This is a genomic window from Citrobacter sp. LJND-P06, assembly GCF_058188415.1.
In genome coordinates this window covers 1,955,142-2,012,812 of record NZ_CP187317.1, presented here as the reverse complement: position 1 = coordinate 2,012,812, position 57,671 = coordinate 1,955,142, and the positions used below count along the sequence as shown (strand labels likewise).

Annotated in this window: 52 protein-coding genes (1 of these 52 only partly in view); 17 read left to right on the top strand and 35 right to left on the bottom strand. The window is 53.8% G+C overall.

Annotated features, from left to right (window positions below):
• On the top strand, window positions 1-3,235 hold the 3' portion of the coding sequence (gene mfd, locus ACO7SM_RS09660) for a transcription-repair coupling factor (protein WP_490470632.1). It extends 212 nt beyond the left edge of the window; only the last 3,235 of its 3,447 coding nucleotides appear in the window; the start codon falls outside the window, past its left edge; its stop codon occupies window positions 3,233-3,235.
• A 147-nt stretch (window positions 3,236-3,382) separates the two neighbouring features.
• Window positions 3,383-4,348, top strand: a complete 966-nt coding sequence (gene ldtC / locus ACO7SM_RS09655) for a L,D-transpeptidase LdtC (protein WP_490470913.1) — start codon at window positions 3,383-3,385, stop codon at window positions 4,346-4,348.
• Window positions 4,349-4,428: 80 nt separating this feature from the next.
• Here the strand turns inward: ldtC and bhsA are convergent, their stop codons facing one another.
• A complete protein-coding gene (gene bhsA, locus ACO7SM_RS09650; RefSeq protein WP_192612485.1) occupies window positions 4,429-4,686 on the bottom strand; it encodes a multiple stress resistance protein BhsA in 258 nt (85 codons plus the stop codon).
• A 241-nt stretch (window positions 4,687-4,927) separates the two neighbouring features.
• On the opposite strand from bhsA, the gene comR reads away from it, so the two are divergent.
• Complete coding sequence (gene comR, locus ACO7SM_RS09645; RefSeq protein WP_490470631.1) at window positions 4,928-5,560, top strand: TetR family copper-responsive transcriptional repressor ComR; 633 nt, start codon at window positions 4,928-4,930, stop codon at window positions 5,558-5,560.
• Window positions 5,561-5,665: 105 nt separating this feature from the next.
• Here the strand turns inward: comR and ACO7SM_RS09640 are convergent, their stop codons facing one another.
• The 10 genes from ACO7SM_RS09640 to znuA form a co-directional block, all read right to left on the bottom strand.
• The gene (locus ACO7SM_RS09640; RefSeq protein WP_490470630.1) at window positions 5,666-6,205 is read right to left on the bottom strand and encodes a glycine zipper 2TM domain-containing protein; all 540 of its coding nucleotides are present in this window, start codon (window positions 6,203-6,205) and stop codon (window positions 5,666-5,668) included.
• A gap of 198 nt (window positions 6,206-6,403) precedes the next feature.
• Window positions 6,404-7,708 (bottom strand): NADH-quinone dehydrogenase, encoded by a 1,305-nt coding sequence (gene ndh, locus ACO7SM_RS09635; protein ID WP_490470629.1) that lies wholly within the window; start codon window positions 7,706-7,708, stop codon window positions 6,404-6,406.
• Window positions 7,709-8,672: 964 nt separating this feature from the next.
• Window positions 8,673-9,215 carry an alpha/beta hydrolase YcfP gene (gene ycfP / locus ACO7SM_RS09630; RefSeq protein WP_192612489.1) on the bottom strand — a complete coding sequence of 181 codons (543 nt, stop codon included), beginning with the start codon at window positions 9,213-9,215 and terminating at the stop codon, window positions 8,673-8,675.
• 38 nt (window positions 9,216-9,253) lie between these two features.
• Complete coding sequence (nagZ, locus tag ACO7SM_RS09625) at window positions 9,254-10,279, bottom strand: beta-N-acetylhexosaminidase (RefSeq protein ID WP_490470628.1); 1,026 nt, start codon at window positions 10,277-10,279, stop codon at window positions 9,254-9,256.
• Window positions 10,280-10,289: 10 nt separating this feature from the next.
• Window positions 10,290-11,114, bottom strand: a complete 825-nt coding sequence (gene thiK / locus ACO7SM_RS09620) for a thiamine kinase (RefSeq protein WP_490470627.1) — start codon at window positions 11,112-11,114, stop codon at window positions 10,290-10,292.
• Window positions 11,095-11,739 carry a penicillin-binding protein activator LpoB gene (gene lpoB, locus ACO7SM_RS09615; protein ID WP_490470912.1) on the bottom strand — a complete coding sequence of 215 codons (645 nt, stop codon included), beginning with the start codon at window positions 11,737-11,739 and terminating at the stop codon, window positions 11,095-11,097. Before lpoB ends, thiK begins: the two co-directional genes overlap by 20 nt.
• A gap of 13 nt (window positions 11,740-11,752) precedes the next feature.
• Window positions 11,753-12,127, bottom strand: coding sequence for a YcfL family putative periplasmic lipoprotein (locus tag ACO7SM_RS09610; protein WP_490470911.1), 375 nt, complete (start codon window positions 12,125-12,127; stop codon window positions 11,753-11,755).
• A 2-nt stretch (window positions 12,128-12,129) separates the two neighbouring features.
• A complete protein-coding gene (gene hinT / locus ACO7SM_RS09605) occupies window positions 12,130-12,489 on the bottom strand; it encodes a purine nucleoside phosphoramidase (protein ID WP_061381942.1) in 360 nt (119 codons plus the stop codon).
• Window positions 12,490-13,401: 912 nt separating this feature from the next.
• Complete coding sequence (gene mepM / locus ACO7SM_RS09600; protein ID WP_490470626.1) at window positions 13,402-14,724, bottom strand: murein DD-endopeptidase MepM; 1,323 nt, start codon at window positions 14,722-14,724, stop codon at window positions 13,402-13,404.
• A 15-nt stretch (window positions 14,725-14,739) separates the two neighbouring features.
• Entirely contained in the window at window positions 14,740-15,684 is a 945-nt protein-coding gene (gene znuA / locus ACO7SM_RS09595) for a zinc ABC transporter substrate-binding protein ZnuA (protein ID WP_490470625.1), read from the bottom strand.
• Between the two features lie 78 nt (window positions 15,685-15,762).
• On the opposite strand from znuA, the gene znuC reads away from it, so the two are divergent.
• Together znuC and znuB are read left to right on the top strand one after the other, a co-directional pair.
• Window positions 15,763-16,518 carry a zinc ABC transporter ATP-binding protein ZnuC gene (gene znuC, locus ACO7SM_RS09590; RefSeq protein WP_490470624.1) on the top strand — a complete coding sequence of 252 codons (756 nt, stop codon included), beginning with the start codon at window positions 15,763-15,765 and terminating at the stop codon, window positions 16,516-16,518.
• Window positions 16,515-17,300: a zinc ABC transporter permease subunit ZnuB gene (gene znuB / locus ACO7SM_RS09585; RefSeq protein WP_490470623.1), complete on the top strand. Its 786-nt coding sequence runs from the start codon at window positions 16,515-16,517 to the stop codon at window positions 17,298-17,300. Before znuC ends, znuB begins: the two co-directional genes overlap by 4 nt.
• Window positions 17,301-17,378: 78 nt before the next feature.
• Here znuB and ruvB read toward each other — a convergent pair whose 3' ends face one another.
• The 6 genes from ruvB to aspS form a co-directional block, all read right to left on the bottom strand.
• Complete coding sequence (gene ruvB / locus ACO7SM_RS09580; RefSeq protein WP_490470622.1) at window positions 17,379-18,389, bottom strand: Holliday junction branch migration DNA helicase RuvB; 1,011 nt, start codon at window positions 18,387-18,389, stop codon at window positions 17,379-17,381.
• An 8-nt stretch (window positions 18,390-18,397) separates the two neighbouring features.
• On the bottom strand, window positions 18,398-19,009 hold the full coding sequence (gene ruvA / locus ACO7SM_RS09575; protein WP_490470621.1) for a Holliday junction branch migration protein RuvA: 612 nt from the start codon (window positions 19,007-19,009) through the stop codon (window positions 18,398-18,400).
• Window positions 19,010-19,090: 81 nt separating this feature from the next.
• Window positions 19,091-19,612 carry a crossover junction endodeoxyribonuclease RuvC gene (gene ruvC, locus ACO7SM_RS09570; RefSeq protein WP_192612497.1) on the bottom strand — a complete coding sequence of 174 codons (522 nt, stop codon included), beginning with the start codon at window positions 19,610-19,612 and terminating at the stop codon, window positions 19,091-19,093.
• A gap of 34 nt (window positions 19,613-19,646) precedes the next feature.
• Window positions 19,647-20,390, bottom strand: a complete 744-nt coding sequence (locus ACO7SM_RS09565) for a YebC/PmpR family DNA-binding transcriptional regulator (RefSeq protein ID WP_490470620.1) — start codon at window positions 20,388-20,390, stop codon at window positions 19,647-19,649.
• Between the two features lie 27 nt (window positions 20,391-20,417).
• Window positions 20,418-20,870, bottom strand: a complete 453-nt coding sequence (nudB, locus tag ACO7SM_RS09560) for a dihydroneopterin triphosphate diphosphatase (protein WP_490470619.1) — start codon at window positions 20,868-20,870, stop codon at window positions 20,418-20,420.
• 117 nt (window positions 20,871-20,987) lie between these two features.
• On the bottom strand, window positions 20,988-22,760 hold the full coding sequence (gene aspS, locus ACO7SM_RS09555; protein WP_490470618.1) for an aspartate--tRNA ligase: 1,773 nt from the start codon (window positions 22,758-22,760) through the stop codon (window positions 20,988-20,990).
• Window positions 22,761-23,084: 324 nt separating this feature from the next.
• Here aspS and ACO7SM_RS09550 point away from each other — a divergent pair, with 324 nt between their 5' ends.
• From ACO7SM_RS09550 to cmoB, 5 genes are read left to right on the top strand one after another with little or no spacing between them, the layout of a single operon-like run.
• On the top strand, window positions 23,085-23,651 hold the full coding sequence (locus tag ACO7SM_RS09550; protein ID WP_490470910.1) for a hydrolase: 567 nt from the start codon (window positions 23,085-23,087) through the stop codon (window positions 23,649-23,651).
• Window positions 23,648-24,466, top strand: coding sequence for a DUF72 domain-containing protein (locus tag ACO7SM_RS09545; protein WP_490470617.1), 819 nt, complete (start codon window positions 23,648-23,650; stop codon window positions 24,464-24,466). Before ACO7SM_RS09550 ends, ACO7SM_RS09545 begins: the two co-directional genes overlap by 4 nt.
• A 51-nt stretch (window positions 24,467-24,517) precedes the next feature.
• Window positions 24,518-24,913, top strand: coding sequence for an MAPEG family protein (locus tag ACO7SM_RS09540; protein WP_192612502.1), 396 nt, complete (start codon window positions 24,518-24,520; stop codon window positions 24,911-24,913).
• 40 nt (window positions 24,914-24,953) lie between these two features.
• The gene (gene cmoA / locus ACO7SM_RS09535) at window positions 24,954-25,697 is read left to right on the top strand and encodes a carboxy-S-adenosyl-L-methionine synthase CmoA (protein ID WP_490470616.1); all 744 of its coding nucleotides are present in this window, start codon (window positions 24,954-24,956) and stop codon (window positions 25,695-25,697) included.
• Window positions 25,694-26,662 carry a tRNA 5-methoxyuridine(34)/uridine 5-oxyacetic acid(34) synthase CmoB gene (gene cmoB / locus ACO7SM_RS09530; protein WP_490470615.1) on the top strand — a complete coding sequence of 323 codons (969 nt, stop codon included), beginning with the start codon at window positions 25,694-25,696 and terminating at the stop codon, window positions 26,660-26,662. Before cmoA ends, cmoB begins: the two co-directional genes overlap by 4 nt.
• Before the next feature lie 169 nt (window positions 26,663-26,831).
• Here cmoB and cutC read toward each other — a convergent pair whose 3' ends face one another.
• Window positions 26,832-27,578 (bottom strand): copper homeostasis protein CutC, encoded by a 747-nt coding sequence (cutC, locus tag ACO7SM_RS09525; RefSeq protein ID WP_490470614.1) that lies wholly within the window; start codon window positions 27,576-27,578, stop codon window positions 26,832-26,834.
• 70 nt (window positions 27,579-27,648) lie between these two features.
• A complete protein-coding gene (locus tag ACO7SM_RS09520; protein ID WP_490470613.1) occupies window positions 27,649-28,218 on the bottom strand; it encodes a VOC family protein in 570 nt (189 codons plus the stop codon).
• 239 nt (window positions 28,219-28,457) lie between these two features.
• On the opposite strand from ACO7SM_RS09520, the gene argS reads away from it, so the two are divergent.
• Window positions 28,458-30,191 (top strand): arginine--tRNA ligase, encoded by a 1,734-nt coding sequence (argS, locus tag ACO7SM_RS09515; protein WP_490470612.1) that lies wholly within the window; start codon window positions 28,458-28,460, stop codon window positions 30,189-30,191.
• A gap of 186 nt (window positions 30,192-30,377) precedes the next feature.
• Window positions 30,378-32,294, top strand: coding sequence for a penicillin-binding protein 2 (gene mrdA / locus ACO7SM_RS09510; protein ID WP_490470611.1), 1,917 nt, complete (start codon window positions 30,378-30,380; stop codon window positions 32,292-32,294).
• 91 nt (window positions 32,295-32,385) lie between these two features.
• On the opposite strand, the gene bglB is transcribed toward mrdA, so the two are convergent.
• From bglB to flhB, 5 genes are all read right to left on the bottom strand, one after another.
• The gene (bglB, locus tag ACO7SM_RS09505) at window positions 32,386-33,525 is read right to left on the bottom strand and encodes a beta-galactosidase BglB (RefSeq protein ID WP_490470610.1); all 1,140 of its coding nucleotides are present in this window, start codon (window positions 33,523-33,525) and stop codon (window positions 32,386-32,388) included.
• A 4-nt stretch (window positions 33,526-33,529) separates the two neighbouring features.
• Window positions 33,530-35,113, bottom strand: coding sequence for an MFS transporter (locus ACO7SM_RS09500; RefSeq protein WP_490470609.1), 1,584 nt, complete (start codon window positions 35,111-35,113; stop codon window positions 33,530-33,532).
• A gap of 307 nt (window positions 35,114-35,420) precedes the next feature.
• Complete coding sequence (gene flhE, locus ACO7SM_RS09495; protein WP_490470608.1) at window positions 35,421-35,816, bottom strand: flagellar protein FlhE; 396 nt, start codon at window positions 35,814-35,816, stop codon at window positions 35,421-35,423.
• On the bottom strand, window positions 35,816-37,894 hold the full coding sequence (flhA, locus tag ACO7SM_RS09490; protein WP_490470607.1) for a flagellar biosynthesis protein FlhA: 2,079 nt from the start codon (window positions 37,892-37,894) through the stop codon (window positions 35,816-35,818). Before flhA ends, flhE begins: the two co-directional genes overlap by 1 nt.
• On the bottom strand, window positions 37,887-39,041 hold the full coding sequence (flhB, locus tag ACO7SM_RS09485) for a flagellar biosynthesis protein FlhB (protein ID WP_490470606.1): 1,155 nt from the start codon (window positions 39,039-39,041) through the stop codon (window positions 37,887-37,889). Before flhB ends, flhA begins: the two co-directional genes overlap by 8 nt.
• A 552-nt stretch (window positions 39,042-39,593) precedes the next feature.
• On the opposite strand from flhB, the gene ACO7SM_RS09480 reads away from it, so the two are divergent.
• The 4 genes from ACO7SM_RS09480 (at window position 39,594) to ACO7SM_RS09465 (ending at window position 44,669) form a co-directional block, all read left to right on the top strand.
• The gene (locus tag ACO7SM_RS09480; protein WP_490470605.1) at window positions 39,594-40,145 is read left to right on the top strand and encodes a fimbrial protein; all 552 of its coding nucleotides are present in this window, start codon (window positions 39,594-39,596) and stop codon (window positions 40,143-40,145) included.
• A 92-nt stretch (window positions 40,146-40,237) separates the two neighbouring features.
• Window positions 40,238-40,930: a fimbrial biogenesis chaperone gene (locus ACO7SM_RS09475; RefSeq protein ID WP_490470604.1), complete on the top strand. Its 693-nt coding sequence runs from the start codon at window positions 40,238-40,240 to the stop codon at window positions 40,928-40,930.
• A gap of 9 nt (window positions 40,931-40,939) precedes the next feature.
• Window positions 40,940-43,495, top strand: coding sequence for a fimbria/pilus outer membrane usher protein (locus ACO7SM_RS09470; RefSeq protein ID WP_490470603.1), 2,556 nt, complete (start codon window positions 40,940-40,942; stop codon window positions 43,493-43,495).
• Window positions 43,485-44,669: a fimbrial protein gene (locus ACO7SM_RS09465; RefSeq protein ID WP_490470602.1), complete on the top strand. Its 1,185-nt coding sequence runs from the start codon at window positions 43,485-43,487 to the stop codon at window positions 44,667-44,669. Before ACO7SM_RS09470 ends, ACO7SM_RS09465 begins: the two co-directional genes overlap by 11 nt.
• Window positions 44,670-44,708: 39 nt before the next feature.
• On the opposite strand, the gene cheZ is transcribed toward ACO7SM_RS09465, so the two are convergent.
• The 5 genes from cheZ to tar all read right to left on the bottom strand — a co-directional run bounded on the left by cheZ (window position 44,709) and on the right by tar (window position 49,442).
• A complete protein-coding gene (gene cheZ, locus ACO7SM_RS09460) occupies window positions 44,709-45,353 on the bottom strand; it encodes a protein phosphatase CheZ (RefSeq protein ID WP_490470601.1) in 645 nt (214 codons plus the stop codon).
• A 10-nt stretch (window positions 45,354-45,363) separates the two neighbouring features.
• Window positions 45,364-45,753: a chemotaxis response regulator CheY gene (cheY, locus tag ACO7SM_RS09455; RefSeq protein ID WP_203360901.1), complete on the bottom strand. Its 390-nt coding sequence runs from the start codon at window positions 45,751-45,753 to the stop codon at window positions 45,364-45,366.
• 17 nt (window positions 45,754-45,770) lie between these two features.
• Complete coding sequence (locus ACO7SM_RS09450; protein WP_490470600.1) at window positions 45,771-46,820, bottom strand: protein-glutamate methylesterase/protein-glutamine glutaminase; 1,050 nt, start codon at window positions 46,818-46,820, stop codon at window positions 45,771-45,773.
• Window positions 46,817-47,683 carry a protein-glutamate O-methyltransferase CheR gene (gene cheR, locus ACO7SM_RS09445; protein ID WP_490470599.1) on the bottom strand — a complete coding sequence of 289 codons (867 nt, stop codon included), beginning with the start codon at window positions 47,681-47,683 and terminating at the stop codon, window positions 46,817-46,819. Before cheR ends, ACO7SM_RS09450 begins: the two co-directional genes overlap by 4 nt.
• Before the next feature lie 97 nt (window positions 47,684-47,780).
• On the bottom strand, window positions 47,781-49,442 hold the full coding sequence (gene tar / locus ACO7SM_RS09440) for a methyl-accepting chemotaxis protein II (protein ID WP_490470598.1): 1,662 nt from the start codon (window positions 49,440-49,442) through the stop codon (window positions 47,781-47,783).
• 396 nt (window positions 49,443-49,838) lie between these two features.
• Here tar and ACO7SM_RS09435 point away from each other — a divergent pair, with 396 nt between their 5' ends.
• On the top strand, window positions 49,839-51,110 hold the full coding sequence (locus tag ACO7SM_RS09435) for a dicarboxylate/amino acid:cation symporter (RefSeq protein ID WP_490470909.1): 1,272 nt from the start codon (window positions 49,839-49,841) through the stop codon (window positions 51,108-51,110).
• A 691-nt stretch (window positions 51,111-51,801) separates the two neighbouring features.
• Here ACO7SM_RS09435 and cheW read toward each other — a convergent pair.
• The 6 genes from cheW to flhD all read right to left on the bottom strand — a co-directional run bounded on the left by cheW (window position 51,802) and on the right by flhD (window position 57,235).
• The gene (cheW, locus tag ACO7SM_RS09430; protein ID WP_490470597.1) at window positions 51,802-52,305 is read right to left on the bottom strand and encodes a chemotaxis protein CheW; all 504 of its coding nucleotides are present in this window, start codon (window positions 52,303-52,305) and stop codon (window positions 51,802-51,804) included.
• Between the two features lie 22 nt (window positions 52,306-52,327).
• The gene (cheA, locus tag ACO7SM_RS09425) at window positions 52,328-54,358 is read right to left on the bottom strand and encodes a chemotaxis protein CheA (RefSeq protein ID WP_490470596.1); all 2,031 of its coding nucleotides are present in this window, start codon (window positions 54,356-54,358) and stop codon (window positions 52,328-52,330) included.
• A 4-nt stretch (window positions 54,359-54,362) separates the two neighbouring features.
• Window positions 54,363-55,292 (bottom strand): flagellar motor protein MotB, encoded by a 930-nt coding sequence (gene motB / locus ACO7SM_RS09420; protein WP_490470595.1) that lies wholly within the window; start codon window positions 55,290-55,292, stop codon window positions 54,363-54,365.
• Window positions 55,289-56,179: a flagellar motor stator protein MotA gene (gene motA / locus ACO7SM_RS09415; RefSeq protein WP_490470594.1), complete on the bottom strand. Its 891-nt coding sequence runs from the start codon at window positions 56,177-56,179 to the stop codon at window positions 55,289-55,291. Before motA ends, motB begins: the two co-directional genes overlap by 4 nt.
• A 124-nt stretch (window positions 56,180-56,303) precedes the next feature.
• Complete coding sequence (flhC, locus tag ACO7SM_RS09410) at window positions 56,304-56,882, bottom strand: flagellar transcriptional regulator FlhC (protein WP_490470593.1); 579 nt, start codon at window positions 56,880-56,882, stop codon at window positions 56,304-56,306.
• Between the two features lie 2 nt (window positions 56,883-56,884).
• A complete protein-coding gene (gene flhD, locus ACO7SM_RS09405; protein ID WP_192612522.1) occupies window positions 56,885-57,235 on the bottom strand; it encodes a flagellar transcriptional regulator FlhD in 351 nt (116 codons plus the stop codon).
• Between the last annotated feature and the right edge of the window lie 436 nt (window positions 57,236-57,671).

Below are 57,671 nucleotides of genomic sequence, written 5' to 3'. Positions count from 1 at the left end.
AGACTGGGAAACGCTCCCGTACGACAGTTTTTCGCCGCACCAGGAGATAATCTCCTCGCGTCTTTCCACGCTGTATCAGCTCCCGTCGATGCAGCGCGGCGTGCTGATCGTGCCGGTCAATACCCTGATGCAGCGCGTCTGCCCGCACAATTTTCTACATAGTCACGCGCTGGTGATGAAAAAAGGCCAGCAACTGTCGCGCGATGCCCTACGCTCGCAGCTGGACAGCGCCGGATATCGTCATGTTGACCAGGTTATGGAACATGGCGAATACGCCACCCGCGGCGCGTTACTGGATCTGTTCCCGATGGGCAGCGAGCAGCCTTACCGTCTCGATTTCTTTGATGATGAGATTGACAGTCTGCGTCTGTTCGACACCGACACCCAGCGTACGCTGGAAGAAGTTGCGGCGATTAACCTGCTGCCTGCACACGAATTCCCGACGGACAAAGCGGCCATTGAGCTGTTCCGTAGCCAGTGGCGCGACACCTTTGAGGTGAAACGCGACCCTGAACATATTTATCAGCAGGTCAGTAAAGGCACGTTACCGGCGGGCATCGAATACTGGCAGCCGTTGTTTTTCAGCGAGCCGCTGCCGCCGTTGTTCAGTTACTTTCCGGCGAATACGCTACTGGTGAACACCGGGAACCTGGAAAACAGCGCCGAGCGCTTCCAGGCTGATACCCTGTCACGTTTCGAAAATCGCGGCGTTGACCCCATGCGCCCGCTTTTGCCGCCGGAATCGCTCTGGCTACGCGTTGATGAACTCTTCTCCGAGCTTAAACGTTGGCCCCGGATACAGCTCACCACCGAACATCTGCCGGAAAAAGCCGCCAATACCAATTTGGGTTTCCAGAAACTCCCCGATCTGGCGGTGCAGGCGCAGCAAAAAGCCCCGCTGGATGCTCTGCGTAAGTTCCTGGAAGCCTTTACCGGCCCGGTTATTTTCTCCGTAGAAAGCGAAGGTCGCCGGGAAGCCCTCGGTGAACTGCTTGCCCGCATCAAGGTTGCGCCTAAGCGAATTTTACGTCTGGATGAAGCGAGCGATTCAGGTCGCTATCTGATGATTGGCGCGGCGGAACATGGATTTATCGACACGCTGCGTAATCGGGCGCTGATCTGCGAAAGCGATCTGCTCGGCGAGCGTGTCGCGCGGCGTCGTCAGGATACCCGCCGAACCATCAACCCAGATACGTTGATCCGCAACCTGGCGGAGTTGCATCCGGGTCAGCCCGTCGTCCACCTTGAGCATGGCGTCGGTCGCTATGCCGGTATGACCACGCTGGAAGCCGGCGGCATCACCGCTGAATATCTGATGCTCACCTACGCCAATGACGCCAAATTGTATGTTCCGGTGTCGTCGCTGCATCTGATCAGCCGTTACGCAGGCGGTGCAGAAGACAATGCGCCGCTGCATAAACTGGGCGGTGACGCGTGGTCGCGCGCGAGGCAGAAAGCGGCGGAAAAAGTGCGCGATGTGGCGGCAGAATTGCTGGATATTTATGCCCAACGCGCGGCTAAAGAGGGCTTCGCCTTTAAGCACGATCGTGAGCAATACCAGTTATTCTGCGACAGCTTCCCGTTCGAAACCACGCCTGACCAGGCGCAGGCCATCAATGCAGTCCTCAGTGATATGTGTCAGCCGCTGGCAATGGACCGTTTAGTCTGCGGCGATGTCGGTTTTGGTAAAACCGAAGTGGCCATGCGCGCGGCGTTTCTGGCGGTGGAAAACCACAAACAGGTGGCGGTACTGGTGCCGACGACCCTGCTTGCCCAGCAGCATTTCGACAACTTCCGCGATCGCTTTGCCAACTGGCCGGTGCGTATTGAAATGCTCTCTCGCTTTCGTAGCGCCAAAGAGCAGACGCAAATTCTTGAGCAGGTCGCCGAAGGTAAAATCGATATTTTGATCGGCACCCACAAACTGCTGCAAAACGATGTAAAACTGAAAGATTTAGGCCTGCTGATTGTCGATGAAGAGCACCGTTTTGGTGTTCGCCACAAAGAGCGCATCAAAGCCATGCGCGCCGACGTAGACATTTTGACGCTGACGGCAACGCCGATCCCGCGAACGCTGAATATGGCGATGAGCGGTATGCGCGATCTCTCCATTATTGCCACCCCGCCCGCCCGTCGTCTGGCGGTCAAAACCTTTGTCCGTGAATACGACAACCTGGTGGTGCGCGAGGCGATTCTGCGAGAAGTGTTGCGCGGAGGCCAGGTGTATTACCTGTTCAACGATGTGGAAAATATTCAGAAAACGGCTGACCGCCTGGCAGAACTGGTGCCTGAAGCGCGTATCGCGATTGGTCACGGACAGATGCGCGAGCGCGAACTGGAACGCGTGATGAATGATTTTCACCACCAGCGCTTTAACGTCCTGGTGTGTACCACGATTATCGAAACCGGGATCGACATTCCTACCGCCAACACCATTATTATCGAACGCGCCGATCACTTCGGTCTGGCGCAATTGCACCAGTTGCGTGGCCGTGTTGGTCGCTCGCACCATCAGGCGTATGCCTGGCTGCTGACGCCGCATCCAAAAGCCATGACTACCGATGCGCAAAAACGCCTTGAGGCCATCGCGTCACTTGAGGATCTGGGGGCGGGCTTCGCGCTGGCAACGCATGATCTCGAAATTCGCGGCGCGGGGGAATTACTCGGCGAAGATCAGAGCGGCTCGATGGAAACCATCGGTTTCTCGCTGTATATGGAACTGCTGGAAAACGCCGTGGATGCGCTGAAAGCCGGACGCGAACCGTCACTGGAAGACCTCACCAGCCAACAAACGGAAGTCGAACTGCGTATGCCGTCGCTGTTGCCGGATGATTTTATCCCTGATGTGAACACCCGTCTCTCGTTCTACAAGCGTATCGCCAGTGCGAAAAGCGAAAACGAACTGGAAGAGATAAAAGTCGAACTGATCGACCGCTTTGGTCTGTTGCCTGATCCCGCCCGCACGCTGCTGGAGATTGCCCGTCTGCGCCAGCAGGCGCAAAAACTCGGCATTAAAAAGCTGGAAGGCAACGAGAAAGGCGGCATCATCGAGTTCGCCGAGAAAAACCACGTCAATCCGGTCTGGCTTATCGGTCTGTTGCAGAAACAGCCGCAGCACTTCCGTCTGGACGGGCCAACCCGCCTGAAGTTTATTCAGGAACTGGGTGAACGTAAAACCCGCATCGAATGGGTTCGTCAGTTCATGCGGCAACTGGAAGAAAACGCCGTCGCGTAATCACTGTGCCGGGTGACGTCACTGTTCACCCGGCGCAGTATTTACAAACTCTTTGCATTTCCCTGCACTTCCCGACATAGCCAGCCGTCATAATCCTCGTTTACTTTATCGCAACAATAACCCTGTGATTTACATGGATTTATAGTGATGAGATTACACATGCGCTTTTCTCGCTGGCTGGCATTTTGTGCCCTCGCCGCGACCGTGGCGGTTGCGCTGCCTGCCAAAGCGAACACCTGGCCACTGCCTCCGGCGGGCAGCAAACTGGTGGGCGAAAACAAATATCACGTCGTTGAAAACAACGGCGGTTCGCTGGAGTCGATCGCCAAGAAATACAATGTCGGTTTTCTGGCGCTGTTACAGGCAAACCCGGGCGTTGATCCTTACGTTCCGCGCGCGGGCAGCGTACTGACTATCCCGTTGCAAACCCTCCTGCCAGATGCACCGCGCGAAGGGATCGTTATCAACCTGGCAGAGTTACGTCTGTACTATTACCCGCCGGGGAAAAATGCGGTAACCGTCTACCCGATTGGCATCGGTCAGTTAGGCGGCGATACGCTGACGCCAACGATGGTGACAACCATCTCTGACAAACGCGCCAATCCGACCTGGACCCCAACGGCAAATATTCGCGCGCGTTACAAAGCGCAAGGGGTTGACCTCCCTGCCGTGGTTCCGGCCGGGCCGGATAATCCTATGGGGCATCATGCGATTCGCTTAGCTGCCTACGGCGGTGTCTATCTGCTGCATGGTACTAATGCCGACTTTGGTATAGGTATGCGCGTTAGCTCAGGGTGTATTCGCTTACGTGACGGTGATATTGAGACATTGTTCCGCCAGGTCACGCCGGGGACAAAAGTAAATATCATCAATACGCCAATCAAAGCCTCTGTAGAACCGGGAGGTGTGCGTCTGGTGGAAGTGCATCAGCCGTTGTCGAAGAATCTGAACGATGACCCGCAGGTATTGCCCATTAACCTGAACAGCGCCATGCAGGCGTTTAAAGCCTCAGCGCAAACCGATGCGGCGGTCATGGAACATGTTATGGAAGTGCGTTCCGGTATGCCGGTGGATGTCACCCGTCATCAGGGCGACGCACCGCAGGCGATGTAGAGACTCAGCCTATAAAAAAACCCGCAAATATCGCGGGTTTTTTTATGGCAATTAAACAGGCATTTATGAGGGAGTCATGCTTATTTGTAAATAACCGCCGTCCCGTGAAGGGTGTTAGGGCCGGTGACTGACGTAATACGGAAGGATTTCGCGCCCATCTCATCCGCTTTCTGCGCCAGTTGATCTTCCAGAGAACCCAGATTGGTTCCAGCATTCGCAGATATAGTGCCCACTTTTTGTTGACCGGCAGGTGTAGCCTGAACTTCAACGGCCGCGAAGCTGGCAAATGAAAGTGAACTCAGAACAGCAGCAGCGATAAGGGTTTTTACGTTTTTCATGATAGTGACCTGTAGCAGATGAATGATGTCGTTAGCATTAACTTAACGATCGATAGGTAAATGATAGATGTGATCCAGGTCACACGTCAATGTATTTTTGTAATGGTCGTTACTTTAATTATAAATGCCTTATTTTTCAGAGCCGTAAGATTAATTTATTTTTATCCTGAATACGCTGGTGACTGAGCGGGTTTATTTTTATAATGGTTGTTCAATAAACCCGACCTGGTACAACGGCACCATGACAACTACCCCGACAAGTTGTGCAAAAAAAAGCCGTGGCCGACCAAAAGTGTTCGACAGGGAAGCCGCGCTTGATAAGGCCATGACACTCTTCTGGCAACATGGCTATGAAGCGACATCGCTCTCCGACCTCGTAGAAGCAACTGGGGCGAAAGCGCCAACGCTGTATGCGGAATTTACTAATAAAGAAGGGTTATTTCGCGCCGTGCTGGATAGGTACATTAGCCGTTTTGCGGCAAAGCACGAGGCGCAGCTTTTCTGCGAAGAAAAAAGTGTTGAATCGGCGCTCGAGGATTATTTCACTGCCGTTGCGACCTGCTTTACCAGTAAAGAGACTCCCGCCGGATGCTTTATGATTAATACTTCCGCGACGCTGGCAGCCTCTTCTCGTGATATTGCGCATACGGTCAAATCACGCCATGCGATGCAGGAACAGACACTGACCCAATTTCTGCGTCAGCGACAAGAGCGCGGCGAAATTCCAGCGCACTGCAACCCGCAGAGTTTGGCAGAATATCTGAACTGTATATTGCAGGGGATGTCGATAAGCGCCCGCGAAGGCGCCACCTTCGAAAAGCTGATGTTGATAACCCACACCACGCTAAAACTGTGGCCTGAGCTGCTCAAATAGTCTGTCGGGCCTGGGCCACTCGCCCATTCCTGATGGTTATCGCAAACATAAAAAAGCCCCTCAGCCTGAGCGAATGAGGGGCAAGTGTGCAGAGTACAGCTATTTTTACGCTTTGTTAGTCAAAATGAGCTGGCCGTTGTTATCCAGAGGGATCTGCGCACCAGGATCTTTATCCATGCGAATTTTGCCCTGCTGATCGCCAATTTTGTAAGTGACATCATAACCCAGCATTTTTTCAGACTTGTCATACACCGTTTTGCAACGCTGCTGGGTTGAGGTGTAGGTGTCATTGTTCTGCATTGAGCCCTGGATCTGGTTGCCGGCATAACCGCCTCCCAGCGCACCCACGACTGTGGCCACATCTTTACCGCGACCACCGCCAAACTGGTGACCAATAACCCCCCCGGCAACCGCGCCGAGTACGGAACCGGCGATACGGTTTTCATCCTGTACGGGTTTACGGTGCGTGACCGTAACGTTATGGCACTCCTGACGCGGAGTTTTAACCGTTTCCTTAATCGGTGTTGCAGAAACAACCTGCGCATACTGCGGGCCACGGTCTAAGACATTAAGACCAGCGACAGCCGCGACGCCCAGCGCAGCCGCTACGCCAATCCCGATACCCGCCAACATTGATTTATTCACGGGAACTCCTCCTTTTTTGCTATTAGTAACAATTTTGCAACGGATGAGGGAGTAAGCAAATCAGACAACGGATGAAAAGTAGGGGTTTGAGCGGGGAAACAGGATGATTCGGAGTACTCCGAAGCGCATAACGGCGACTGGCGGGGAAGATTCTGTAAAAAACTCACCGGCACGAATAGCCGGTGAGTAAAGAGCTCATTAATGCAGTTTCAGACGTGGGCGAATCACACGGTTAATGCTGCCAACCAGCATCATCAACCCGGTTTTGAAGTAACCATGCAACGCAATCTGGTGCATACGATACAGCGAAATATAGACGAAGCGGGCGATGCGCCCTTCTATCATCATGGATCCGCGCGTCAGGTTCCCCATCAGACTTCCCACGGTAGAGAAGTTAGAGAGAGACACCAGAGAGCCGTGGTCTTTGTACTGATACGCCTTCAGCGGTTTACCGTTCAGCTGCGCCAGGATATTGTTCATCGCGCAGGTTGCCATCTGGTGTGCCGCCTGAGCGCGTGGCGGTACAAAGCCCCCTTCCGGACGCGCGCAGGATGCACAGTCGCCAATGGCGTACACGTCAGGGTCGCGGGAGGTTTGTAAGGTCGGTTCCACCACCAGTTGATTGATACGGTTGGTTTCCAGACCGCCAATATCTTTCATAAAGTCTGGCGCTTTAATACCAGCCGCCCACACCATCAGATCGGCTTCGATGTATTCGCCATCTTTAGTATGAAGTCCGCCGGCATCAGCACTGGTCACCATCGTCTGCGTCAACACGCGTACGCCCAGTTTGGTCAATTCGCTATGTGCTGCGCCAGAAATACGCGGCGGCAGTGCTGGCAGAATACGCTCTCCGGCTTCAACCAGCGTCACATTCAGCGCTTCGTTGGTCAGCCCTTTATAACCGTAACTGTGCAGTTGTTTCACCGCATTATGCAGTTCTGCCGACAGCTCAACACCCGTTGCGCCACCACCCACAATCGCGATGTTAACCTTGCCGTTCGCCCCCAGGTTCGCGGAGTATTTCAAGAACAGGTTCAACATCTCCTGATGGAAACGGCGCGCCTGATGAGGGTTATCAAGGAAAATGCAGTGCTCTTTTACGCCTGGCGTATTGAAATCATTGGAGGTACTTCCCAGCGCCATCACCAGCGTGTCATAGGCTATCTTACGCTCCGGCACCAACAGCTCCCCTTTTTCATCGCGCAGTTCGGCAATGGTTATCGTTTTTGCTTCACGATCGATATCCATCACAGACCCAAGCTGAAACTGGAAACCATGATTGCGCGCATGCGCCAGGTAGCTCAGCGCATCCACACCTTCATCCAGCGAACCGGTCGCGACTTCGTGCAACAGCGGTTTCCACAGATGGCTGTGGTTTCTGTCCACCAGCGTGATTTTCGCTTTTTTCTTGCGGCCCAGTTTTTTGCCCAACTGCGTCGCCATTTCCAGTCCGCCAGCACCACCGCCGACAATCACGATTTTTTTCAATGGTGTAGTCAAGGTGACCCCCTTAAATTTATTAACCAATTGTTAACTAAACGTTATAGGCATAGCCTTTAATTAACAACAAGTTACGACAATGAAAAGCGACTTCGAGAGTGAGAATAACACAAACGGTACATTGGTCATACCAAAATTGATGTGCATCAAGTTTTCTCGCTGAAAAGTTAGACAACTCTGGCATTATGCAAAAAAAAACCAGCCCGAAAGCTAATGCTTGTCACTTAAGCACTGGCCAACCGAAAGCCTGAGATACGTATTCTGAAGAAGTAACATACTGGTTTTGCGAAGGGTTCCGTTCACCTTATGTTCTTCGCTTCTCTGGCATTTCATGTCCTGTGAACGGGCGAAGGGTGCTATCGCCGCACCCTTAACAATCCCGGCTCCCGGCAGGAAAATTGCCGCTTCGCGGTTCCCTCCGTTTATTCCTCCAGGCTACCGGGGCGGGCGCGAGGTAACGTCCCTGTAAAACGCGCCCTGAACCCGCATCCCTGCGGATTCCCCCGGCCTTACGGAAACACGTCGGCAATTTTCGGCCGGACTCTCCCCACACCTGACTATCTGAGTTTTTGGTTAAACAGCCAAACGGAAATCACTGAAAGTCAGAATGCGAAAGCGACACCACCGTCCGGCTGAAAATCGATGAGACGTTGACGGCTGACCGGGGCCGCCCGCAGGGATGCGGGCGGAGGGGACGGCCTGCAGGGATGCAGGCTCGACCCCGACCCGAAAGGCAGACGGAATAAGGCGAATATATCGCGAAGCGACGATTTTCCCGCCGGGAGCCAGGGTTGCAAGGGAGGCGGCGGCGAGCCTCCCTTGCACGTTCACAGGTAGGATGATTGCAGAGAAGCAGTGGACATAAGGTGAACGTCACCCTTCACCAGAGTGACAGGTTCTCCCTGATTTATTAACTAACCAGCATTAAGCCCGAAGGCTGGTTTTACACAACAATCTGCCCCTGTTAACCCAGGGTCTTAAAGGCTTTAATTCGCTGTAAATGAGACGAGATATTCTTGAACTTATGCGTTTGCTCCTCATCCCACACAATTTCGTAGAAATGGTGCAACTCTTCTGACGAACGTTGGCTATTCAAGGCTTCATCATGACGAGAAAGGATCACCAGGCAACGGTCGCGGTTCTTTTCCCGAAAGTTAGTCACGCACTTAGTGGCGATATCGGCGTACTCTTCCGGACGGTCGATTTTGCCTTCCATGTTCTCATAAGGGAACAGATTCGGATTAAACACCACCTGGCGAATATCACAGAGAAAACCGATCCGCTCCGCCCAGTAGCCGCCAAGACCCACACCGCAAATCAACGGGCGCTCGTCCACGTTGAGCTGCAACATTTTGTCCACTTCTTTCAGCAGATGCTGCATATCATGTTTAGGATGCCTTGTGCTGTAGCTGATCAGCCTGACATCCGGGTCAATAAATTGCAGTTGCAGCACTTTCTCGTGGTTACCCGGACTGTTAGAGTCAAAACCGTGTAAATAGATAATCATCGCATCCTCACCAAAACCCGACTCCCCTGATGGGAGTATTATTGACCTGCTTTCTCTTCCTGCCAGCGTTCATGCAGTTGGATAAGCTGGGCGCTGACGGTTTTCCAGCGCTCAGAATCCATGAGTTCCTGGCGCGAAAATGAACCTTTATGATACAAACGTGTAACACGTTCTGCATTGATCGGCGACAGATTATCTAACACGCTGACCGCACCTTTACGATTATTGCAGACCAGGATCATATCGCAACCTGCATCCAGTGACGCCTGACCACGTTCTGCGTAGCTGCCCATAATCGCCGCGCCTTCCATCGACAAATCGTCAGAGAAAATCACGCCGTCAAATCCCAGCTCACCGCGCAGTACTGTTTTCAGCCAGTGCGCAGAACCGCTCGCCGGGCGCGGATCCACATCGCTGTAAATCACGTGCGCAGGCATAATGGCGTCGAGTTTGTTCTCGCTTATCAACGCCTGAAAAACAGACATATCTTTGGCGCGAATTTCCGCTTGTGGACGGGGATCGCGAGGCGTTTCTTTGTGGGAGTCCGCCGTAACCGCCCCGTGGCCCGGGAAGTGTTTGCCGGTGGTTTTCATGCCAGCCGCATGCATACCGTCAATGAAGCGCGTTGCCATTGCCAGCGCTTTTTGCGGATCGGCATGATAAGAACGCTCGCCAATGGCCGCGCTGATATGCCCGACATCGAGAACCGGCGCAAAGCTGATATCGATATCCATGGCGATCATTTCACTGGCCATCAGCCAGCCCGCCTCCTGAGCCAGCTTTCCGCCCTCTTCCAGCCCCTTTAACGCGGCAAAAGATTGCGCGGCAGGTAAGCGAGTAAAGCCTTCGCGAAAACGCTGCACGCGTCCACCTTCCTGGTCGACCGCCACCACCAGATGATTGCGCGATGCCGCCCGAATTTGGCGTACCAGTTCTCGCAACTGCTCCGGATCATGGTAATTACGGGTGAAGAGAATGAGACCGCCTACCTGCGGATGCGCCAGAATCTCGCGCTCTTCGGCATCCAGTTCAAATCCTTCAACATCCAACATTACTGGGCCCACACTGCTCTCCTTATTTGTTCATTGTTAGCTGGCGCCAGGTTTCATCGGCCAGCCTGATAAATTGTTGTTCGCCGGTCTGCTGCCAGCGGTACTCAAACCATCCCGCTTTCAGCATCATCACCCAGGGATACCATAATCGAACCTGTCGCCAGAGGTGTCGGGGATCAATATGCGCGCGCTTAGCGTAGGCGGCAGTCAACTGCTGATGCTGTAGCGCATCATCCACCCACACTGCCGCCAGTTCCAGAGCAATGTCGCCGTCCCCGGCATATTCCCAGTCAATCAATCGTAGCCCTGACGCCGAGTGCACCAGATTGCCGCCATGGACATCCATATGCAGAGGCCCGAGACGCAAAGGGCGAGGTTCACGCTCTCTTCGCAGCCGTTTTAACCGTCGTAGCCAGACAGGTGTGCGCCGCGCAGGATCGCAACACTGCCAGTATTGCTCCAGTAACGGCAGCAGCATCACCCGCCAGCCAAAGCACGGTTGCTGATGCAGATGATACAGCAAGCCCGCCAGCGCGTCGGCGTCCGGTAATCCGGATTTTACGTCGCCCGCTAAATAGTCCACGGCCATCCAGCCTGGCGTATAGAATCGGGGACGGGTTACTAGCGTGTCGGGCAAGCGTGAGAGCGCCCGGTACTGTCGCAAAAAATGCGACTCCGGCGCCTGAGGATCATGGTGACAACGAAGAACCAGGCGATGGGTCGCATTTTCAATGATGACGCTCCCGCCGCTTAATCCGCAGTGGTTCGCGGCGACGGGATGGTATTGTGGGAAATAGCGCGACAACACGTCGTCGCGCGTCAGTCGGTTATTTTTGCTGGACTGCACCTTTACCCGACCAGATTATCTCGCCAGTTTGCACCAGCATGAGTTGCATTTGCAGCGTAGGGGCATTGACGTTACCCGTCGCGCTGGAATAGAGCACATATTGCGCGCCCACGTTACGGGCAATCCCGATGGCTTTACTGCGGGTACCCAGACTGTCGTGCGGTGACAAACCTAACTGCTGTTTCGCCAGCGACAACTGCTGCACCGACACCAGCGTAAATTTGCCGTTATTCGCCAGCGCATTGCGTAACGTGTCCGTCGCTTCACCCGCATTGAGGGAGCCATTGGTACGGTTGTTTACGCTGTCGACCAGCAGAACATTCCCTGCTGCGATCCCCCCCGCCTGCAACATTTTTCCGACCATCGGTTGCATGGCGCCGCTCCAGTCATAGTGACGAACGCGCGGTGCGGGTTGCGCGGTCTGATCTTCATGCTCAATGGGGCCCGGTTGCTGAGGAACCGTCGGCACCTCCGGCACCACAGGTACGGGTTGCTCCGGCTGAACAGGTTGTTCAGGCGTCGGTTTTACTTCATCGACGGGCGCCGGTTGTTCTCGTTGGGCCACACAACCCGAGAGGAATATCGCCAGCGCAGCGACCAGTGCGTAGCGATGTATTTTAGTTATCAAGATTCACCTCTTACAAATAAAGATAAAGTCTAACTTTGTGCGCCCCCAGATAATTGGCGCTTCCGTATAGCGTAACCGACGAGTGCGCCGGGATTGTTACGCTACGCGGCTTCTCCAGAGGATGCATTTCCAGTCCTCTGGCGTCATACCAATAAAAACGATAATGAACCGTAACGGGTTCGGGTCTTTCGTTATAGAGTCGCGAGGAGGCAGAAGTCTGAATATCGGATGTCGTCAACGCCGGAGGCTCAGCGGTGATCCCCGCCGCCAGTATCGTTGATTCCATGACCAGAGTCTGCTCATCACTCACCGGGATTTCAGGATGTGAACGACAGCCGACGAGCAACAACGCAGCCAATGACAGCGCAACGCATCCTCTCGTCATCATCAGAGACCTTTATGCGCAAGCATTGGACCCAGTGCGCGACCGCCTAACAGGTGCATGTGGATGTGATACACCTCTTGTCCACCATGGCGATTGGTATTCATGATTAAACGGTAACCGTCAGCAGCAATACCTTCCTGTTCAGCGATTTTCGCCGCCACGGTGATCATCCGCCCCAGCGCCTGCTCGTGCTCAGCCGTCACGTCATTGACGGTGGGGATCAAAATATTAGGAATAATGAGGATATGTGTCGGCGCCTGGGGAGAGATATCACGAAAAGCAGTGACCAGATCGTCCTGATAAACGATATCCGAGGGAATTTCACGACGGATGATTTTGCTGAAAATAGTTTCTTCTGCCACGACGTTTTCCTTTTTCATAATTAGCTCTTACGTTTCACCATGCTACGCTGAGCCGCATTGCGAGTATAGAGTATGAGCGAGTTACTCACGCTCTTTCAACTTTAACCCGCGATTTATTAAGTAAAAGCTTATCGGGTGCTGCGCTTATCGCCATTTCCCCCACCCAAAGCACCCCATCGTTTCGGATGAGCGTGCGGCAGAAACAAAAATCCTCCGACAGAGCCGTAATGCAGGTCAGTTAAGGAATTATCGAGAACCTGTCACTCTGGCGAAGGGTGACGTTCACCTTATGTCCACTGCTTCTCTGCAATCACCCTACCGGTGAACGTGCAAGGGAGGCTCACCGCCGCCTCCCTTGCAACCCTGGCTCCCGGCGGGAAAATCGTCGCTTCGCGATATATTCGCCTTATTCCGTCTGCCTTTCGGGTCGGGGTCGAGCCTGCATCCCTGCAGGCCGTCCCCTCCGCCCGCGTCCCTGCGGGCGGCCCCGGTCAGCCGTCAACGTCTCATCGATTTTCAGCCGGACTGTGTGGTGTCGCTTTCGCATTCTGACTTTCAGTGATTTCTGTGTAGCTGTTTAACAAAAAACTCAGGGGGTCAGGTGTGGGGAGAGTCCGGCCGAAAATTGCCGACGTGTTTCCGTAAGGCCGGGGGAACCCGCAGGGATGCGGATTCAGGGCGCGGCGATAGCACCCTTACCCCGTTCACGGGACATGAAATGCCAGGGAAGCGAAGAACATAAGGTGAACGGAACCCTTCGCAAAACCAGTATGTTGCTTCTTCGGGATACCTCAGCCCTTCGGTGTGCCAGTGCTTAACTTATTGGCATTACGTCAGAGATGCCGGAGTTTTCTACTCAAAAAAAAGCCGGTACACATCGTGTACCGGCTTTAGAGGAACAGGTTAAACAGGTTAGTCGAAGCGCAACTGCGGCAGAACCTCTTTCACCTGGGCCAGATAATCACGGCGATCCGAGCCTGTCAGCCCTTCCGTACGCGGCAGTTTCGCTGTCAACGGGTTCACCGACTGTTGGTTGACCCAGACTTCATAGTGCAGATGCGGGCCGGTAGATCTTCCGGTATTCCCTGAAAGCGCGATGCGATCGCCACGTTTCACTTTTTGCCCCGGTTTCACTAACAGTTTACGCAAGTGCATATAGCGTGTGGTGTAAGTGCGTCCATGACGGATAGCGACGTAGTAACCCGCCGCACCGCTGCGTTTTGCGACCACCACTTCGCCGTCACCGACTGACAATACCGGCGTACCTTGCGGCATCGCGAAATCGACGCCTTTATGCGGCGCAACACGTCCTGTCACCGGGTTCAGACGACGAGGGTTAAAGTTGGACGAAATGCGGAACTGTTTCGCCGTCGGGAAACGCATAAATCCTTTGGCAAGCCCGGTACCATTGCGATCGTAGAACTTACCGTCCTCGGCGCGAATCGCGTAGTAGTCTTTGCCGTCAGAACGTAACCGCACACCCAACAACTGGCTTTGTTCACGTTTGCCATCCAGCATTTCACGTGACATCAGTACCGAGAATTCATCGCCTTTTTTCAGTTTGCGGAAGTCCATCTGCCACTGCATGGCTTTGATCACGGCGCTAATTTCAGCACTGGTGAGTCCTGCGTCTTTCGCACTGGAGACAAAACTGCCGCCAACGGTGCCTTTCATCAGGCTGTTAACCCAGTCACCTTGCTGCATCTCGCTGCTCATCTTGAAGCCATTGGCAGCGGCGCGATCGTAAGTCCGGGTTTCGCGGCGGGAAACTTCCCAGGTCAGACGCTGTAAATCGCCGTCGGCAGTCAGCGTCCATGAGAGTTGTTGACCAATTTTCAGATTACGCAATTCTTTGTCTGCGGCGGCAAGCTGGCTGATATCGCCCATCTCAATGCCGTACTGATTCAGGATGCTGCTCAGGGTATCGCCGGTAGAAACCACATATTCGTGGACACCCACCTCACCGGTGGTTTTGTCATCCAGTTCATCCTGAGGGATCTCTTCATCTTCCTGCGCAGCCTGATCGATAGGTTCGCTCGCCTCAGGCAACAGCGACCGAATCTCACTTTTTTCCAGTTCGATGGTTTTGACGATCGGCGCGGACTCAGGGTGATAAACGTATGGACGCCACACCGCGACGGCAAGTGTCAGAACAGTAAGGGACCCCAGCATGACGCGATGGGGTCTGGGCAGATTATTAAATGCCAGAGCGACAGAGCGGGCTATCTGTTGCACGTATTCACTTCCTCGTTAATCTCCTTTCAGGCAGCTCGCATACTGGTTCGCTAATTGAGTCAGAAACGCCGAATAGCTTGTTTTACCCAGTGCAATACGCGTTCCGAGGGGATCCAACGTTCCCATTCGAACGGATGTCCCTCTCGCAACGGCTTCAACGACCGCTGGCCTGAACTGTGGCTCAGCAAAAACGCAGGTTGCTTTTTGCTCAACCAACTGTGTTCTTATTTCATGTAAACGCTGCGCACCAGGTTGAATCTCAGGGTTGACAGTGAAGTGACCAAGCGGCGTCAGTCCGAAGTGTTTTTCGTAGTAACCATAAGCGTCATGAAAAACGAAATACCCTTTCCCCTTGAGCGGTGCGAGCTCGTTACCGACCTGTTTATCGGTTTGGGCTAATTGTGCCTCAAAATCCTTCAGGTTGGCGTCAAGTTTGGCTCGACTTTGCGGCATAAGTTCCACTAATTTTTCATGGATTGCAACCGCTGAAGCCCGCGCTATCTCTGGGGAAAGCCAAAGATGCATGTTGTAGTCGCCGTGATGGTGATGGTCATCACCTTTTTCATCATGAGCAGGGTCATGTTCATGCCCGTCATCGTCATCATCCCCCCCTTTCATGAGCAACGGTTTCACGGAGGGGAGCTGCGCAATCGTTACCTGTTTTGCCTCTGGAATGTTCTTTACTGACTTTTCCATGAACGCTTCCATCTGTGGGCCAATCCAGACAACTAAGTCCGCGCCCTGTAAGCGTTTTACGTCGGAAGGACGCAGTGAATAATCATGTTCTGAGGCGCCATCCGGCAATAAAACTTCCGTCTCTGTGACACCCTCAGCAATCGCGGAAGCGATGAAACCCAGGGGCTTAAGCGAGACGACAACGGCGGCATTTGCGGCGTGTGTTGCACTACCCCAAAGACCAGCGGATAATGCTGCGAAAAGAAGCGTATTTTTATGTAACATAATGCAACGAATCATCGTAATGAATATGTGGAATGTGATATTATAACATTCTATAACTTCTGCAAGCCTAAAATTGACATGACGACTTTGGTTTCACTGGAAAATGTCTCGGTCTCTTATGGTCAACGCCGCGTCCTTGCTGACGTGTCGCTTGAACTCAGACCCGGAAAAATTTTGACTCTCCTGGGCCCTAACGGTGCCGGGAAGTCCACTCTGGTACGTGTGGTATTAGGGCTCGTAACACCTGATGAAGGCGTTATCAAGCGCAACGGCCACCTGCGCGTCGGCTATGTCCCGCAAAAACTGTATCTCGATACCACGCTCCCGCTCACTGTAAACCGTTTTTTACGCTTACGGCCCGGCACACATAAATCAGACATTCTTCCTGCGCTTAAACGCGTTCAGGCAGGCCATCTGATTAATGCGCCAATGCAAAAGTTATCCGGCGGGGAAACGCAACGTGTGCTGTTGGCGCGGGCGTTATTGAATCAGCCGCAGTTGCTGGTGCTGGATGAGCCGACGCAGGGTGTCGATGTCAACGGCCAGGTGGCGCTTTACGATCTCATCGACCAGTTGCGCCGTGAACTCGACTGCGCGGTGTTGATGGTGTCGCATGACCTGCACCTGGTAATGGCCAAAACAGATGAAGTGCTGTGCCTGAATCACCACATTTGCTGCTCCGGTACGCCGGAAATTGTCTCAATGCACCCGGAGTTTATCTCCATGTTTGGGCCGCGTGGCGCAGAGCAGTTAGGCATTTATCGCCATCATCATAATCATCGCCATGATTTACAGGGCCGTATTGTATTGCGCCGGGGAAATGGTCACTCATGATTGAATTCTTGTTACCTGGCTGGTTAGCCGGAGTCATGCTGGCCTGCGCCGCAGGCCCGCTGGGCTCGTTCGTGGTCTGGCGTCGGATGTCGTATTTTGGCGATACGCTGGCGCACGCTTCGCTGTTAGGCGTGGCATTTGGTCTGCTGCTGGATGTTAATCCGTTTTACGCGGTCATCGCTGTAACGCTGGTGCTGGCGGCAGGTCTGGTGTGGCTTGAGAAGCGCCCTCACCTGGCGATCGATACTCTGCTGGGCATTATGGCGCACAGTGCCCTGTCGCTGGGTCTGGTGGTGGTCAGCCTGATGTCGAACATCCGTGTCGATTTGATGGCCTATCTGTTTGGCGATTTACTGGCAGTCACACCTGAAGATCTGATCTCCATCGCCATCGGCGTCGTCATTGTTCTGGCGATTTTGTTCTGGCAGTGGCGCAATTTGCTGTCCATGACCATCAGCCCGGATCTCGCATTTGTTGATGGCGTGAAAATTCAGCGCGTGAAACTTCTGCTGATGCTGGTGACGGCGTTAACGATCGGGGTGGCAATGAAGTTTGTCGGCGCGCTGATCATCACCTCATTGCTGATAATCCCGGCTGCCACGGCGCGTCGTTTTGCCCGTACGCCAGAGCAAATGGCAGGTGTTGCGGTGATTGTAGGAATGATAGCGGTTACAGGCGGGCTGACCTTTTCGGCATTTTACGACACGCCAGCCGGCCCTTCAGTCGTTCTGTGCGCTGCGCTGCTGTTTATCCTTACCATGATGAAAAAGCAAGCGAGCTAAGCATGCGTTGCCCGGTGGCGCTGCGCTTACCGGGCCTACAAAATCGAGTAGGCCTGATGAGCGTAGCGACATCAGGCACTAAGGCATTTGCGGCGGCGTTATCCCAAAGTGATTCCACGCACGCACCGTTGCCATACGCCCACGCGGGGTACGCTGTAAAAAGCCCTGCTGAATCAGATACGGTTCCAGTACGTCCTCAATCGTTTCACGCTCTTCGCCGATAGCCGCAGCCAGGTTATCTAACCCGACAGGCCCACCAAAGAACTTATCGATCACCGCCAGCAACAGTTTGCGGTCCATATAGTCGAACCCTTCGGCATCGACGTTAAGCATATCCAGCGCCTGAGCGGCAATATCCTCCGAGATGGTGCCGTCGTGTTTTACTTCGGCAAAATCACGCACGCGGCGCAGCAGACGGTTGGCGATACGTGGCGTGCCGCGCGCGCGGCGGGCGATTTCCAGTGCGCCTTCCTCGCTCATCTCCAGCCCCATATAACGTGCGCTGCGCCCGACGATATGCTGTAGATCGGCAACCTGATAAAACTCCAGACGCTGAACGATGCCAAAACGGTCGCGCAACGGCGAGGTTAATGAACCTGCACGGGTGGTTGCGCCAATCAGCGTAAAGGGCGGCAGATCGATTTTTATCGAGCGCGCCGCCGGCCCCTCGCCAATCATGATATCGAGCTGATAGTCCTCCATCGCCGGGTACAATACCTCTTCGACTACCGGCGACAGGCGATGAATTTCGTCAATAAACAGAACGTCGTGCGGCTCGAGGTTAGTGAGCATCGCCGCCAGATCCCCGGCTTTCTCCAGCACCGGGCCGGAAGTGGTGCGCAGGTTCACCCCCATTTCATTGGCGACAATATTCGCCAGCGTGGTTTTACCCAGACCCGGCGGGCCGAAAATCAGCAGGTGGTCAAGCGCATCGCCGCGCAACTTCGCCGCCTGGATAAAAATCTCCATCTGCGAGCGCACCTGCGGCTGACCAACGTACTCCGCCAGCAGTTTGGGTCGAATAGCCCGGTCTGCCACATCTTCTGGCAACGTGCTTTCTGCTGAAATCAGGCGGTCTGCTTCTATCATCCTCTACCTCACAGCGCGGCGCGGAGCGCTTCGCGGATCAATGTTTCGCTGCTGGCATCCGGGCGGGCAATTTTGCTTATCATCCGGCTGGCTTCCTGAGGTTTATAGCCCAGCGCCACCAGCGCGGCAACCGCTTCCTGTTCAGCATCATCCGTTGCTGGGCTTGCCGGAGAGGTCAGCACCAGATCGGCGGCAGGCGTAAACAGATCGCCATGCAACCCTTTGAAGCGATCTTTCATTTCGACAATCAGACGCTCGGCCGTTTTCTTTCCAATGCCCGGCAGTTTCACCAGCGCGGCAGGGTCTTCACGCTCAACGGCGTTAACAAACTGCTGCGCCGACATGCCGGAGAGGATCGCCAGCGCCAGCTTCGGGCCGACGCCATTCGTCTTAATCAATTCTTTAAACAGGGTACGTTCCTGTTTGTTGTTAAAGCCATACAGCAGTTGGGCATCTTCACGCACCACAAAATGGGTGAAGATAATCGCCTCCTGCCCCGCTTCCGGCAGCTCATAGAAGCAGGTCATCGGCATATGCACTTCATAGCCGACACCGCCCGTCTCCAGCAGTACCAACGGGGGTTGTTTTTCGAGAATAATGCCTCTGAGTCTGCCTATCACATGACGCTCCTGCGTTAATGGCTAAAAAGGTAATGCGATATCATAAAAAAAGGCTGGATATTTATCCAGCCTGATTTACTACTATCGTAGTCTTCCACGCGCCAGATTAAGCCTGGCGTCGCTCATTTGCATCGCGTTTTGGCTGACATGGCAGTGGGTGATCGCAATCGCCAGCGCATCGGCGGCATCCGCCTGCGGGTTCGCGGGGAGTTTAAGCAAGGTACGCACCATATGCTGCACCTGACTTTTCTCCGCGCTGCCTATCCCGACGACGGTTTGTTTGACCTGACGTGCCGCGTATTCAAACACCGGCAGATCCTGATTGACGGCAGCGACAATCGCTACGCCACGCGCCTGACCCAGCTTAAGCGCGGAATCCGCGTTCTTCGCCATAAACACCTGCTCTATAGCAAAGTAGTCCGGCTGAAACTGGGTAATGATTTCCGACACGCCGGCATAAATCAGCTTCAGGCGCGACGGTAAATCATCCACTTTGGTACGAATACATCCGCTGCCCAGGTAGGTCAGTTGCCGACCGACCTGGCGGATCACGCCATAACCGGTGATGCGCGAACCCGGGTCAATGCCGAGAATAATAGACATCACGCATCTCCTGTTATGTTATCGCTCAACCACGTCATTCTAATGTGGCTGCAACCTCATCGGAGATTTCACCGTTGTGGTAAACTTCCTGCACGTCATCACAATCTTCCAGCAGGTCGATCAAACGCATCAGTTTAGGTGCGGTTTCCGCATCCATATCCGCTTTGGTAGACGGGATCATAGAGACTTCAGCGCTGTCGGCTTTCAGACCGGCGGCTTCCAGTGCATCACGCACTTTGCCCATCTCTTCCCACGCGGTATAGACATCAATCGCGCCGTCGTCAAAGGTCACAACGTCTTCAGCACCGGCTTCCAGCGCCGCTTCCATGATGGTGTCTTCGTCGCCCTTTTCAAAAGAGATAACGCCTTTTTTGCTGAACAGATACGCCACGGAGCCGTCGGTACCGAGGTTGCCGCCGGTTTTGCTGAATGCGTGACGCACTTCCGCTACCGTACGGTTACGGTTGTCGGACAGACATTCAATCATCACCGCGGTGCCGCCAGGACCATAACCTTCATAGATGATGGTTTCCATGTTCGCATCATCATCACCGCCCACGCCACGCGCGATTGCACGGTTCAGCGTGTCACGCGTCATGTTGTTAGACAGTGCTTTATCTACAGCTGCACGCAGACGCGGGTTAGCGTCCGGATCGCCGCCACCCAGCTTAGCCGCCGTCACCAGCTCACGAATGATCTTGGTGAAAATCTTGCCGCGCTTAGAATCCTGCGCCGCTTTACGATGTCTGGTGTTGGCCCATTTACTATGACCTGCCATAAATAATCTCTCCAAAAGCGCGCCTTCTCAGGCGACGTTAATAACAAATTCTTCAATCGCCTGCCGGTTACTCCACGATTTGGTTAACTGTGCAGCCTCAGCCGCATTAACCCAACGATAAGTCAAATGTTCGGTGAACACGATCTCTCGTTCAGAAGGGAGGGTCAGGCAAAACCAGGATTCGGTATTACGCACGATTCCCGGCGCATAGCGATGACGTAAATGACTAAAAATCTCAAACTCCACCGTGCGCTGGCAGTCAATTAAGGTCAGTCGCTCTGTCGCAACATCAATGGTGACCTCTTCCTTTACTTCGCGCATGGCGGCTTGCGACGCGGTTTCACCCTCTTCCAGACTGCCGGTAACCGACTGCCAGAAATCGGGATCGTCGCGTCGCTGTAACATCAGCACCCGCTTCGTATCCTGGGCAAAAATTACAACCAGAACCGAAACGGGACGCTTATACACTTTATCCTTCACGCTGCCTCTTTGTTGGCTGCTATCGTTCATCCCATTCACAGAGTGCTCTATGCTCATGGGTATTCACACAGTTGCCGCCGCGATGCAACGCGAATGATTTCGTGTACATCAGCCATATCAGTTATTCTCGGCCTTCTTCACAACCTGAATGCTCAGTTCCGCCAGCGCAGCTTCATTAGCAAAGCTTGGCGCTTCGGTCATCAGGCAAGCGGCCGCCGTGGTTTTCGGGAAGGCAATAACGTCACGAATGTTATCAGTACCCGTCAGCAGCATGGTCAGACGATCCAGACCAAACGCCAGACCTGCATGTGGCGGTGTGCCGTATTTCAGCGCATCCAGCAGGAAGCCGAACTTCTCACGCTGCTCTTGTTCGTTAATGCCCAGAATACCAAACACGGTTTGCTGCATTTCGCCGTTGTGGATACGGACAGAACCGCCGCCCACTTCGTAACCGTTGATCACCATATCGTACGCGTTGGCAACGGCATCTTCCGGCGCGGCGTGGAGCTCAGCCGCCGTCATGTCTTTCGGTGCAGTAAACGGATGGTGCATCGCCGTCAGGCCACCTTCGCCGTCGTCTTCAAACATCGGGAAGTCGATAACCCACAACGGCGCCCATTTGGTTTCGTCGGTCAGGTTCAGATCTTTACCCAGTTTGAGACGCAGCGCGCCCATAGCGTCGGCAACCACTTTCTTGTTGTCAGCGCCGAAGAAAATCATATCGCCGTCTTGCGCAGCGGTACGATCCAGAATGGCTTCCACGATTTCAGCGTTCAGGAACTTGGCAACAGGGCTGGTGATCCCGTCCAGACCTTTCGCGCGTTCAGTCACTTTAATATACGCCAGGCCTTTCGCACCGTAGATCTTAATAAAGTTACCGTAGTCGTCGATTTGCTTACGGCTTAAGCTGGCGCCACCCGGCACACGCAGAGCAGCCACGCGGCCTTTCGGATCGTTCGCCGGGCCGGAGAATACGGCGAAATCGACGGATTTCAGCAGATCAGCAACGTCCACCAGTTCCATCGGGTTACGCAGATCCGGTTTATCGGAACCGTAACGACGCTCTGCTTCGGCGAAAGTCATGATCGGGAAATCACCCAGATCCACCCCTTTCACTTCCTGCCACAGATTACGCACCAGCGCTTCCATCACTTCACGCACCTGCGGTGCCGTCATGAAGGAGGTTTCCACGTCGACCTGGGTAAACTCAGGCTGGCGATCGGCACGTAAGTCTTCGTCGCGGAAGCATTTTACGATCTGATAATAGCGGTCAAAGCCAGACATCATCAGCAACTGTTTGAACAACTGCGGAGACTGCGGCAGCGCGTAGAACTTACCTTTGTGAACGCGCGAAGGCACCAGATAGTCACGCGCGCCTTCCGGCGTGGCTTTGGTCAGCATTGGGGTTTCGATGTCGAGGAAACCGTGGTCGTCCATAAAGCGACGCACCAGGCTGGTAATTTTGGCACGCGTTTTCAGACGCTGCGCCATTTCCGGACGACGCAGGTCCAGGTAGCGATACTTCAGACGCGCTTCTTCGGTGTTAACGTGGTTAGAGTCCAGCGGCAGTGACTCTGAACGGTTGATGATGGTCAGATCGGACGCCAGTACTTCAATTTCGCCCGTCGCCATATCGGCGTTCACGTTTTTCGCGTCACGCGCACGTACGGTACCCGTAACCTGGATGCAGAACTCATTACGCAGTTCAGAGGCCAGCTTTAACGCGTCCGCACGGTCCGGGTCGAAAAATACCTGCACGATACCTTCGCGGTCGCGCATATCGATAAAGATCAGGCTACCAAGATCACGACGACGGTTGACCCAACCACACAGAGTCACCTGCTGCCCCTCGTGGGACAGACGTAGCTGTCCGCAATATTCTGTACGCATGAGATATCCCTTAACTTTGCCGCAGGCGGAATGTCGCCTGCCTTGCAGGTGACCAAGTCGCAGCGTTAGCTGAATGTCACAACTGAATGAAAAAAGGCGGCTATTATACTGGAAATTCTGCCGCACGATAAGAGTCTATCCCATCAAGGTTCGATTACTTAACCACTTTAAATCAGAACAGACTCCGAACCAGACACTGACTGTACGCGTGTTTGCGTCACAGGTATTGCGTATACGCAAAAAAATTAACAAAATTTGTTGCCCCTCGCCGTCGAAAGCGCGACTAAGATAGAGCGCAATAGCGTTGAAAATACGGGAGTCATGATGCTGGAACTGAACGCCTCAACCACCGCGCTGGTGGTAATCGATTTACAGGAGGGTATTTTACCCTTCGCCGGGGGCCCGCATACCGCACCCGACGTCGTGGATCGCGCTGCGCGTCTGGCAAAAAAATTCCGTGTTCACGGCTCACCGGTGGTGATGGTGCGTGTCGGCTGGTCGCCGGATTACGCAGAAGCACTGAAACAGCCCGTCGATGCCCCCTCCCCTGCAAAAGCATTGCCGGAAAACTGGTGGAATTACCCGGCGGCATTGGGCAAAGCCGACAGCGATCTTGAAGTCACTAAACGCCAGTGGGGGGCGTTCTACGGCACAGATCTGGAGCTGCAACTGCGCCGTCGCGGCATCGATACGCTCGTCCTGTGCGGGATCTCCACCAACATCGGCGTGGAATCCACGGCCCGCAACGCCTGGGAACTGGGCTTTCGGCTGATCATTGCTGAAGATGCCTGCAGCGCGGCAAGCACCGAACAACACCTGAGCAGCGTCACACACATTTTCCCGCGCATTGCCCGCGTGCGTCGCGTGGAAGAAATCCTGCAAGCGCTATGATTTACATCGGCTTACCACAATGGTCGCACCCAAAGTGGGTGCGCCTGGGGATAACCAGTCTTGAAGAATATGCCCGCCACTTCAATTGTGTGGAAGGCAATACCACCTTGTACGCGCTTCCCAAAGCCGAGGTCGTAGAACGCTGGCTCGCGCAGACGACCGATGATTTTCGCTTTTGTTTTAAATTTCCGTCGACCATTACGCATCAAGCCGCGCTGAGAAACTGTGACGATTTAGTGCTGGAGTTTTTGACCCGTATGTCGCCGCTGGAGGGGCGTATTGGTCAATACTGGCTCCAGCTTCCCGCCACATTTTCACCTCGTGAACTTCCGGCATTGTGGCATTTTCTGGATGCCCTGCCCGGGCGCTTCACGTACGGTGTTGAAGTCCGTCATCCGGGTTTCTTTGCAAAAGGCGAAGAGGAACAACAGTTCAACCGTGGTTTACACGAGAGAGGCGTCAACAGGGTCATCCTCGATAGCCGTCCGGTTCATGCCGCGCGCCCGCACAATGAGGCGATACGTGAGGCGCAGCGCAAGAAACCCAGAGTCCCTGTACATGCGGTTGTCACGGCCGGTCATCCGATGGTGCGATTTATCGGCAGCGATGACATGGTACAAAATCGTGATTTTTTCACCGACTGGCTAAACAAATTACCGCGCTGGGAGCAGTCCACGACGCCCTGGTTGTTTTTACACACGCCCGATATCGCGCAGGCTCCAGAGTTAGTGGACGCCATCTGGCAGGATTTACATGCCGCGATGCCAGGTATTGGCGCCGCGCCGTCTATTCCACAGCAATCTTCTCTTTTCTGAAAATGCCACCTATCATAGACAGTGCCATCCGCCATTTTAAAGGGAGTTTGTATGGTAAGCGCGCTATATGCCGTATTGGGTGCGTTATTGTTGATGAAGTTCTCCTTTGACGTTGTTCGTCTACGGATGCAGTACCGCGTTGCCTATGGCGACGGCGGTTTTAGCGAGCTACAAAGCGCGATTCGCATTCATGGTAATGCGGTAGAATATATTCCCGTTGCGCTGGTGCTGCTGCTCTTTATGGAGATGAACGGTGCTGAGACATGGATGGTGCACATCTGCGGCCTGATTCTCATTGCCGGTCGGCTTATGCATTATTACGGGTTCTATCACCGGCTTTTTCGCTGGCGGCGTTCCGGTATGAGCGCAACCTGGTGCGCCCTGTTGCTGATGGTGCTGGCAAATCTCTGGTATATGCCCTGGGAGTTGGTTTTCTCCCTGCATTAGCGCACAATACGCCCCTTTATTTTTCCCGGACTTTTACGTTATGTCTCACCGCGACACGCTTTTTTCTGCGCCTATCGCCAGCCTGGGTGACTGGACCTTTGATGAACGGGTAGCTGAAGTCTTCCCGGATATGATCCAGCGTTCCGTTCCCGGCTACTCCAACATTATCTCGATGATTGGTATGCTGGCTGAACGTTTTGTTAAACCCAACACGCAGGTCTACGATCTGGGCTGTTCTCTGGGCGCGGCGACGCTCTCGGTGCGTCGCAACATTCACCATGACAATTGCAAGATAATCGCCGTCGATAACTCTCCGGCGATGGTTGAACGCTGCCGCCGCCATATTGATGCTTACAAAGCCCCGACACCCGTTGACATTGTGGAAGGCGATATTCGTCATATCGCTATCGAAAACGCCTCGATGGTAGTGCTGAATTTTACCCTGCAATTCCTTGAGCCGCCCGAGCGCCAGGCATTGCTGGATAAGATTTATCAGGGGTTGAATCCGGGCGGCGCATTGGTGCTGTCAGAGAAGTTCAGTTTTGAAGATACACAGGTCGGCGAATTGCTGTTTAACATGCATCATGACTTCAAACGCGCCAACGGCTACAGCGAGCTGGAAATCAGCCAGAAGCGTAGCATGCTGGAAAACGTCATGCTGACCGATTCCGTCGAAACCCATAAAGCGCGTCTGCGTCAGGCCGGGTTCGAACACAGCGAACTGTGGTTCCAGTGCTTCAACTTCGGTTCTCTGGTGGCGCTAAAGGCTGAGGTTCCCGCATGATCGAGTTCGGAAACTTTTATCAGCTGATTGCCAAAAATCACCTTTCCCACTGGCTTGAAACCCTGCCCGCGCAAATTGCGGCCTGGCAACGCGATCAGCATGGCCTGTTTAAACAGTGGTCGAACGCGGTTGAATTTCTGCCAGAGTTAACGCCGCACCGTCTGGATCTGCTGCACAGCGTCACCGCCGAAAGCGAAACACCGCTGAGCGAAGGCCAGCGTAAACGTATCGATACCCTGATGCGTAACCTGATGCCGTGGCGCAAAGGCCCGTACTCATTGTATGGCGTCAATATTGATACCGAATGGCGCTCTGACTGGAAGTGGGATCGCGTATTGCCGCATCTGTCCGACCTTACCGGTCGCACGATTCTGGATGTGGGCTGTGGCAGCGGCTATCACATGTGGCGCATGATTGGCGCCGGTGCCCATCTCGCCGTCGGGATCGACCCCACGCAGTTGTTTCTGTGCCAGTTTGAAGCGGTACGGAAATTGTTAGGTAACGATCAGCGTGCGCATCTGCTGCCGCTGGGGATCGAGCAACTGCCCGCGCTGAATGCGTTTGATACCGTATTTTCGATGGGCGTGCTTTATCATCGCCGCTCGCCGCTGGAACATCTGTGGCAGTTAAAGGATCAACTGGTCAAAGACGGGGAACTGGTGCTTGAGACGCTGGTCGTCGAAGGTGATGAAAATACCGTTCTGGTGCCGGGCGATCGCTACGCGCAGATGCGTAACGTTTACTTTATTCCTTCCGCACTGGCGTTGAAAAACTGGCTGGAGAAGTGCGGTTTTGTCGATGTGCGTATCGCGGACGTTTGCGTGACGTCAACGGAAGAGCAGCGCCGTACCGAATGGATGGTGACCGAATCGCTGGCCGATTTCCTTGATCCGAACGACAGCAGCAAGACGGTCGAGGGTTACCCTGCCCCTCTGCGTGCGGTGTTGATAGCACGTAAGCCCTGATGAATTTCCCAGTGGCGCTACGGTATGAACCGGAAACATGGGTAACACGTTCTCCAGAATAGTTCAGCCGAAATGTGCCGGAGAAAACTAAAAAAAAGGCCCCTGTTGAAATGGCAGGGGCCTGGTACGAGCAAGCATCATATTGGGCGACATGATGCAACGGTAAAAATCAGTTGGCCTGATGACGAACAATGATTCCTTTCATCTCTGCAACCGCCGCCCCGTCAACCACACTGCGGGAAAATTCATCCGCTTGCGTATCCGCTGACATCGACAGACCCTGATTGCGATAACGCATTGGCGAGGCAACCTGGGTTCCGGCAGAACTGTGTACTTCCCTGACACCTGCATTCAGGAAATCCTGCAAATTATTTGCACGAACCCCTGCTCCGGCCATAATTATTGGAGCATCAGCTTTGGCAATTAGTTCCATAATTATTGGTAAACCGTGCAGTGCGTCAGATTTTTGCCCGGATGTCAGCACTCTCGCGACACCCAAATCCGCCAGATTCTTAAGCGCATTTAATGGATTAGCGCACATATCAAAGGCGCGATGAAACGTCACGGCCAGCGGCCCGGCAGCGGCCATTATTTTTTCCATCCGCGGCATATCCACATTACCGTCCACGTCCAGAATGCCCACCACCAGCCCGGGAAAACCCAACTCTCTGACCGTGCGCACATCGTCCAGCATGGCGGCAAACTCGCCGTCGGTATAACAAAAATCACCGCCGCGCGGGCGAATAATCGGATGCACGGGAATCGTTACGTGTTGACGAACCGAACGCAGCACACCCAGTGAGGGCGTCAATCCGCCCTCTTTCGGCGCTGAACACAACTCGATCCGATCGGCACCGTTTTGCTGCGCGGTTAACGCGCACTCCATGCTGTAACAACAAATCTCAAGCAATGCCATACACACTCCTTTTCAGAATCGCTTATCATGCCATGTCGGTTTGCGCTAAACGTCGCAGACGCTCACAAACTCAATGCCCTGCCTGTTCGCTTGCCACAATGGCTTCAATCGACCACGGGTGAAACTTGATGGTGACTTTGCCATCCGTCACCGCCAGCGTCGGGTTCGCCAGGCGTTCGTGCTCGCCTTTGGGCGAACTGGTTTTCACAAAAATGCCCGGTTGGCTTAAACCATCGTCAGAGAGCAGCGCCAGCGCCCGGGCGTTCAACGTTTCCGGCTCGCCGGGCAACACAATTTCAATATGTTCCCAGCCTTCATGCGGGTAGCGTTTTTCGCCCGGCCACGGCAATTCCACCACGCTGAACTGCCAGTGTCCGACACTAACAGGCTCTTTCAATTTGAACAGACAGATCGGTCTGCCGTTGATGATATTTTCCGACAGCAGTTCGCCGCACTGCTCAAATCCACGGCGCCACCGCTCTGCGGTCGCATTCTGATGGCAACGAAGAGAAATATGGTCGGCCTCAAGGGGGGCCAGATCCAGACCGAGGCGAGCAGAAAGCGCCGTTAACGCCAGCGTAAAACGCGGCAAATCCGCAGAAATATCATGCAGTTCGTCAATAGATTGCCAGTTCGCCATTTTGGATACTCTTCTTCATCTTCAAAGCCGTTAATTTACTCTGTTGCGGGGCGGCAACCAACCGCTGATTGTGGACAACGCGCCATGAACAGTGACGTCGCAGTGTATTGGGGTGATTTCAGGGCAGCGACGACATGCGCCAGGGCTGACGCAAACGGGCATTTGCAGTATACTCCCGCCCTAAATTCTTAAACTGGTGCGGGCACAGTCAACCCGCGTCTTAAACGTAAGGTATTCCGGTGAATATTCAGGCTCTTCTCTCAGAAAAAGTCCGTCAGGCCATGATTGCTGCAGGTGCGCCTGCAGATTGCGAACCTCAGGTTCGTCAGTCAGCAAAAGTACAGTTCGGCGACTATCAGGCCAACGGCATGATGGCAGTTGCTAAAAAACTGGGTATGGCGCCGCGACAACTTGCAGAGCAGGTGCTGACTCATCTGGATCTCAACGGCATCGCCAGCAAGGTTGAAATTGCCGGCCCGGGCTTTATCAATATTTTCCTCGATGCGGCGTTTCTCGCCCAGAACGTCCAGCAGGCGCTGGCCTGTGACCGTCTGGGTGTTGCACTCCCACAGAAGCAGACGGTTGTGGTGGATTACTCTGCGCCTAACGTCGCTAAAGAGATGCACGTCGGCCATCTGCGCTCGACCATTATCGGCGACGCGGCCGTGCGTACCCTGGAGTTTCTCGGCCACCACGTTATTCGCGCCAACCACGTCGGCGACTGGGGCACACAGTTTGGTATGCTCATCGCCTGGCTGGAAAAACAGCAGCAGGAAAACGCCGGTGAAATGGCGCTGGCTGACCTGGAAGGATTCTATCGTGATGCGAAGAAGCACTACGATGAAGATGAAGTGTTTGCCGAACGCGCACGTAACTACGTAGTGAAACTGCAAGGCGGCGACGCGTACTTCCGCGAAATGTGGCGCAAACTGGTCGACATCACCATGACGCAAAACCAGTTAACCTACGATCGCCTGAATGTGACGCTGACGCGTGACGACGTAATGGGCGAGAGCCTGTACAACCCGATGCTGCCGGGTATCGTTGCCGATCTGAAAGCCAAAGGCCTGGCCGTTGAAAGCGAAGGCGCGACGGTGGTGTTCCTTGATGAGTACAAAAACAAGGAAGGCGACCCGATGGGCGTCATCATTCAGAAGAAAGATGGCGGCTATCTTTACACCACCACAGACATCGCCTGTGCAAAATACCGTTATGAAACCCTGCATGCCGATCGCGTGCTGTACTACATCGATTCCCGCCAGCACCAGCACCTGATGCAGGCATGGACTATCGTGCGTAAAGCGGGCTATGTGCCGGATTCCGTACCGCTGGAACACCACATGTTCGGCATGATGCTGGGTAAAGACGGTAAACCGTTCAAAACCCGCGCGGGCGGCACGGTAAAACTGGCTGACCTGCTGGACGAAGCGCTGGAGCGCGCACGTCGTCTGGTGGCGGAGAAGAATCCTGACATGCCTGCCGATGAGCTGGAAAAACTGGCCAATGCCGTCGGTATCGGCGCGGTGAAATATGCAGATCTCTCTAAAAACCGTACCACCGACTACATCTTCGACTGGGACAACATGCTGGCGTTTGAAGGCAACACCGCGCCTTACATGCAGTACGCTTACACCCGTGTACTTTCCGTATTCCGTAAAGCAGAAATCGATGAAGACGCGCTGGCGGCAGCACCGGTTATCATCAGCGAAGATCGCGAAGCGCAGTTAGCCGCTCGCCTGTTGCAGTTTGAAGAGACGCTGACCGTGGTCGCGCGTGAAGGTACGCCGCACGTCATGTGCGCCTATCTGTACGATCTCGCCGGTCTGTTCTCTGGTTTCTATGAGCACTGCCCAATCCTGAGCGCTGAAAGCGAAACCGTGCGCAACAGCCGTCTGAAACTGGCGCTGTTGACGGCGAAAACGCTGAAACTGGGTCTGGATACGCTGGGTATCGAAACCGTAGAACGTATGTAAGTCAGTAGGCTTAACATTCAGGCCTGAGCTCGCTTGCGGACTCAGGCCTTTTTTATGTCCAGCGTTCGTACTCTGTAACATGTCACAAGGAATGACACACTTCTCTGGAGGGATGGTACATTTTTTGTCTGTCATCGCATTGACGCCTCCGTATCATTAGGCGGCTAATTAATCAGGTACGGGTCAATGACGTTTAAAGATTTCGCAGCAGAAGAGAAACTCTTTCTCAGACGAGTAGTGGTGGCGTTCGGCCTTGTGGTTATCTGCTTTGGGATCCTTCTCTTCAATCTCTACAATTTACAAATTCGCCAGCATCAGTACTACACGACCCGCTCTAACGATAACGATATTAAAATGCTGCCGGTCGCGCCCACCCGGGGCATGATCTATGACCGCAATGGCATCCCGCTGGTGCGCAACGTGACCTGGTACGATATTGCGGTTACGCCCTACAAAATCAGCAATATGGATGCACTGCTCCAGCAACTGACGCCCATCGTTGACCTGACACAGGAGGACATCGATGCGTTTCGCCATGCGCTGAAATCAGGCAGCCGCTATCGCCCGGTGGTGCTTAAAAATGCCCTGACCGATGTCGAGATTGCGCGTTTTTCAGTGAACCAATTTCGTTTCAGCGGCGTCACCATCAATAGCGACGAGGATCGGGAATATCCCTACGGCGCGGAACTGGCGCACGTGCTTGGCTATGTCTCAAAAATTAACGATAGCGATCTGAAAACACTCAGCAAAGCCGGGATCGCGGAAAATTACGCCGCCGACCATAACATCGGTAAACAGGGGATTGAACGCTATTACGAAAATGAACTGCACGGCAAAACCGGCTATCAGGAAGTGGAGGTGGATAACCATGGGCGGATTGTTCGTCTGCTGAAAGATGTTCCCCCCGTCGCCGGGAAAAACATCCACCTGACGCTGGATCTCCACCTGCAGGAATATATTGAGCGTCTGATTGCCGGACAGCGCGCAGCGGTACTGGTTGAAGATCCGCATGACGGCGCGGTACTGGCGATGGTTTCGAATCCCAGCTATGACCCGAATCCCTTTGTGAAAGGCATCAGCTATCAGGCGTACGACAAACTGCTGAAGGATAAAGATCTGCCGTTAATTAATCGCGTCACGCAAGGGCTGTATCCCCCGGCATCCACGGTAAAACCCTATATGGCGATGTCGGCGCTGTTAAACGGCGTGATTACACCGCAAACCCGCTTCTTTGGCGCACCAACATGGACGCTTCCCGGCACCGAACGCCACTACCGCGACTGGAAGAAAACCGGCCACGGTATGCTGAACGTCAGCAAAGCGATTGAAGAGTCGGCTGACACCTTTTTCTATCAGGTCGCGTACATGATGGGTATCGACAGGATCGACAGCATGTTGTCGCAGTTTGGCTACGGTAAACCGACCGGAATCGACCTTGACGAAGAGTACAACGGCCTGCTGCCGGGCCGTGACTGGAAGCAACGGGTTCACAAAAAAATCTGGTATCAGGGAGATACCATTTCGGTCGGCATCGGTCAGGGATACTGGATCGCCACGCCGATTCAGATGGTAAAAGCGATGGTCGCCCTGCTCAACAATGGGAAAGTGATCGCCCCTCACCTGTTGCAGGAAGAAGAAAACGGTAAGACCCGCATTCCTTACCACGCCGCCACGCCACCGACACAAATCGCCAACGCCGCGTCACCGTATTGGGGACTGGTGCGCCAGGCAATGTTCGGCATGGCCAATGCCCCTAACGGCACCGGCTATAAGTTCTTCCACACCGCGCCTTACGGGATTGCCGCCAAGAGCGGTACGTCTCAGGTGTTCAGCCTGAAAGAGAACCAGACCTACAACGCGAAAATGATCCCGATTCGCCTGCGCGACCACGTGTTTTACACCGCGTTTGCGCCCTATAACAACCCGAAAGTCGCCATCGTATTGATTCTGGAAAACGGTGGCAGCGACGGCGTAACCGCCGCGCCGGTAATGCGTCAAATACTCGACCATCTGTTTGTGTCGCAAAACGCCGTTGCCCAGCCTGCTAACAGTCAGGCGGAAGGCGCATCCCCGGAAGTGAAACCGACACCGGGGAGCGTTTGAGCGGATGAGAAGTCTGTAGGACGATAAGACCTTATTGCCCGATGGCGCTACGCGTATCGGGCCTGGGTCAAACCACTCTCTGGCAGCCTCATTAAAAATACTTACGCAGATATTCGGTGAGGCACAGCATCGCCATCGCCTGGCCGTACGGCATCGATGTCAGCGGGATCTCGCGATAGAAATCAAGATTCGAGCCCATCCCGGTGCCAAAGGACGTTTGCAGCAGCTCACCTTGCGGTGAAATGTGCGCGACGATCCCTTTAATGGCCTTCTCAGCCACCGCCGCATACTCCTGAGCGACATAGCGTTTACGCACCGCTTTCAGAATACCGTAGGCAAATCCCGCGGTGGCCGACGCTTCCAGATACGATTGAGGATCGTCCAGCAAGGTATGCCACAACCCGCTCTCATCCTGGCATTTCGCCAGCGCAGCAATTTGCGCATTCAGCACCTGCACCAGATAACGGCGGACTGCGTTGTTTTCAGGCAGATCCAACAGTTCCAGAAAATCCGGGATCACGATAGTCAGCCAACTGTTGCCACGCGCCCAGCGGGCATTGGCAAAGTTATGGTGTCCATCATAGTTCCAGCCGTGGAACCACAGCCCCGTCTCTTTATCCATCAGATTCTGCACATGCAACAGGAACTGATAGGTCGCTTCTTCCACATACGCCGGACGATTGAGGAGTTTGCCAATTTTCGCCAGCGGCAACACCGTCATCATCAACGTGTCGTCCCACATTTGCTGATGGTTTTCTTCCGCCAGCGTGATGTGCTGCATACCGCCATGGTCGGTGCGTGGCATCTCATTCATCGCCCACTCCGCCCAGCTATCAAGCCACGGCAGATACGCCGGATTGCGGGTTTCTTCGTAGCGGTAGGCCAGCGTTAAAAACGGCGCCATCGTGTTGACGTTTTTGGTGGTTGCGCCCTCGGCAAAACGGTCAGCAAACCAACTGTCGATGGTGTCGCGCATCGTCTCATCGCCGGTCTGCTGGTAGTACTGGTACATCCCGTACAAGCCGACGCCGTGAGTCCACTCCCATCCGGCCCAACCTTTGGTATCGATAACACGTCCGTCATCCAGTCGCAGCAGAAACTCACCCGTTTCATCATGAATATTGACCAGGTTATGCGTCACCTTTTGGATCAGTGTTTTTAGCTCATCTCTGGCGATGAAATGCTCTGGCTGACGCAATAACGGACTGTGTTTGACTGGGTAAACCTTCATCTACTTAACCTCTGTGCAATGTCGAATTCATTGCCGCGCCTTGTTTCAGAGCTGGCGCAGCCGGTTTATTACGGTTCAGGTAACCAATATTGTTGTTACCCCAAAGTGATTCGTACGGTATGCCTGCAAGCATTTCGACGGTCGCGCGTGCCTGCGGCGTAATCTCTTCTGGCATCGCCCGGCCCGAATTACGCATTTTGGCTGTCTCTTCACGCAGAACACTGTGGGTTTGCAAATTCAGCTTGAAGCGCAGGGAAACCATAAAGCCCACCGCCAGTACGAGCAGCGTACCGCAGCTCAGAATCAACAGAATGGTGTGGCTGACGGTTTCAGGCTGCGTGCTCTGCCCTGACACAAAGCCCGACATTTGCATCACAATCCCCACCAGCATCACGGCCCCCGCCTGGGACGCTTTACGGGTCAGCGTCATAATGCCTGCGAAGATCCCTTCGCGACGCTGTCCGGTAACGACTTCATCGACATCGGCAATGTAGGTATAGGTGTTCCAGGGCACATAGTTGATACCGCCACGACCCAGACCCGCAATCGCAGACACCAGCATTAACAGCGTGTAGACATCGCTCATACCGGCATAATAGAGAACGGCATACGACAGCGAACTCAGGCCGAACAGGACAACCACCATACGGTATGACGGCGCGGGTCCAAAACGGATGCACAGCGGGATCATCCCGATAACTGCAATGAACTGGAAAATCGCCATCGTGCCCAGCAGATTCGACGCCATTGAGGCTTCCTGCATGAGAACGAAGACCACGTAGTAGGTAAAGACCGCGTTGAAGACGTCCTGCGCGATGTATCCGCCAAGGTACATTCCCAAATGCTGGCGGAAAATTTTGATACGCAGCGTTGAACTCAGTTCAACGAACAGACGATTCATGCTCTGGCTGAAGTTCAGATTCTTCTTCTCTTCCTCGGCACGCAGAGCCGCTTCCGTCCACTCTTCGCGCGGGCGCTCCCAGGTAAAGAACCAGACAAATGTCAGCATTAGCGCGCACAGAACCGAGAACACCATGCTGGCATAGAAAAAGGAGACCGGATTGTCTTTACCAAAGGTCGTCAACAAAATGCCCGGCAGGAAAGAGGCCAGGATGGCGGACATTTGCGCCATGGAAATACGCGCCCCGGAGAACTTGGTCTTCTGCTTGAAGTCATCGGTCATTTCCGGCACCAGCGTCTCGTAAGGCACCAGAATCATGGTGTAAACGATATCAAAGATCAGATAGGTCACCAGGTAGTACCAGAAACTCATGTCGCCGACCCACATTAGTGAGTAGCTGAATACGCAAGGGATCCCGAGCAGAATAAAGAACTTACGGCGGCCAAAACGTTTACCGAGCCACGTAGAGCCGAAGTTATCGGTTAAAAAGCCCATCAGCGGGCTCACAACGGCATCAAGTACCCTTGCAGCGGCAAAAATGAACGTCGCCTCGATCGGCGTTAACCCGCAAAAAGTCGTATAGAAATAAAGAAGCCAGGCCGCTGTTAGCGCGGTCGTTCCGGCACCCAGAAAGTCGCCTGCGCCGTAAGCAAAATAATTCACCAATCCAATTTTACGTGTATTCATTGCCGTTAACCCTGCAAAAAATGAAGAGATCGCCAACGCTGGGCCTTACCTACCCCATCAGACAAACGGAGGCGTGAGTAAAGGACAAGGGGCGTTCATACACGGGCTACAATAGAAGCTTACAGGAAGTGATACCTTTTTGTTTCTGCCACCGCATTTCGTGTGGTGGCAGAAACGCAAAGAGTTCGGCAACGCGTGTCACCGATTTATAAAACAGTGTTTCTTGAGAATCAAAAAAGAGGTCGCGTAATTGCGAAGCGGTTTGCATTTTCACCTGCCAACCGCCTGAAATAGCGACGATTGACCCTTAGCGGTAGTTAACAATCACCTGGTTACTCTGAACCTTAAGCGCCGGGATCAGACGTCCTCCCCCTGGCACTTCCCAGACGAAGCGCAGCGGTTCGATGGCGGGCACATTGGTGAATCCGCGCGTGGTTCCGCTTTGTCCTTCTAACTCGACACAACGAGATTGCGAGCACAAACGTACCAGCAGTCCCGCGGGCGTAGGGCCGTCCAGGGTATAACGCCAGGCCACCAGCGTCATTAAACCGGAAACCGGTTGCCGCGAGGACAACGGCGATGAAGAGGCAGACTCACCGCGATAATTCAGGGTGATACCGGTACTGCTGTCCTGCCACGCCCCTTCTCCGGCAGCCAGCGCCATCCACGGTAGCAGGCACAGCGCGCTGAGTAATTTACGCATTATTTGCCTCCAATAGTCGCGGTCATGCGAATGTTACGGTTGTCCGAAAGTTCCAGGTTAGAAAGCACCACCAGTTGCGGCACGCTGCGACGTAAAAAACGCGACAGCAGCGGGCGCAATGCATGATTCACCAGCAGCACGGGCGGCGCGCCCAGCATCTCCTGGCGTGACAGCGCTTCCTGCGTTTGCGCCAGCAGTCGATCCGCCAGACCGGGCTCAAGTCCGCCGCCGCCCTGCAACGCCTGTAGCAACAAACGTTCAAGCGGGGTATCAAGACCGATAACATGCACTTCGTCATTGCCCGGGAACCACTGCTGAGTGATAGCGCGACCCAACGCCACACGCACCACAGCGGTGAGCTCCTGCGCATCGTTCTGTATCGGGGCATGTTCGGCCAGCGTCTCGAGGATGGTGCGCATGTCGCGAATCGGCACTTTCTCATCCAGCAGGTTTTGCAGCACTTTATGCAGCGTGGTGAGTGTGACCACGCCGGGCACCAGATCTTCTGTCAGCTTAGGCATCTCCTGCGCGACCCTGTCCAGGAGCTGTTGCGCTTCCTGGCGGCCAAACAATTCTGCCGCAAACTGACCAATCAGATGGTTAAGGTGCGTCGCCACGACGGTACTCGCCTCCACCACAGTGAATCCCTGAATTTGCGCCTGCTCTTTCAACGCACTTTCTATCCAGATAGCCTCCAGGCCAAAGGCGGGATCCACCGTCGTCTCACCAGGCAGCGTCCCCGCCGCCGTCCCAGGGTTAATGGCCAGCCAGCGGCCTGGGTATGCATCGCCGCTGCCGATTTCCACCCCTTTCATCAGAATTCGGTAGTGGGCTGGCTGCAAATCCATATTGTCGCGGATATGCACCACGGGCGGCAGGAACCCCATCTCCTGGGCAAACTTTTTACGAATACTGCGAATACGTCCGAGCAGCTCCCCATCCTGTTGAAAATCCACCATCGGGATCAGCCGGTAGCCAACCTCCATGCCCAGGGAATCTTCGAGCTGCACATCATTCCAGGTCGCTTCCACCACCGAATTGTTCTCCGGCATCTTCACCGGCTGCGGTTCAGCCGGTGCGGCTTGCTCCTTCCCTCGCATCCACCAGGCAAGTCCCAGTAACGCCGCCGTAAACATCAGGAAGACCAGGTTCGGCATCCCGGGCACCAAACCCAGCAGCCCCAGCACCGCCGCACTGAGCAGCATGACACGGGGGTTGCTGAACAACTGACCGACCATCTGTTCACCGACATCCTGGTCAGTACTGACGCGGGTTACAATGACACCCGCCGCCGTTGAAATCACCAGCGCCGGGATTTGCGCGACCAGACCGTCGCCGATGGTCAGCAGGGTATAACTTTCTGCTGCGTGCCCCATGCTCATGCCGTGTTGCAGAACCCCCACCAGCAGTCCCCCCACCACGTTGATAACCATAATCAAAATACCGGCGATGGCATCCCCGCGAACGAACTTACTCGCACCGTCCATCGAACCGTAAAAATCGGCTTCCTGGGTCACTTCCGTGCGTCGTTTTTTCGCTTCGTCTTCTCCGATCAATCCCGCATTTAAGTCGGCATCAATCGCCATCTGCTTACCGGGCATCCCATCCAGCACAAAGCGCGCGCCCACTTCCGCGATACGCCCTGCCCCTTTGGTGATAACCATAAAGTTGATGATGACCAGAATCACGAACACCACGATACCAATGGCGAAGTTCCCACCGACCAAAAAGTGACCGAAGGCTTCAACGACCTTGCCCGCCGCCGCCGCGCCAGTATGCCCTTCCATCAAAATGATACGCGTTGACGCCACGTTCAGCGCCAGACGCAACAGCGTGGTAAACAGCAATATGGTCGGGAACGCGGCAAATTCCAGCGTACGCTGGGTGAACATCGCCACCAGCAGCACCATGATCGACAGCGCGATATTAAAGGTGAACAGCAGGTCGAGGATAAACGCGGGCAGCGGCAGCACCATCATCGACAAGATCAGCAGGATGAGGATCGGCCCGGCAAGGATTTGCCATTGGGTGGACTTCATAGAGTTGGGCAGGCGCAGCATCGCAACCAGATTAGCCATCGGTTTTCTTCTCGTTCATAAAATCCAGTGCCTCAGGCACCGGTAGATTTTCAGGTTGTGGCGGACGCTGCCCACCGGCAAGGCGCCAGCGTTTAAGCTGCCAGACCCATGCCAGGACTTCCGCCACAGCGGCATACAATTGTCCAGGAATTTGCTGACCAATTTCAGCATGGCGATACAACGCACGTGCCAGCGGCGGCGCTTCCAGCGTCGGCACGCGATGTTCTGCGCCTATTTCACGAATGCGCAGCGCCACCAGTCCGGCACCTTTGGCAACCACTTTGGGCGCACTCATTTTGTTTTCGTCGTACTGTAGCGCCACCGAGTAGTGCGTGGGGTTGGTGACAATGACATCGGCTTTCGGCACATCGTCCATCATGCGCCGCCGCGCCGCCGCACGCTGCATTTGGCGAATACGCCCTTTCACATGCGGATCGCCTTCGCTTTGTTTGAACTCATCGCGAATATCCTGGCGCGACATACGTAACTTTTTCAGATGGCTGAAAATCTGGAAGATAACGTCAAAGCCCACCATCGGAATCACCCCCAGCACCACCAGCAGCGCGCAGAGCCCAACGAGATCCAGCGCGTTGCCCATCGCCGTCAACGGCGACTGGGCCATCAAACGCATCATCTCTGGCCAGTTGTGCCACAGGTAAAACCCCGTCACGCTGCCCACCAGGGTTGATTTGAGGATCGCTTTCAGCAGTTCTGCCCCGGTCTGTGCGGAGAACATGCGTTTGATGCCCGGCAGGGGATTCAGTTTTGAGAACTTGGGTTGCAGCGACTTGCCGCTAAAAACCAGTCCCCCCAGCATCACCGGGGAGATAAGCGCCACCAGCACCACGCCGGTGATCAGCGGCAACAGCGCCCACATCGCCTCTTTGATCAGCAGAATAATTTGCCCGAGGATCAAATTGGGGTCGTTCACCATGCTGTGGTCGAAACGTAATCCCGCCGAAAGCATGTTTGATAACCGTCCCGCCAGCGACTCGCCGCCAATCCAGATAATGCAAACGCCCACCAGCAAAATCAGCAGTGAGGTCAGCTCTTTGGATCGGGGGATTTGCCCTTCTTCCCGCGCTTTTTCGAGTCGGTGGGGTGTGGGGGCTTCTGTTTTGTCTTCGGTATCGCTTTCGTCTGCCACGGCACGTGCTCAAGCCAGGTTGTCTCTGCGTTATGATGACAGAACACGCCTCTGCCAATAGCGCGAAAAGACCCCGTAAACGGCTCTTTTTAGGGCATTGATTTACGTTTAAGTCGAGGTTTACAGCGTGGAGAACTGACGTTATTACGGAGCATTGCGCGATTAATTATTCGCATTTATTCATTGAAAACAAATATGTTTGCATCGATATTTATAAAAATCAAAAAAACCTCTTGTAACTTTAATTTAATATTATATCTTGCAATAACATCGCAAATGCAAATAACAGAGACCCTATAACAGTACTCATGCATATCCTAAAACATTTTCACTTTACCATCCAGGAAATAAATTCACAGGGACACATATAAATTAAGAATAAATAAAAATGACAAACATTAAAAAAACGACCCTCGAACCATAAAAAAATGACAGTCACTTCCGAATAAGAAACTTAAGTGTATACTAGCGACACCGTTTAAATAAAACATCCATGAAGTATATTTTTATATAATATTTATAGTGATTTTAATTGTTATGGAGAATAATAGCGTGAAAAGGAATATTTGTGTTTGCTTTCTTTTGGCTCTGTCAACGACTGCCGCCGTTGCAGCCCCGGAAGATAATGCCGGTACAATCCACTTTACCGGGGAAATTATTGAACCAAGTTGTGTCATTGTAGGCGATAGCGGGACAACGTATGACGTGCCACTGGGGACTTACCCTACGACGTATTTCAAAACGGTAGGTACGGAAACAGACTTCGTACCGCTGACCATTTCGCTTAAAGATTGTCCGTTAAAAAGCGATGGGCTCGGCGCGGTTCAACTCACCTTTTCTGGCCCAACGGTCCCCGGTCAAGCGAAGGAGGATAAACTGGCTGTTTCTGCGGCTGGCGGCGTGGGTATCGTCCTCAGTATGGTAGGCCAGGATACGGATCTAATTACCTTTGACAAGGCATCCGACCAAGTTTCTATCCCATTGACAGCAAGCGCAACAGACATTCTTACTGCGGATTTCAACGCCCGCTATAAATCCGTCGCAGCAGCGGTAACCGCAGGTGAAGCCAACGCCGATTTAACCATAAATATTCTTTATCAGTAAATTCAGGTCTCTTACCCACGTGTTATTAACAATATCGTTAGTAATGTGTGGGTAGTATTTTCATGACTCTTTCGTTTATTAAAGGGATTTATATGCGCCGTTCTCTGCTCATCGTCTGTATCACGACTTGTGCATTTACCACTCTCAGCCATGCGGCAGGAATTCAGGTAGGACGCACGCGTGTTATTTATGATGCCAGCAAAAAAGAAGTGGCACTGGCGCTCACCAATACAGAAAAAGAGCTTCCGTGGCTTATTCAGTCATGGACGGATACCGGCGACGGAAAAACCCGGGGGCCGTTTATTGTAACCCCACCGCTCTTTCGACTCGATCCGCTAAAAGAACAAAGCCTGCGTATTACCTGGTCCGGGCAGGCGCTCCCTACCGATCGTGAATCCTTATTTTATATGAACGTACGCACTATCCCGGCCATCGCGAAAGACGATAGCCAAAAAAACGTCTTACGCCTTATTTACAAAACCAGGCTAAAACTATTCTGGCGCCCGAAAGGATTGCAAAGCGCCCCACTGGATGCCTGCAAAAATCTGCGTTTTAGTCAGCGTGAGGGGCAGATTTTCATTTCCAATGACGGAGACTATTACAGCGTTTTCGATACGCTGCGAATAAAGGGTCAGTCAATCACCAACGTTGACATGGTTGCCCCAAAAACCAGCGCAACATTTTCCCTCGCGAACGCCCCGAACGGTGCGAAGGTGAGCTGGCGATGCATTACCGACTACGGTAATGCAAGCGCTGAGTTTACCGCCAGTTTAACCCAGAAATAGTGGTGCTCAATGGCTGCCAATGGATTGCGCCTGTCCCCATCCCGCCCGTTGAAACGACTCAATCCTTTCCTGAGTGGTTTGAGCAGTTTGCTCCTAGTCGCGGCGTGCAACGTCAATGCGCGGGAATATTACTTTGCGCCTTCCTCACTTGAGGGAGACGGGCTATCGCAGCAGGATATCGATCTCTCCTTGTTTTCAAAAGAAAACGGACAGTTGCCCGGCACATATCGCACCAAAGTGGCCATGAATAAACAGTATATCGACGATAAATCGATTACTTATATCAATGATAAAACCGGGGCATTACAGCCGCAACTCACCCCTGAACAGCTACGGCAATGGGGGATTCGTGTCGAGGCTTATCCTGAACTGGCACAGTTACCTGCTAGTTCGCCGCTGGGAAAACCGCTGGGTGATTACATTCCCTTTGCGGCAGTAACGTTTGATTTTAATACCATGACCTTACGCATCAGTATGCCGCAAGCGGCTATTGATAAGCATCGTAGCGATGAGGCCGTGGCATCATCCTGGAACGACGGTGTACCGGTGCTTTTCACCAACTATGCATTCTCTGGCTCAACACGTAGCGGTGAGGATCAAACCACCCGTTCCAGCCAATACCTTAACCTGCGCAGCGGCGCCAATCTCGGTGGCTGGCGGTTACGCAACTATTCAACCTGGAACCAGTCCGATAACACGCAATCATGGCAAACCATTAACACCTGGCTCCAGCATGATATCCGTAGTTTAAAAGCCCAGTTTATCGCTGGTGAAAACAGCACCCGAGGCGAAATCTTTGACAGTCTGCAATACCGCGGTATTAACGTGGCATCAGACGATCAAATGCTGCCCTATAACCAGCGGGGTTTTGCCCCGATTATTCGCGGTATCGCCAGTTCTAACGCCGAAGTTTCGGTGCGACAAAACGGGTATGTCATCTACCAGGCCAACGTCGCGCCGGGTCCGTTTGAAATTACCGATCTCTACTCCACCAGCAATAGCGGCGATCTTGACGTGACCATCAAAGACGCCGACGGGACCGAGCATCATTTCACCCAGCCCTATTCCAGCGTTGCTATTATGCAGCGGCCAGGCAATATTCGCTACGAAGTGACCCTCGCCCGCTATCGTGCAGACGAGAGTCAATCCTCCAGAGAGCCCCTCTTCGCTCAGACCAGCGTCATTTATGGTCTGAATAACGTCCTGACCATTTTCGGTGGCGTAACCACGTCACCGGACTATCTGGCGGTGAATGGCGGTACCGGGGTAATGTTGGGTGAAGTAGGCGCCATCTCAACCGATGTCACCCTGGCTCGCGCACATCTGGATAATAACCAGCAGCATGACGGGCAGTCCTGGCGTCTGATGTATTCCAAACAGATTGAGGCAACAGACACTAACTTCACGCTGGCGAGTTACCGTTACTCGACCGACGGTTATTACACATTTGCGGATGCTAACGAAAAGCACGATGCTAACGATAGCGACTGGTCTTACAACTACAACAAACGCAGCCGGTTCCAGCTTAACATCAGCCAGGCCGTGCTCGACAGCAATGTCTACATTTCTGGCTATCAGCAGGACTATTGGCAAACCAGCCGCAAAGAACGCAGCATCACGTCGGGCATCAATCGGATGATTGGCGGCGTCAGTGTCAATCTGGCGTATACCTATAGTAAAACCAGCGATGACCCCAGCGATCAGATGCTATCCCTGGGTTTTAGTCTGCCACTCTCCCAATGGCTGCCTAAAAGTTGGGCCAACTACAATCTCAGCACCAGCAAGCAGGGTGACACTTCGCAGAATGTGGGGATTAATGGCACTTTACTGGATGATGATCGGCTCAGTTATTCACTCCAGCAGAGCCGGACTAACCATAATGGCGGAGACAGCAGTAGCGTCTATAGCACGTATCGTTCTCAATATGCCAATCTCAACGCCGGGTACGCTTATTCTTCCGATAATTCACAACAACTGAGCTATGGGATGAGCGGTGGGATAGTGGCTCACCCGGCAGGCGTCACGCTTTCTCAGCCCTTAGGCGAACAATTCGCGATTGTCAGTGCCGAAGGCGCGTCGGGGGTGCGCTTTGCCAACCAGCGCGGCGTGCAAACCGATATTTTTGGCAACGCGATCATCCCTTCACTGACGCCTTATCAGGAAAACGTAGTCCGTATTGATACCACCAGTTTGCCGTCTGATGTGGATACAGATGCCACCGCGATGACCGTAATACCCAGTCGCAACGCCGCCGTCAGCACGCAATTTTCAGCACACATTGGCTACCGGGTTCTGGTGTCTCTCACCCGTCCTGATGGTCGGGTAATTCCCTTTGGCGCAATCGCCAGCGTCGATGGCCTCCCTCTCAGCGGCATTGTCGACGATCGTGGCGTGCTGTATCTCGCCGGTGTTGGCGAAACGATTCCTTTGACAGTGAAGTGGGGAAACTCCGCAGAACAGCACTGCCATGCTGACATCACGCTTTCATCTTCTTCTGACACGGCCCCCGGCGGTATCCGCCAGGTCAGTGCGCTCTGCAAGCCGGAGACAAATCATGAAAAATAAACAACTCGCCAGCGGGCTTTACAACATCGGGGTTAAATCCACCCTCGCCGTAGCCCTTTTGGCCTTACCGCTCGTCACTCAGGCGGCTACCGTCATATTACCCAATTGCTTTCCGCCGCCGGTTGAATACACCACCACCATCAACACGGAGCTCAACTCAGAGAGTAATAAGGATGGGCAAATTATCAGCAATCCGGATTACCACTTTGTGGCCGCGGGGCCATCGGTCGTCGCCAACTGCACTTGCCCAAAGGGGATGAGCACAAGCCCGTCGGCTTACGTCTATGAAACCAGTGGTGCCGGAAGTCCACTGGCTGGGGGCACTGAAGGATATGGCTACCTGACTGAGCATTTAGATATCGATATCATTGCCTACAGCGACGCCATAAATTCCCCTGACGGAACCAACCTGACGCCAATCAACATTGACAGCTACCCTACACCGCTCGCCAGCATGAAGAAAATGAATGAAGGGCAAATAAAACCGAGTGAGGGAACCAGCGATGTTTGTAACGATGCATCACGCCCTGGTACCGGTGCAAGCAGCATTAAGCGAGAGTTTAAGTGGAACATTGTCCTGATCACGCTCTACATTAAGAAAGCCATTTTAGGTGAAGAACTCATCCCACTGACCGTTATCGCGCAAAACTATTCCTGCCTTTCTACCGGTAACTATTGTACCGTCACCGACATGCAGCAGGTTTCCAATTTCCGGCTGGTTGGTAAACTCAGCGCCCCACTCACCTGTACAATTAACGCCGGCAGTACCATTGAGGTTGAACTGGGAAATATTGTGTCTTCACAGTTCGTTACGAAGGGCGAGCCACCGGCAAGCTATACACTCAAAGATGTCAATATCTCTTACCATTGTGACGATCCGGCGGCCAGCAACACTGGGAAAATTAAACTGACACTCAGTGCCGATCAGGGGGTCGTCTCCGGCAGCAACAGTCTGATTGCCAAAATGGAGGGCCGGGATGACATTGGCGTGCGGATGTTTGATCAAAACAGCAATAACGTCGCGCTGGACGGATCGCTGGCCTTACCGGTGACGATGGATGGACAGGGCAACGGCAGCATCGTCATGAAAGCCGCCCCGGTTGGCACCACCTCGCAAAAACCGGAACCGGGTAAATTTGAAGGTAATGTCACGGTGAAAATGGAGCTTCGTTAGAAGAGAAGCCGCCCGGTCTGCACTGGGCGGCACAGGTTATCAAAAGCCTAAACTGTCCAGCAGATCATCCACCTGATCCTGACTGGCAACAACGCCCGCCTTCGAGGTATCGACCTGCGGGCCATTCAGCAGGCTTTCATTTTCGCGTTTCGGACGCGCACCCTGCTCGGGAATGTTTTCCAGCAAGACCATCAGCAATTGACGCTCGATCTCCTGAATCACATCCATCATGCGCTTGATCACCTGACCGGTAAGATCCTGGAAATCCTGCGCCATCATGATGTCGAGTAACTGCGCATTGGTAAAACGGGTATGCCCCGGCACATCGCCAAGGTATTTTCGCGTATCGGTGACCAGTTCACGGGCGTCAGAAAGTTCGATAGGGTTTTCAAACCACGCATCCCAACGCTGAGATAACGCGTTCGCCCCTTTCTCCATTTCATCCTGGTGCGGCTGAGACGCTTCAACGCTGTTCAGCGCGCGTTCTGCCGCCTGTGCCGTCATCTGCACAACATAATCCAGGCGATCGCGCGCGTCCGGGATCGCTTCCGCCGCTTCTGCAATGGCCTGATCCAGCCCCAGTTCCCGCAGGCTGTCGCGCAACATTCGGGTCAGACTGCCGATGCGCGCGATGATATCGCCTGCCGAGTGATCATCCGCAGGTTTGATTGATGGTTGCATCATCGTCACACCCTCACATACCCAGTTTCTCAAAGATTTTGTTGAGTTTCTCTTCCAGCGTTGCTGCGGTGAACGGTTTCACCACGTAACCGCTCGCCCCTGCCTGCGCCGCAGCAATGATGTTCTCTTTCTTGGCTTCCGCCGTCACCATCAATACCGGCAGCGAGGACATCCCGCCGTCGGCACGGATCGTTTTCAGCAGCTCAAGACCGTCCATATTGGGCATATTCCAGTCGGAAATGACAAACCCATACCCACCGGCCTGCAATTTGTTCAACGCGTCGACGCCATCCTCGGCCTCTTCGACGTTGTTAAAACCCAGCTCTTTTAACAGGTTGCGCACAATGCGACGCATGGTGGAAAAGTCATCCACAACCAAAAACTTAAGCTCTTTATCCGCCATAAAAATTTGCTCCTGATTCAAATACGTATTGCCTGTCCGGCACTGATTTTCGCCAGCATCTGCTGGCTTACCTGGCTGAGATCGACCACTTCGCTCACGCCACCCATATTGATGGCCTCGCGCGGCATGCCGAACACCACACAACTTGCTTCATTTTGCGCAATGGTCCAGGCGCCAGCCTGGTGCATCGCTAACATCCCCGCCGCGCCATCGTTGCCCATCCCCGTGAGGATCACCCCCACGGCGTTGCGCCCCGCATGAATCGCCACCGAATGAAACAACACATCCACGGAAGGTCGATGCCGGTTAACCGGCGGCCCTTCATGAATTCTGATTTGATAGTTTGCCCCGCTGCGCGCCAGCTCCATGTGCTTGTCTCCCGGCGCAATATAGGCGTGTCCGGGTAACACACGCTCGCCGTTTTCCGCCTCTTTCACGACTATCTGACACAGTTTGTTCAGACGCTCAGCAAAGGAACGGGTAAACCCAGGCGGCATATGCTGCGTGATAATCACCGCCGGACTGGAGAGCGGCAACGGCTGAAGCACATGGCGTATCGCTTCGGTTCCCCCGGTTGAGGCGCCAATGGCGATCAATTTTTCTGAACTGAGTAGAGGCCCGGCTTTCAGGGTGACAGGCGCTGCCATCGGTTTATGGGCAGCCAGACGCGCACGCGACGCCGTCCGCACTTTTTCCGCAATCATCGCGCTGTAGGCCAGCATACCTTCACGAATGCCGAGCTGCGGTTTGGTCACAAAATCAATCGCCCCCAACTCCAGCGCGCGCAGGGTCACTTCGGAGCCTTTTCCGGTCAGGGAAGAAACCATCACCACGGGCATTGGCCGCAGCCGCATCAATTTCTCAAGAAAATCAAGACCGTCCATCCGCGGCATTTCGACATCCAGCGTCAGAACATCGGGGTTATATTTCTTGATTAAATCCCGGGCCACCAACGGATCGGGCGCCGTCGCCACCATCTCCATGTCGCTATGGCTGTTTATAATCTCGGTCATGATTTGGCGCATAAGCGCGGAATCATCAACTGACAACACCCTGATTTTACTCATACTTTATCCTTACTTAGCGCATACACCGTTTGTCCACGCAGGCAAAAATCGCGCACAAGGTGGCTAAAGTTTTCTGAGTGACCGGCAAACAGCAGTCCATCAGGCTTAAGGAGTGGAACAAATCGGCGCAAAATGTCTTGCTGCGTCGTTTTATCAAAATAGATCATCACGTTACGGCAAAATATGGCGTCAAACGGTTCCGGCACGTTGTACTGCTTATCCAGCAAATTGACGCTGGAAAACTCGACGTAATTGGCCAGTTCCTGACGCACGCGCACCAGTCCTTCATGGGGGCCGGTTCCCCGCATGAAGTAACGCTGCAACTGCTGTGGCGAGAGCGTTTTTAGCTCATCAAGGCGATAAATCCCGCTTTTCGCCTTTTCCAGCACTTCAGTGTCGATATCACTGGCAAACACTTTCCAGCGTCCGGGCGCGGTGCCAAGCGTGTCCGCCAGAGTGATGGCGATACTGTAAGGCTCCTCGCCGGTGGAGGCCGCCGCGCTCCATACCCGGTATTCGCCGTTACGACGACGCGCATGTTCCGCCAACACGGGAAAATGGTGACCTTCACGAAAGAAAGCAGTCAGATTGGTGGTCAGTGCGTTAATAAACGCCTGCCACTCGGCGCTGTTTTGGTTGGCTTCCAGCGTGCTGAGATAGCGACCAAAGTCGTCCAGTCCCAGCGTACGTAAACGGCGGACAAGGCGGTTATAGACCATATCCCGCTTGTGGTCCGCCAGCACGATACCCGCGCGCTGGTAGATTAATTGACATATCCGACGAAAATGCGCGTCAGACAGCGCGAGGCGCTGTGTCATCTGTAACAATAATGACGTTTGCCCGGCGGGCAGAGATGATGTCATAGCGCCTTCTCAATCACATTCAGGATGCAACCGACACCGCGTATCACGGTGTCGGCGCTTATAGTGGTACAACGTGTACTTCAGGTTTAAACGACCATCAGAAGGTTTCCCAATGGGTGTCCGGTTCCGTTGTCAGTGGACGGGATTGTGCGCCATGAGGCGTATTGCCTGAGCGATGCGCATCACGCGGTTTTGCTGCAAGGGGACGTGACGCCAGACGGAATGCCGAAACGGCCATGTTTAACCGACTGGCCTGCTCTTCGAGCGCCGCCGCGGCCGCCGCCGACTCCTGTACCAGCGAGGCGTTTTGCTGCGTAACGCGATCCATTTCAGACACCGCCAGCGCCACCTGGTCAATACCGCTGCTCTGCTCGTCGGACGCGGAGGCAATTTCCCCCATGATGTCGGTGACGCGCGTGACGGCATTGACGATGTCGTTCATCGTTTCACCCGCACTTTCCACCAGCACAGAGCCGGTATCGACCCGCGATACGGAGTCTTCAATTAACGCTTTAATCTCTTTCGCCGCTTGTGCGCTGCGGCTGGCTAGATTGCGCACCTCGCCGGCGACCACGGCGAACCCGCGTCCCTGCTCTCCGGCTCGAGCCGCTTCCACGGCGGCGTTCAGCGCCAGGATGTTGGTCTGAAATGCAATACCGTCAATAACGCTGATGATGTCGGCGATTTTCCTGGAGCTGTCGGCAATCTCGTGCATCGTTTTCACCACGCCGTCGACCACTTTGCCGCCGTGCTGCGCCGTATCAGAAGCGCTTTGCGCGAGCTGCGACGCCTGACGCGCATTGTCGGCGTTCTGTTTCACCGTTGCGGTGAGCTGCTCCATGCTGGCGGCGGTTTCTTCCAGCGCCGACGCCTGTTGCTCGGTGCGAGAAGAGAGATCGGTGTTGCCGGTGGCGATTTCGCTGGTGCCGGAATAAATGGCGTCAGAGCCTTCACGAACCTGGGTCACCGTGTCAATCAACGAACGCTGCATGTGATCAACGCTGCCTGCCAGCTCGCCAATTTCGTTACGCCCGGCGACGGTTAATGTCTTCGTCAAATCGCCACTGGCAATTTCGCGAATATGGCCAATCACCTTTGCGAGCGGATTCAGCAAGGTATGGCGAATGCCGTACCAGACAACCACCAGAATCAGCGCCAGTACCACTGCAAGAATGGCAAGCTGCCATTGCGCAAAGTGATAATCACGGGCGCTTTCGTCGAACGCCTGGCGGTACAGTTTCTCGCTGACGCTGGCATATTTGCCCAGCGATTCGCCCAGCGCGTTTTGCATCCCCTGGGTCGGTTGGGCAAAGTACGCGTCCATGTTGCCGTGTTCCAGGTACTGGATCAGTTCTGCCAGTGCCGCATGGTATTGCCGGTATTTCTCATCCACATTGCCGCTGGCCTCCGCCATTTCAGGCAACGGCGTAATGTTTTTGAAGGTGTTGTAGTGCTCCGCTGCCTGCGACAGAACGTTTTTGGCATTCTTCAGCAGATCGCTTTTTGCGCTGCTCTGCTGGTTGCTGGCATCCATCATCATGCGCGCGGCTGAGCGACTCAGGTTAATACGCGTCTGCAGCATGAGATCCCATGTCGAGGTAAGCTCACTCTGCTGCTGGCGTAAATCGTTAGAAATAACAAAACTTTGCTGATTCTGTTGCAATGAAGAAAACAACAGACCACCGGAAACAAGCTGTAGCAGTGCGAAAACCCCCAGCACCATCATCAGCATTGTGACAACGCGGATACGGTTAAACATAAGGCACCTTCCTGAAAACGAGTTATCTCCGTTATCGGCACCCCAGGGCAGAACTTTACATTTGCGAAAAGGAAAAAAACGACTACCGCGATCCCGGCGTCGACATGCCGGGGTTGTACTTACCCTGCTTTGACATAAAAACATCATAAGTATCAAAAAATTAACATTCAGTCGTGAAATGAAAAAGGGGGTATCAGGCGGGTATATTCATTTTTATGAGATCAAGATCACATAATTACGCCCGGCAGAACGCAACAAAATGGATAAATACTAAAAAATAGTTGTATCCCTCCTCGCTTTACTCCAATTTAGGCAGCGAATAATTCAGTGCCTCTAAATAAATAAAATACATGCGTCACTGAAAACAAAATGTTAAATCGAGCTGGGAGCTTTTTAGTGGCAAACGCAAACAAACTCACGTTATTTATCGTTTTCTTCATGCTGGCTGGCATTCTGTCGGGGGCGGCAATTCATTCATATACCAGTCAGGACACCATTGCCGCATGGTCTGACAACATTACTCTCCTCACCGATATCTTCCTCAGACTTATCAAGATGGTGATTGCGCCGCTGGTGTTCAGCACGTTGACCGTAGGAATTATGCGTTTGGGAGAAACCGCCACCATTGGCCGTGTGGGGGGGAAAGCGATGATCTGGTTTATCAGCTCTTCCGTCCTCTCCATTCTGGTGGGGCTTTTTATCGTGATGATTGAGCAACCGGGCGGCGGGTTAAATCTGGCGATCCCTGCGGAATCGGTGGATACCGGTCTTGCGGTGGGCGGCATGAGCCTAAAAGGCTTTTTATCTCATACCATTCCAACCAGTATTGCGGGGGCGATGGCAGATAATGAAATTTTGCAAATCGTCGTTTTCTCGCTGTTTTTCGGTATTGGCGGCGCGTCGCTGGGTGAAAAATTTAATGCGCCGCTGGTTGCCGCGCTGGACGTGGTTTCACACATTATGTTGAAGGTCACGGGCTACGTGATGTACGTCGCGCCGCTGGCGATTTTTGCCGCCATTTCATCGGTTATCGCCAATGAAGGGCTGGGTATTTTACTTCACTACGCCTCCTTTATTGGCGGCTATTACGTCGCTATTCTGATGACCTGCCTGGTGCTGTTAGCAGTGGGTTACGTGGTGCTGAAAAAAGAGGTGTTTCGCCTGCTCAGTATGCTGAAGGACCCGGTACTGGTGGCGTTTACGACCAGCAGCTCGGAAGCGGCCTACCCCAAAACCCTCGAACAACTGACCAAGTTCGGCTGCTCGCGCAATATTGTGTCGTTTGTGCTGCCGATCGGTTACTCCTTCAACCTGGTCGGTTCGATGGTGTATTGCTCATTTGCCTCAATGTTTATCGCGCAGGCCTACAATATTCATCTCTCGTTTGCCGAGATTTCTGTGTTAATGCTGACGCTGATGCTGGCGTCGAAAGGGATCGCGGGCGTACCGCGTTCTGCGCTGGTGGTACTGGCGGCCACGATCCCAAGCTTTAATATTCCGGTCGCCGGTATTTTGCTGCTGATGGGGATCGACCACTTCCTCGATATGGGGCGTTCCGCCATTAACGTGTTAGGAAACGGAATAGCCACGGCCATGCTGGCGCAGGACGAGGGGTTACTGGAAGAAGGTGATGTCCACGAGACGGGGACAGAGCAGGTGGAGGCCTGAGAGTCATAGGTTCTGGGGAGTTATGTATTTTTTGGGAAATTTTTGACTCCGGAACAGGGTTCCGTTCACCTCATGTTCTTCGCTTCTCTGGCATTTCATGTCCCGTGAACGGGTTAAGGGTGCTATCGCCGCACCCTTAACAATCCCGGCTCCCGGCAGGAAAATTGCCGCTTCGCGGTTCCCTCAGTTTATTCCTCCAGGCTACCGGGGCGGGCGCGAGGTAACGTCCCTGTAAAACGCGCCCTGAACCCGCATCCCTGCGGGTTCCCCCGGCCTTACGGAAACACGTCGGCAATTTTCGGCCGGACTCTCCCCACACCTGAGCACCTGCGTTGTTGGTTAAACAGCCAAACGGAAATCACTGAAAGTCAGAATGTGAAAGCGACACCACACAGTCCGGCTGAAAATCGATGAGACGTTGACGGCTGACCGGGGCCGCCCGCAGGGACGCGGGCGGAGGGGACTGCCTGCAGGGATGCAGGCTCGACCCCGACCCGAAAGGCAGACGGAATAAGGCGAATATATCGCGAAGCGACGATTTTCCCGCCGGGAGCCAGGGTTGCAAGGGAGGCGGCGGTGAGCCTCCCTTGCACGTTCACAGGTAGGATGATTGCAGAGAGGCTGTGGACATAAGGTGAACGTCACCCTTCACCGGGTGACAGGTTCTCGATAACTCCTTAATTGAGCGGCATTACGCCACGTGAGACGCCGCAATATCCAGCAACGCCATCTCATCGCTATTCAGCAGTTTCTCAATATTCACCAGAATCAGCATACGATCGCCCAGCGCCCCCAGGCCCGTCAGATACTCCGTCGACAAAGTCACGGCAAATTCCGGTGCCGGGCGAATTTGATCCGCCGTCAGCGACAACACATCAGACACGCCATCCACCACAATACCGACGACGCGTTGCCCCAGATTCAGGACAATCACCACCGTATTGTCGTTATAGTCGACATCGCCCTGGCTAAATTTCACACGCAAGTCAACAATCGGCACAATAACGCCGCGCAGATTGGTCACCCCTTTGATGAACGATGGCGTGTTAGCGATGCGTGTCACCTGATCGTAGCCGCGAATTTCCTGCACTTTCAGAATGTCGATGCCGTACTCTTCGTCTCCCAGCGTAAAGACCAGGAATTCCTGGCCTGACGGCTCGCCGGCCAGTTTGGTTACATTGCTCATACCGGTCATATTTCTTTCCTTTCTCACTCAATCAGGCGGCGGTGATCGCCATACGTTGTTCGCGGTTTAAACCCTGCAGCGCAGAAACATCCACAATCAGTGCAACGCTGCCGTCGCCCAGAATGGTTGCCGCGGAAATGCCCGGCACTTTGCGGTAGTTGCTCTCCAGGTTTTTAACCACCACCTGGTGCTGACCAATAAGCTGGTCGACCAGCAGCGCATAGCGTCGTCCGGCGCTTTGCAGGATAACCACAATGCCCTGGGTCGCTTCTGTTTTCGCGCCGACCACATCGAAAAGTTTCCACAGTTCCACCAGCGGCAAATATTCCCCGCGCACTTCCAGCACGCGTTCACCGCCCGCCAACGGATGCAAGTCTTCTTCGCGCGGCTGGAGCGATTCCATCACCGCATTCAGGGGTAAAATGAAGACTTCGTTTGCCACGCGCACCGACATCCCGTCGAGGATAGCCAGCGTCAGCGGCAACAAAATGCGAATCGTGGTCCCGGAACCCTGTTTTGACTGGATCTCAACGTGGCCGCCCATCTCCTGGATGTTACGTTTCACCACGTCCATGCCCACCCCCCGGCCAGACACATCCGTCACCTGTTCTGCCGTCGAGAAACCTGGAGCAAAAATCAACATGCCAACGTCGTCATCGGTCATGTTTTCGTGGACAGCCATTCCTTGCGACATCGCTTTTGCCAGGATACGTTCACGGTTAAGCCCCGCCCCATCGTCGGTCACTTCAATGCAGATATTGCCGCCCTGATGCTCCGCAGAAAGAATCAGATTCCCGACCGCACTTTTGCCGGATTCGGCGCGTTTTTCTGGTAACTCAATACCGTGGTCGAGACTGTTGCGCACCAGGTGCGTCAGGGGATCGATAATCCGTTCAATCAGGCTCTTGTCGAGTTCCGTCGAGCTACCGACCAGCGTCAGTTCAACCTGTTTGCCCAGTTTACCGGCCAGATCGCGCACCAGGCGTGGGAAACGGCTGAAGACATACTCCATCGGCATCATACGAATCGACATGACCGACTCTTGCAGGTCGCGTGCGTTACGTTGTAACTGACCCATGCTGGTGATGAGATCGCCGTGATTGACCGGGTCAAGCTCGGTGGATCGTTGCGCCAGCATCGACTGGGTAATCACCAGTTCGCCCACCAGGTTGATCAGTTGATCCACCTTCTCAACCGCCACGCGAATGCTGGTCGATTCACTGGCACGGGCCGGTTTTTCACGTTCCGCACGTGCGGGCTGCGGGTCGCGGGTCGCGTTGTTCACCGCCGAAACGACCGCCGGGATCTGTGGCGATGACACCTCGGCCACCGGTGACTCTTCGTGGCTGGCAGGCGTAACAGGCACCTGCTCAAACGCAATCTGGTCGGCTTCAATCACAAAGCAGAGCACCGCGACAATGTCATCTTCCGCAATGCCGCCGTCCAGCGTCGCACTGAGGCTATCGGCCTCTTTGACGACATCCGTTAAGGTGGACAGATTGCCCAGTTCTGCTTCCAGTAAATCGACTTCATTGGCTTTCAGGCGAGACAGCACAATGCGCAATTGCGTCTCTTCGCTGCTCTGCGGCGTCGCGCTCTCTTCCTGAATCGCCATACTGTCGACAACACTCAGTTTGGCGGCGTTCACCACGGCAGGCGCGGTTTCACCTTTGGCTTCCAGCGCTAGCTGACGTAACGCATTGCAGATGTATTCGAAGCTTGCGGCATCCGGCTCTTCAGAGCTTTTGTAGGCGTCGAGCTGTTCTTGCATAATATCTTTCGTTTCCAAAAACAGGTTGATAATGTCGGTATTGAGCTGCATCTCACCGCGCCGGGCTTCATCCAGCAGGTTTTCCATTAAGTGGGTGGTTTCCTGCAAAACAGTAAAACCAAACGTGCCTGCGCCCCCTTTTATCGAATGCGCGGCACGAAAAATCGCATTCAGTTGCTCTGAATCCGGCGCCTCAGGCACCAAATCGAGCAGGTGCTGTTCCATGTCAGCCAACAACTCGTCGGCTTCATCAAAAAATGTCTGATAAAAATCGCTAATATCCATGCTCACGCTATCACCTCGAATTGGCTGGTGGCGGTGTGGGAACGCTTGCCGACGGCACGGCCGCAGGCTGTTGTAAGACACTTACCGGCTCATTCTGGCTTTCAGCGTTTTCATGCAAAATGGCCTGTTCTGCCTGTTTATTAAGCACTAACAGGCTGATACGGCGGTTGATGGCGTCATCAGGGCCGCGATCGCTCAGGCGCATCGTGGCCGCCATGCCGACCACCCGTAACACTTTCCCGTCATCCAGGCCGCCGCTGACCAACTCCCGGCGCGACGCATTGGCGCGGTCAGCAGACAGTTCCCAGTTGCTGTAGCCTTTTTCGCCGCTGGCATAAGGGAAGTCATCGGTATGCCCGGAGAGGCTGACGCGATTTGGAATGCCGTTAAGCACCGGCGCGATGGCGCGCAGAATGTCACGCATGTACGGCTCAACGTCGGCGCTACCGGTTTTAAACATCGGGCGATTCTGGCTGTCGATAATCTGAATACGCAGCCCTTCCTGAACCAGATCAATCTTCAAATGCGGGCGTAACGCGCGCAGTTTAGGGTCAGATTCAATTAGCTGGTCGAGATCGCCGCGCAGCTTACTCAGACGGCTTTGCTCCATGCGCTTTTTCAGCTCTTCAATGTTCGGCTGCTTGTTAACTTCCCCTTGTTGCTGGGTGTAGTCATCGCCACCGCCAGGAATGGCACTTTGGCTGTTCGAGATTCGGTTGCCGCCCGTGACTGCCGTTGCCAGCGGGGTACGAAAATATTCCGCAATCTGGATCAACTCTTTCGGGCTGGAGATGGAAATCAGCCACATAACCAGAAAAAACGCCATCATTGCGGTCATAAAGTCGGCATAGGCGATTTTCCATGAGCCATGCGCCCCACCGCCGTGTCCTTTATGTTTTCGTCGTTTTACGACGATGATGGGATGGGCCTGATTTTTCATGCTTCCTCGGTCGTCGTCTGCTGCGGGTTCGGGTTTCTCACCGCGCGCACATGCTCTTCCAGTTCAATAAATGACGGACGTTCACTGGAATAGAGCGTTTTACGGCCAAATTCGACGGCGATCGGCGGCGCATAACCGTTCAGGTTTGAGAGCAGAGTGACTTTCACGCACTGCATCATTTTGCTGGTTTCGGCACTCTTCTGGCGCAGGACGCTGGCCAGCGGTGAAATAAACCCATAAGCCAATAAGATCCCGAGGAATGTTCCCACCATCGCATGCGCGATCAGTGCGCCGAGTTCAGCGGCCGGACGGTCAGCGGAAGCCAGTGCATGAACCACCCCCATTACCGCCGCCACAATACCAAACGCCGGTAACGAATCGCCGACTAACGCCAGACTGTTGGCAGGAACTTCTGACTCACTTTCGTGAGTCTCAATTTCTTCATCCATCAACGCTTCTATTTCGAAGGTATTCATATTGCCACTGATAATCAGACGCAAATAATCGACAATAAAATCAAGCATTACCGCGTCGGCAAGGATGCGCGGATAGCTGGCAAAAATTTCACTTTCGCCGGGATTTTCAATGTCCCGCTCCAGCGAGAACATCCCCTGCTGGCGCGACTTGGCCATCAGGCGATAGAGCAGCGCCAGTAAATCCATATACATTGCTTTGGTGTATTTCGAACGTCGAAACAGTAACGGGATCGCTTTCATCGTCCCTTTGATGGCTTTGCCGTTGTTACCGACAATAAACGCCCCTATACCCGCGCCACCGATGATGACCAGTTCAGCTGGTTGATAGAGTGCCCCAAGGTGTCCGCCGGTCATCATATAACCGCCGAAAACTGTACCGATAACCACCAGGTATCCTAATAAGATAAGCACGACATCATCCTTCCGCTGTTGACTATGGCAGGATGCGCAGTCGGGGCATTAACGCGTACGCGAGACAAAAAAAAGCAGCGGTAATCACTTACCGCTGCTGGAGTGTTTGTCCACACCGTATCGGTTAAACAGCCTGTTCGATCTGTTCATCCAGCAGTTGTGGAATAATATCGGCAGCATTACGGGAAAGTTTACGTCTTTTTACGGCGCGGGAAGGAGGCTGGCATAAACTGCAGGCAAAGCTGCCCACAGGCTGGTGTGCGTGGGTGATAAAATTACCGTCACAGCAGTTACAGCGCGACAATTCGAGCAAACCACTTTCAACAAAACGCACCAGTGTCCAAGCGCGGGTGAGCGCGAGCAGCGGCCCCTCTTCCGGTTGCGGACACTGCTCCAGGTAAAGTCGATACGCTTTGATCACGGCATCTACGCCGCTGCATAACCCTGTTTTGAGCAAGAACTGCCAGGCATTACAGAACATGGAAGCATGAATATTTTGCTCCCATGTCATAAACCAGTCGGTGGAAAACGGAAGCATCCCTTTTGGCGGAGGACTGCCGCGTAATTCTTTGTACAGCTTGATAAGACGACCACGACTTAACTGTGTTTCGCTTTCCAGCATTTGCAAACGGGCGCCAAGCGTGATCAATTCCATGGCTAACTGGATATCGCGCGCTTCCTGAACAATGCTTTTTTCGCTCATCTTCAGGCCCTTTTCTTACGCGTCGCATCTTCAGCCTGGTTCACGTCGTTGAGCAGACGCGTCGACAGCATGATGCCGGTATGAATTTGCTGAAGATCGTCGACACGCGAATCCTGGGTCAGACGGGTGATCGTCTGGCTGCTGTCAAAGCGAAAATGACACACTAACTGATTTGTTTCGGCCAGCTTAACCATTTGCGGAAGCGTTAACGTTCCCAGCGTGTTCGCCATCTCTTCACTGATACCCAGGCGGAACATCGCGGATGCTTTGTCCTGTACGATCAGACGCTGTGCAAGTAGAAAGTATGACAAATTGATGTCATAGATATGTTTCAGCAACTCGGATGTGTGCATTGTTCCCATCCAGAATAACCCATTTTATTTTTATGCGGTAAAACCGCACCCCGTGATGTTGCCGGGAATTCCCGGTAAAAAAATCAAAAAGGTCAAATGCATAGCAGTGTTCAGGTACAAACGCGCACTGGAAAGCACTCCCTCCAGGGAACACTCGCCATTTACACGTTTTAATCAATTCTTACAAATACCTAAGATTTTTCCTAATTCGACGCAACTCTACTCGCCACCATCGACACATACAACGGAGCTGGGCTGCGAATTTGAAAAATATGTGATCTATGTCACAAAATTACCCAAATACTTAACATAAACCCATCAGTTAAGCTTTTATTTTGTGTATTTATTCACCAATTTAACCTGATTTGTCTTCCAGAGCTCCGACCAGACGTTCAATAAATAGACAAAAGGCTATTTGTTTCACGAAGTGAATATC

What these genes read in the sequence shown, in the direction of transcription:
- motB (WP_490470595.1), bottom strand. Translation starts at nt 55,292, where the DNA reads ATGAAAAATCAGGCCCATCCCATCATCGTCGTAAAACGACGAAAACAT.
- ruvB (WP_490470622.1), bottom strand. Translation starts at nt 18,389, where the DNA reads ATGATAGAAGCAGACCGCCTGATTTCAGCAGAAAGCACGTTGCCAGAA.
- cheR (WP_490470599.1), bottom strand. Translation starts at nt 47,683, where the DNA reads ATGACATCATCTCTGCCCGCCGGGCAAACGTCATTATTGTTACAGATG.
- ldtC (WP_490470913.1), top strand. Translation starts at nt 3,383, where the DNA reads ATGAGATTACACATGCGCTTTTCTCGCTGGCTGGCATTTTGTGCCCTC.
- bhsA (WP_192612485.1), bottom strand. Translation starts at nt 4,686, where the DNA reads ATGAAAAACGTAAAAACCCTTATCGCTGCTGCTGTTCTGAGTTCACTT.
- ACO7SM_RS09500 (WP_490470609.1), bottom strand. Translation starts at nt 35,113, where the DNA reads ATGAATACACGTAAAATTGGATTGGTGAATTATTTTGCTTACGGCGCA.
- znuB (WP_490470623.1), top strand. Translation starts at nt 16,515, where the DNA reads ATGATTGAATTCTTGTTACCTGGCTGGTTAGCCGGAGTCATGCTGGCC.
- ACO7SM_RS09565 (WP_490470620.1), bottom strand. Translation starts at nt 20,390, where the DNA reads ATGGCAGGTCATAGTAAATGGGCCAACACCAGACATCGTAAAGCGGCG.
- flhC (WP_490470593.1), bottom strand. Translation starts at nt 56,882, where the DNA reads ATGAGCGAAAAAAGCATTGTTCAGGAAGCGCGCGATATCCAGTTAGCC.
- ruvC (WP_192612497.1), bottom strand. Translation starts at nt 19,612, where the DNA reads ATGTCTATTATTCTCGGCATTGACCCGGGTTCGCGCATCACCGGTTAT.
- znuC (WP_490470624.1), top strand. Translation starts at nt 15,763, where the DNA reads ATGACGACTTTGGTTTCACTGGAAAATGTCTCGGTCTCTTATGGTCAA.
- cheW (WP_490470597.1), bottom strand. Translation starts at nt 52,305, where the DNA reads ATGACCGGTATGAGCAATGTAACCAAACTGGCCGGCGAGCCGTCAGGC.
- comR (WP_490470631.1), top strand. Translation starts at nt 4,928, where the DNA reads ATGACAACTACCCCGACAAGTTGTGCAAAAAAAAGCCGTGGCCGACCA.
- aspS (WP_490470618.1), bottom strand. Translation starts at nt 22,760, where the DNA reads ATGCGTACAGAATATTGCGGACAGCTACGTCTGTCCCACGAGGGGCAG.
- cmoB (WP_490470615.1), top strand. Translation starts at nt 25,694, where the DNA reads ATGATCGAGTTCGGAAACTTTTATCAGCTGATTGCCAAAAATCACCTT.
- ACO7SM_RS09610 (WP_490470911.1), bottom strand. Translation starts at nt 12,127, where the DNA reads ATGACGAGAGGATGCGTTGCGCTGTCATTGGCTGCGTTGTTGCTCGTC.
- ycfP (WP_192612489.1), bottom strand. Translation starts at nt 9,215, where the DNA reads ATGATTATCTATTTACACGGTTTTGACTCTAACAGTCCGGGTAACCAC.
- ACO7SM_RS09545 (WP_490470617.1), top strand. Translation starts at nt 23,648, where the DNA reads ATGATTTACATCGGCTTACCACAATGGTCGCACCCAAAGTGGGTGCGC.
- cheZ (WP_490470601.1), bottom strand. Translation starts at nt 45,353, where the DNA reads ATGATGCAACCATCAATCAAACCTGCGGATGATCACTCGGCAGGCGAT.
- ACO7SM_RS09465 (WP_490470602.1), top strand. Translation starts at nt 43,485, where the DNA reads ATGAAAAATAAACAACTCGCCAGCGGGCTTTACAACATCGGGGTTAAA.
- ACO7SM_RS09450 (WP_490470600.1), bottom strand. Translation starts at nt 46,820, where the DNA reads ATGAGTAAAATCAGGGTGTTGTCAGTTGATGATTCCGCGCTTATGCGC.
- ACO7SM_RS09475 (WP_490470604.1), top strand. Translation starts at nt 40,238, where the DNA reads ATGCGCCGTTCTCTGCTCATCGTCTGTATCACGACTTGTGCATTTACC.
- flhE (WP_490470608.1), bottom strand. Translation starts at nt 35,816, where the DNA reads ATGCGTAAATTACTCAGCGCGCTGTGCCTGCTACCGTGGATGGCGCTG.
- cutC (WP_490470614.1), bottom strand. Translation starts at nt 27,578, where the DNA reads ATGGCATTGCTTGAGATTTGTTGTTACAGCATGGAGTGCGCGTTAACC.
- ACO7SM_RS09520 (WP_490470613.1), bottom strand. Translation starts at nt 28,218, where the DNA reads ATGGCGAACTGGCAATCTATTGACGAACTGCATGATATTTCTGCGGAT.
- ACO7SM_RS09540 (WP_192612502.1), top strand. Translation starts at nt 24,518, where the DNA reads ATGGTAAGCGCGCTATATGCCGTATTGGGTGCGTTATTGTTGATGAAG.
- cmoA (WP_490470616.1), top strand. Translation starts at nt 24,954, where the DNA reads ATGTCTCACCGCGACACGCTTTTTTCTGCGCCTATCGCCAGCCTGGGT.
- ACO7SM_RS09550 (WP_490470910.1), top strand. Translation starts at nt 23,085, where the DNA reads ATGCTGGAACTGAACGCCTCAACCACCGCGCTGGTGGTAATCGATTTA.
- flhD (WP_192612522.1), bottom strand. Translation starts at nt 57,235, where the DNA reads ATGCACACATCCGAGTTGCTGAAACATATCTATGACATCAATTTGTCA.
- flhA (WP_490470607.1), bottom strand. Translation starts at nt 37,894, where the DNA reads ATGGCTAATCTGGTTGCGATGCTGCGCCTGCCCAACTCTATGAAGTCC.
- tar (WP_490470598.1), bottom strand. Translation starts at nt 49,442, where the DNA reads ATGTTTAACCGTATCCGCGTTGTCACAATGCTGATGATGGTGCTGGGG.
- cheY (WP_203360901.1), bottom strand. Translation starts at nt 45,753, where the DNA reads ATGGCGGATAAAGAGCTTAAGTTTTTGGTTGTGGATGACTTTTCCACC.
- mrdA (WP_490470611.1), top strand. Translation starts at nt 30,378, where the DNA reads ATGACGTTTAAAGATTTCGCAGCAGAAGAGAAACTCTTTCTCAGACGA.
- ACO7SM_RS09470 (WP_490470603.1), top strand. Translation starts at nt 40,940, where the DNA reads ATGGCTGCCAATGGATTGCGCCTGTCCCCATCCCGCCCGTTGAAACGA.
- znuA (WP_490470625.1), bottom strand. Translation starts at nt 15,684, where the DNA reads ATGTTACATAAAAATACGCTTCTTTTCGCAGCATTATCCGCTGGTCTT.
- bglB (WP_490470610.1), bottom strand. Translation starts at nt 33,525, where the DNA reads ATGAAGGTTTACCCAGTCAAACACAGTCCGTTATTGCGTCAGCCAGAG.